The sequence below is a fragment of the Pyxidicoccus sp. MSG2 genome, assembly GCF_026626705.1.
Lineage (GTDB): Bacteria > Myxococcota > Myxococcia > Myxococcales > Myxococcaceae > Myxococcus.
On the sequence record NZ_JAPNKC010000001.1, the window covers coordinates 7,377,817 to 7,435,487 of the forward strand.

The window sequence follows — 57,671 nt, forward strand, 5'->3', positions numbered from 1 at the left end:
CTGACTCGCCCACACGGCCCACCAGCACCGCCACCTGTCCGTAGGCGCGGCCCAGGCGCTCGGCTTCCGCGCACGGTAGAGCCGGGACGAAGAGGCTGTCCTCGGACCAGCTTTCGTCCTCCGCTACGCCGGTGGCATCCACCACTTCCCAGCCTCCCGCCGCCAACTCCGACTTCAGCTGCTGCTGGGCCCGGTCGTTCTCGTCCTTGTTTCGCGGGCGTGAGCCCGGGTTCCACGCCGTCAGGAAGGCCCACTCGCGGTGGCCCCGTGCGGTCAGCGCGGTGTCCAGCTCGGGGTGGAGCACGCCCACTCGCAACACCCACTCCTTTCCTCCCGTGAAGGCGTGGGGCCGGATGACGTAGCGCGTTGCCCGGTAGGCCTCTTCGAGTCGCTTCCGCTCTGCGTCGTTCATGCGCGGTCTGTCTTTCGCCTCGCCGTGCGGGTCTCCCTCGACCTCTGATTGGCGAATCCAGTTTCTGTTAATTCTTGTGAATATCGGGACCCTCGCGACGTCCGAGAGGCCTGCCACGTTCCATTGCGGAGCGTTCTGTTTCGAGGGGAAAGCAAATGATGCGTCGAGTCGTCGCGGGTGCCGCGCTGTTCATGGCGTTTGGAACCGGCTGTGTCTCTGTCAGCCAGGTGCAGACGGCGGACACGCTGGGTTCGGGCAAGTTCCAGTTCGGCATCGAGCCCGGTGTCGGCGGCGCGGCCGTCATCAATGACGACGTCGGCGGCGGCAGCATCTACTACCCCCACGTCGACCTGTCCGCGCGCTATGGAGTGTCCGACAGCGTGGACCTCGGCGTCCGTTTCGGCTCGTCCCTGGTGGAGCTGCAGAGCAAGTTCCTGCTGACCGACCCGCGAGACCCGGGCAAGGCCATCTCCCTGGCGCCCTCCGTGTCGGGCGTGTTCCTGGGCTCCGGCAGCGACACCACCAGCATCAGCTACGTCAACGTGGCCCTGCCGCTGCTGGTGGGCTTCAAGACGAGCGGCGGCTCGGAGTTCGTGCTCGGGCCCCGCGTCACCGGCACCCGCCTGTCCGGCAACGCGCTGGATGAGGGCGCCGCCGTCAACATCCTCAGCGTGGGCGCCTCCGTGGGCTACGCGCTGCGCGTCACCGAGGGCTTCCGCCTGATGCCCGAGGTCGGCGTGTCCGTGCCCGTGCTGGGCGAGGTCAACACCACTCAGTCGGACTCCGAGACGGCCTCCGGCTTCGGCGGCGGCTTCGTGCAGTTCAAGCTGGGCTTCCTGTTCGGCGGCGGTCGTCCCATCAACCGCAGCGCCAGCATCGACTCCGAGGACATCGACCACGGCACCGACGAGAGCGGTGACGCGGACAAGGACGGCTACGAGGATTGAGGTCGCCGCCCCGCGCGTTACGGCGCGGGCTTCACGCCTCCCGTGACGCGCTTCACCGTGTGGCCCGCGGGCAGCGTGTCCCCGGGCTGCACGCCGTTGATGAGGGCCACCTCCTCCACGGGAATGGTGGAGGGGTGCTTCTGGTGGAACTCGCGCACCGTCATGGGCGCTTCGAGTTTCACCAGCTCGATTCGGGCCGGCTGCACGGCCAGCGCCGCCGGGTCCGTCAGCTCGCCGAAGCTGTTGAAGGTGTCGCGGATGGCGCTGTCGTACGCCGGCAACTGCGCCGCCGTCGTGTAGCCGAGCAGCTGAAATGTCGCGCCCGCGTGTGTGAAGAAGGTGGTGGCGCCCCTGATGGTGCCCTGCTCCGTCTGCGCCTGGAAGTACACCGAGCCCGCCGGGTAGCCCGTGGCCGGCGTGTCCATCACCTGGATGCCCTGCTGCGTGACGAAGGCCTTCAGCGCCTCCTGGGGTGACACGTTGCCCGCCGTCGCCAGCCCGAGGAGGGCTTCCTCCTGGGGGCTGACGGCGAGCACCGCCTGCGTCTGGTTCGCCGTCTTCCAGTCCTGCGGGAAGGTGAGCTGGAAGCGCAGGCCCGGGTGGAGGAAGCGGCTGCCCTGGAAGAAGCCCTGGCGTGGGTCTTCTCCGTAGGCCATGCCCTGGAGCATGGCGAGGTACTCCTCTCGCCGCTGCTTCAGGCGGGTGAAGTCCACGTTGGCCTGCTCGGCGCGCGCTCGAGCCGTCTGGACGCGCTCGCCCGGGTCGGGGTGCGTGGACAGCCAGGAGGGCAGGCCGCCTCCGGCGGACTCACCGACGCGGCCGAGGGTGACGAAGACGTTGGCCGCCTCGCGCACGTCGTAGCCGGCCTGCAGCATGTAGCGGAAGCCCAGCTCGTCGGCCTGGCGCTCGTCGTCGCGGCCGTACTTGAGGAACAGGAGCTGGAGGCCCGCCGCGGCCAGCCCGCCATACTTCGCGAAGTCCTCGCTGAGGACGCTGCCCACCACGAGGCCGACCTGCGCGAGCTGCGCCTGGGAGAGCTGCTCCACGGAGTGCCGCGCGGTGATGTGGCCGATTTCGTGCCCCAGCACCGACGCCAGCTCCGCCTCCGAATTGAGGTGGGTGAGCAGCCCCCGGGTGACGAAGACGGGGCCGCCCGGCAGCGCGAAGGCGTTGACCACCGGGTCTTCCACCGCCTGCACCGTCCACGGCAACTCCGGCCGCTCCGAGCGGCGCGCCATGGGCAGGCCCACCGCTGCCACGTACTCCTGCACCTTCGGCACGTCGAGCAGGCCGATGGACTGTTTCACCTCCAGCGCGCCCTGCTTGCCGAGGGAGATCTCCTCGTCCTGGGACACGAGGGACAGCATGCGCTTGCCGGTGGCGGGGTTGCGCACGCAGGCGGTGAGCGCGAGCAGCACGAGGGACAGCACCCGGAGTCGTGCGGGCATGAGACCTCCTGAAAGGGCGGAGCCCCGGGAAGGCCGGGCCCGGAGCCGGGGTTCGACTTAGGGCAGAGAGGCCCGTGAGGACCACGGGCGGTGCGGATGTGGTGTCACTGCCGGACAGAAGGGCGCGCGGACGGGCCGGTCTTCCGTTACGTTCAGCTCTTCCCGGCGCGCGGGTTGCACGGACAGGAGGCTCTCGGATGGACACGCTCGAGGCACGGATGGAGCGGCTGGAGCGCCGCTGCCGGCGGTGGCAGGGGTTGACGTTCGCCGCGCTCGCGCTGGCCGGACTGGGGCTGGGCGCGGCGGCGCTGAAGGACACGGCGGTGCCGTCCGGGGAGTTGGTGGCGTCCCGGCTGGTGCTCACCGACGCGCGCGGGCGCACCCGCGCCACCCTGGGCACCGACGAGGCCGGCAACGCGGCCCTGGTGCTGCGCGACGGCGCGGGCAAGCCTCGTGCGCTGCTGGGCGTGGGCGAGGACGGCTCGCCGAAGCTGCGCTTCTCCACCGCGGCCGGCGAGTCGCTCGCGGAGCTCACCGTGTACTCCGACGAGGCGCCGCGCCTGACGCTGTCCAAGCCCGGTGGCGCGGACCTGTTCTCCGTGGGGCTCCAGGTGGACGGCTCGTCGCGGCTGGAGCTGGCGGATGCCAATGGGCGGCCACGCGCGATTCTGGGCGCGGACGAGCACGGCGCGCCCAACCTGCTGCTGGTGGACCGGCGCGGTCAGGCGCGCGTGGCGCTGCGGGTGAATGCGTCCGACGCGGCCAGCCTCGTGGTGGAAGGGCGCGACGGCGAGGTGTTCCGCGCGCCCGGCGTGCAGTGACGGCGCGTCACGGCTTCGGAGGCACCACCTTGTAGCCGCGCTGGAGGAGGGGGGAGAGCCGGTCCGAGATGTCCCAGGCCTCCACCACCTTGCCGTCGCGCATGCGGTACAGCGACTGCCCGTCGAGCATGAGCGGCTTCGGCTTGCCCGTCTCGTCCAGGTTCTTCGGGTCCGAGCCCAGGGCCTTCCAGTGCACCACCACCATGTCCCCGTCCGCGACGAGGTGGAGGATGTCGAACTTGAGGTCGGGGAACTGCTGGAAGCTGGCCTCGGCCTGCTGGCGCACCAGGGCCGGGCCCCCGGCTCCCGGCGGTGTGCCCGGTGAGTGGTCCACGAAGTCCTGGGCGATGTACTCGGGGATGCGGTCCAGCTTGCGCAGGTTGTAGAGCTCCTCGGTGAGCAGCCGCGCGCGCTCCTTGTTCTGCTCTTCCAGCGCGGCGGCGCGCTCCACGGGGGACAGGGTGGCGCAGCCGGACAGCCACCCCAGCGCACAGAGCCACAGCGTCACATGTCGGGTCATGGGCATGGGGACGGGGAGTCTGCCCGGGCCACCGCAAGCCCGTCAGCGCCCGGACCCCGCAACCGTTCACCTCATGGCGCCTATGGGGGTAAGAGGCGGGGGCCCTGTTGGATCCTCTGCACACCCTGGTGCGTGAGCCAGTCCCTTCCCGTCTGGGGGCCGGTGCGATAAGCGGGGATATCGCCGCACTGCATCGACTCTTGGAGCGATTCCGTCATGGCCCAACTCGAGAAGCTGACCATCAAAGGCTTCAAGTCGATCCGGTCGCTGGAGGGGCTGGAGCTTCGTCAGCTCAACGTGCTCATCGGAGCGAACAGCGCGGGCAAGAGCAACTTCATCGCGTTCTTCCGGCTCTTGAATGAGCTGATCGAGGGACGGCTGCAGCTCCATGTGGCCCAGCGAGGGGGACCGGACGCACTGCTGCACTACGGGCGTAAGAAGACTCCCGAACTCAAGGCCGAATTCTACTTTGCGAAGAATGGCTACTTTCTTGAATTGATGCCGACGGCTGACAACCGGCTCATCTTCTCGCAGGAAGTCTTCTGGTTCGAAGGTGAGTACTATCCTACTAAACGTACAATTGGTTCAGGGCACACCGAGAGTCGAGCTCCGGCTCAACTAATTACGGGAAGCACTCACCAACGGCTTGCGAAATACATCGTCCCAGTCATCCAGTCTTGGCGGGTGTACCACTTTCACGACACGAGCGACGCGGCGAACGTCAAGCGGGTAGGGGCGCTCAACGACAACCTCTTCTTGCGCGCGGACGCGGGCAATCTGGCGGCCTTCCTATATCGGTTGCAGGTGCAGCACTGGGCTGAGTACGAGCGCATTCGCGACGCGGTCCGGCAGGTGATGCCCGCCTTTGACGACTTCCTGCTGCGCCCGTCGCCGCTCGCCCCCAACTCCATTGAGCTGGAGTGGCGGGAGCAGGGCTCCGACTTCCCATTCCTGGCGCACCATCTGTCGGACGGGACGTTGCGGTTCATCTGCCTCGCGACGCTGTTGCTCCAGCCCGAACTTCCCGCCACCATCCTCATCGACGAGCCGGAGCTGGGCCTTCATCCCTACGCCATCAATGTCCTGGCTTCCCTCCTGCGAAGCGCTTCGACCCGGACCCAGCTCATCGTTGCGACCCAGTCCGTGACCCTCATCGACCTGCTGGAACTGGAGGACCTCATCGTCGTGGAGCGGCACGGCGGACAGTCGACGTTCAAGCGGCTCTCCTCCTCGGAGTTCGCGCAGTGGATGGAGGAGTACAGCCTGGGCGAGCTGTGGATGAAGAACGTCTTGGGCGGGAGGCCCTCCCGGTGATTCGGCTGAACATCATCGTCGAAGGGCAGACCGAGGAGACCTTCGTGCGGGACCTGCTCGCTCCCCACCTGGGAGAGCATCAGGTCTTCACGGTGGCTCGTTGTGTCGAGACGGGGCGCCGCAAGCAGCGCATCTACCGGGGCGGACTGGTCAGCTATGCCAAGGCCCGACAGGACATCCTGCGTTGGCTGTCGCAGGACCCGCAGGCGCTCGTCTCCACCATGTTCGACTACTACGCCCTGCCCGATGATTTCCCGCAGCCCGCCGTGCTTCGGGGCGGCACCCCCATCCTGGAATGGGTAGCGATGCTGGAGGCGGCCCTGGCCGCCGATATAGGAGGGGGCTCCCGCTTCGTGCCGTACATCCAGGCCCACGAGTTCGAGGCGCTCCTCTTCAGCGACGTGGATGCGACGAGCCAGGTCCTCGGTGCCTCCCCTGCACAGCTTCAGCAGCTCCAGAAGATTCGCGGGGACTTCGAGACGCCCGAGCACATCAACGACTCACGGGAGACTGCCCCGTCCAAGCGGCTCATCCAGCTCTTCCCAGCGTACGACAAGACCTTCTTCGGCCCGGCTGCGGTGAGCCGGATCGGCCTGGCCGCAGTCCGGCGCGAGTGCACTCACTTCGCGAGCTGGCTGACGCGCCTGGAGCGTCTGTCCGTATAGGCCAAGGACAGCGAAGCCACCGGAGGGTGAGCCCCGGTGGCCCCAGTCATGGCGCCAGCCGGCCCAGGCCGATGGGCGCGGCGAGGCTGGTGTCCGGAATCCCAAACGCGTCCACCAAGGCCACCGCGTCCGGCCGCACCTCCGCGCACAGCCGCTCCACCTCTTTGCGGATGGCCCTCGCCTTGGACCCCTCCAGCAGCCCGTGCTCCAGGAACCAGCCGCTGGCCGACTCCAGACACGACAGGCCATAGAGGTCGCACAGCCGTCCCAGCACCGTCTTCAGCCCCGGCTCCTGCACCGCCGCCACGCCCTTGAGGAACTGCTCCAGCACCAGCCGCTCCACGTGCGCGTGCGCCAGCGCGAGCAGGTGCTCCTGGCACTGGTTGAAGGCCTCGAACGCCTCCACCCCCGCGCCCAGCCGCTTGCGCAGCCGCCGCGACACCGAGGCCAGCAGGTCATCCTCTCGGTAGCGCAGCACGCGGAGCTGGAAGTCGCCGTCGCGCAGGTGCTCGCTCTCCGTGCGGCGCGTGGTGAAGGGGTTGCGCTCCACCACCCCCACGGCCCGGTCCGCCAGGAGCTTCAGCACCGCGAAGACGCGGTCGTCCTCGAAGCGCTGCCGGTAGCCCGTGAGCAGGCCCTTGGCGACGAGCTGCATCAGCACCGTGTTGTCGCCCTCGAAGGTGGTGAACACGTCCGTGTCCGCCTTCAGCGCCGGCACCCGGTTGGCCGTCAGGTAGCCCTGGCCGCCGCACGCCTCGCGCGCTTCCTGGAGCACCGCCGTGGTGTGCCACGAGGCGTAGGCCTTGAGGCCCGCCGCGAGCGCCTCCACCTCGCGCGCGTCCTCCTCCGTGCGCTTCACGTACCGCTCCACCAGGTACTCCAGCGCGAAGTCCAGCGCGTAAGTCTTCGCCAGCGGCTTCAGGAGCCGCAGCTGGTGCGTCTGGTGGTCCAGCAGCCGCACCTCCTGCGCGCCCACCGGGCCGAACTGGCGCCGCATGTCGCCGTAGCGCACGGCAATCGTGAGGCCGCTCTTGGCCGCGCTCAGCGCCGCGCACGCCACGCTCACCCGGCCCGCCACCAGCGTGCCCAGCATGGTGAAGAAGCGCTTCGAGTCCCCGGGAATGGTGCTGTGGTACTCGCCCTTCGCGTCCACCTGGCCGAAGCGGTCCAGCAGATTCTCACGCGGGACGCGCACGTGGTCGAACCAGATGCGGCCGTTGTCCACGCCGTTGAGGCCCATCTTCTCGCCGCAGTCTTCAATCCGGATTCCCGGCAGCACCTTCCCCTGCGTGTCGCGCAGCGGCACCAGCAGCGCGTGCACGCCCAGCGCCTTGCCGCCCACCTCCAGCTGGGCGAAGACCGTGGCGATGCGCCCGTGGCGCGCGGCGTTGCCAATCCACTCCTTGCGCGCGCCGTCCGAGGGCGTGTGCACGATGAACTCGCCCGCCTCCGTGTCGTAGCGGGCCGTCGTCTCCACGTCGCGCACGTTGGAGCCGTGGCGCAGCTCGCTCATGGCGAAGCAGCCGGGCAGCTCTAGCGAGGCCACCTTCGGCAGGTACTCGCGGTGATGCCGCTCCGTGCCGAGGAAGAGGATGCTCGCGCCGAAGAGGCCGAAGTGCACGCCCGCCTTCACTACGAGGCTCAAGTCGAAGAAGGCCAGCGTCTCGAACGCGGCGATGAAGGCGCCCAGGTCCGCGCGCGTCTCGTCCCCTTCCGGGTAGGCGATGCGGCCCAGGCCCTGGTCCGCCAGCGCCTTCAGCCAGGAGAAGACCCTGTCGCGGTACGCGTCCGTGTCGTGCGTGTCCGTGTAGCGGAAGGCCGGCGCCTCCAGCCACGCGCGCACCTTCTGGCGGGCCTCGGGGTACTTGCGGTCCAGCACCGCGCGCAGCGCCTCCGGGTCGAAGGAGGTCGTCTCCGTGGGGCCATGGCGCACCGGCGCGGGGGCGGCCGCGGGCACCAGGGAGCGCACGGCCTCCCTGCCGGAGATGCCCAGCGCGTCCTCCAACTGCTTCAGCGCGCGCGCCAGCTCCGGCATGGGCGCGGGCAGCCCGTCCTTCCCCGTGGCCACTTCCGCCAACTGCGCGCCCAGCTCCGCGAGGCTCTGCTGCCCACTATGGGACAGTTGCTCGGCGGTGCGTTGGATGTGCTCCTTCACCACCGCGAGCTCGCCCGCGCTCGGGGGGAAGATGGGGTCCAGCCAGCGCGCCAGCACCATGTTGGAGCGGAGGTCCAGCCAGGGCTGCTGGCGGGCCGCGTCGCCCAGCGCGCGCAGCTCCTCGTGGCTCAGCTCGCCGTCCGTCCAGGCGACGTACAGCATGGGCACGAGCGGCGCGAGGCGGGGAAGCGAGAGCAGCTCGTGCGCCGTCGGATGGGTGTGCTCCACCATGGTTGGCTCTCCAGGAGGCGAGGGAACGGGCGCAGTGTGGCCAGCCCGCTCTCTCACGGCAATGGGAGAGCGTGCTCTTTCGGGGGGCAGGCGGGCGAGCGTTCGGTGGCGGAGGCAGGGAAGCGTCCCCACGTTGCCGCGCATGGACGAGCTTCAAAAACTGGAAGAGGAAGTGGTGCCGCAGGCCGGCTCGCACTTCCTCGACGGCGACAGGGAGCGGGCCCGGCACGAGATGCGGGGGCCCTTCGTGCTGCCCCCCGGGCCCGAGGGGTTCTCCTTCTCGCTCTACCAGTCCGTGGGCGTGGGGCTGATTCCGGGCCACAAGCTGGAGCTGCTGGAGAACGGGACGGTCTTCGAGCGCATGCTGCGGGACATCCGCGGCGCGAAGCAGAGCATCCACATCCTCGTCTACATCTGGCGGCCGTGCGAGCTGTCGGACCGCGTCGTCGAGGCGCTGGTGGAGCGCGCCCGCGCGGGCGTGCAGTGCCGCGTGGTGGTGGACCCGGTGGGCAGCGAGGAGGTCAGCGGGGACAAGGACTTCGACCTCCAGGTGGAGAAGCGGCTCACCGAGGCCGGCGTGGAGGTGCACTACTACCGGCTGCTCGCGGGCAAGGTGGTGGGCCGGCTGCTGGGGCGCACCCACAACAAGATTGTCGTCGTCGATGGACGCATCGGCTACACGGGCGGCTTCGGCATCTGGAAGGTGTGGGAGGGCGACGGCCTCAAGCCCGAGGAGTGGCGCGACACCAACGTGCGCGTCGAGGGCTCCGAGGTGCGCCGCATGCAGTTGTCCTTCTCGCGCCACTGGCAGGAGTCCGGGGGCGGGCTGCTGCCGCCGAGCGCCTTCCCGGAAGTGGAGGACCAGGAGTCCGAGGGCCCCGCGAGCGCGGGCTTCGTCGACAGCGCGGGCAAGCTGGGCGTCACGGATGCCGAGCGCATGGTCCGGCTCGTCATCGCCGCCGCGCGCGAGCGACTGTGGATTGCCAACGCGTACTTCACCCCGCCCAACGCGATTCTGGAGCAGCTCGAGGAGAAGTGCCGGCAGGGCGTGGAGATTCGCGTGCTCGGGCCCGGGCCCATCCATGACGTGCCCATCATCCGCGCGTCGCAGCGCTCCACGTACGAGCGACTGCTGGACGCGGGTGTGCGCATCTGGGAGTACCAGCCGTCGATGCTCCACTCGAAGACGATTCTGGTGGATGACTGGCTCGCGGTGGTGGGCTCCACCAACCTGGACGTGCTGTCGCTCAACAAGCTGGGTGAGGGCTCGCTGGTGATGAGCGACCCGGAGTTCGTCCGGAAGCTGGAGCGGTGCTGGGCGAAGGATTTGCGCCACTCGAAGGAAATCACCCTGGAGAACGGGGGCCGCACCAACCCGTGGCGGCGCCTGGCCCGACGGACCACACAGTTGGTGGGCCGGGACAGGTAGGGGTCGCGCGACGGAACAGGCCTCCGCTTCGCTTCAGCGGGGGGCCGTCACGCCGACCGGCGTCCGCGAACTGGCGGACCTCCTCGCGGATGCGGCCGAGCACCTCGTCGATGTCGAAGGGGGCCTTGTCCTCGCGGGGCGGCGGCTCGGCCACCACCCCCGGGGCCGGAGTCTGCTCCGGCTCCCGGGGCTCGCGGACCGTGCGCGCACTCACCCTCGCGGGGGCGCGCCGGCTGGACGTCCTGCTGTTACGGGGTGACGTCATCCGAGCGCGCTTCGCGACTCTTGTTGGGGCCACCGTGGGTGCCGAAGTCTCCCGCGTTGCGATTGGCGGGGTAGACGTCCGTGTCGTCCCGGCGCTCGCGGCCCTGGCCCGACACGTCTCCGGAGTCCGCCCTGCGGGGTTGGGGCTCCGGTGCGTTCGCTCGTCCCTTGTCCTGCTTCTTCGCCATGGTCTGCCTCCTGGTCCCGAAAGGTGGGGACGGTGGAGGGACATGGCCCCGGCTCACTCCAGGGCCCGCTGGTAGGGCAGGGGAGCGAGGGTCGCCTTCCCGAGAGGTGACCTGCGAAGTCAGGCGGCCGGCTTCGTCAGGTCCAGCGCGTACCAGTTGTCGCAGCCGAAGTGCCCCGTCTTGCCCATGGGCGCGCACAGGGGTTCGAAGCCCAGGCGCCGGTAGAGCTTCTGCGCCTGCTTCATCCCCGCGAGCGTCTCCAGGTAGCAGAGCCGGAAGCCCGCCTCGCGCGCGAAGTCCAGGCAGCGGCGGAGCATGCGCTCGCCCGCACCCAGGCCACGGGCCTCGGGGAGGAAGTACATCTTCCGCAGCTCGCAGACGCCGGGGTCTCCGCCGTCCAGCGGAGCGATTCCGGCGCCGCCGATGACGCGGCCGTTCCGCTCCACGACGAAGTAGCCGTGACGGGGGCGCGAGTAGGCCGCGCTCATCGTCGAGACCTCGGGGTCGTGGATGGCGAAGCCGGGGCCGTCCGCGCCGAACTCCGGCATCACCGTGCGGATGATGGAGGCCACCGCCGCGTCGTCCCGGGGCTCGATGGGACGGAGGACCAGGGTTTCCGTGCTCGTGCTCATGGGGGCCGCAACGTTCCACAGCCCGCGCCGGAGGGCCAGCGTCCGCGTGAGGTGCGTTCCGGAGCGCGCACCCGGTGTGCACCCCGGTGCACAGGTGACACCGGGACGACGCACCGGCGAAGGCGCCTCCAGAGGGGGCTGATTTCCATGGGCCCGGATTCCGGGGCATCCTTCGTGGCACGTCCGTTGTATCGAGGGGGGATATGTACTGCCCTGACTGCCGGCAGGAACGGCTTGGCACTGCCCGACATTGCGCGTTGTGTGGCACCACGATGGCGCTGCGTCCGCGCAACGTCGTGGAGGCCGAGCTCGCGCATGTGCACTTCCTGCTCGATGAGCTGAAGCGCTGGGACTCTTCCGAAGTGCCGCGCAACGTGTCGCGGTTCCTCTCCGAGCGGTACGAGCGACAGGCTCGCATCCTGCTCTCCGTGCTCACGGAGATGCCCGTCGATGCGCAGGGCCGCGTTCCCGTGACGGGGGCGGCAGCGGTCGCACCGGGGCTCATCGAAGCGGCTCCCGCCGTGGTAGCCCCGCACGAGTCCGGTGCCGCGCCGGTCCCGGTGGAAGCGGTGGCGCGCACCGTGGAGTCGGTGGAGGCGGCTGTTTCGGCTGAAGCCGTGGCGCCTGTCGCGCAGTCGGTGGAGGCGGCTGTTTCGGCGGAAGCCGTGGTGCCTGTCGCGCAGTCGGTGGAGGCGGCCCCGTCGGAGCCCGCGGCTTCGGCTGAAGCCGTGGCGCCTGTCGCGCAGTCGGTGGAGGCGGCCCCGGCAGAGCCCGCGGCTTCGACGGAAGCGGTTGAACCCGTCGCGGAGCCGGCGGCGCGCCCGGCGGAGCCTGCCGCTTCGACGGAGCCCGCGGCTGCGCCTCCGGAGGCAACGCAAGACGACGCGCGGGAAGAGCCGGCCCGCGAGCCCAAGGCCCGTGCACCGGGGCTGCCCCGTCCCCGCCGCCTGCCGCTGCCGCCGAATCCGGCAGAGGCGTACGCGGAGCCTCCGCAGCCGCGCACCGCCACCGCGCGCCTCGTCGAGGAGACCTCCACCTGGAACCGGGTGTGGAGGCCGTTCCTCTACGAGAGCATCATGTGGTTCGTCGGTGCCTTCCTCATCCTCTCGGGCACCCTCTACTTCGTCTTCGAGAGCTGGGCGGGGATGTCCTCCAGCCTCCGCTCGCTCACCGTCTTCGGCATGACGGCCGGGTACTCCGCCGGCTTCTCCATCTGGGGCGCGTACCTCGCCCGGCGCGAGGCGCTGCGCAACCCCGGCCACATCCTCGGCCTCATCGGCTCGGCCGCCGCGCCGCTCGCGGGCATCGCGCTCGGACCCCTGGACATGGGCGAGGCGCTCCACTTCGGCGGCGTGGGCCCCCTGCTGCTCATCCCCATGTTGCTGGCGTGGTCCGGCATTGCCGCCGTCCTCGTGCGCAAGCCGGCCGAGTCCCTCGACGCCCCCTCCCGGCCGCTCGTGCAGGCCGTCCTCGCCGCGAGCACGTTGATGATGGGGCTGGCCCCGCTCGCCGCGAAGCTCGGCGGCGCCGCGTCGTGGCTCAACCTCCTGCCCTGCGCGCTCTTCTTCGTCCTCTCCTCGCGCCCGACTCCGGAGCCGCGCAAGAGCGCCGCGCTCGTCTTCGCCGTGGCGGCGCCGCTCTACCTCCTCGCCCTCTACTCGGTGCGACTGCACGTGGCACTGGTGGGCGTGGACCTGGAGCCCGTGCCGGGCACGTATGCGCCCTTCGTCGCCGTCCTGCTCGCCACGGCCCTTCGCTTCCGCACGCTGGAGCCCGAGCGTGCCGCCGACACGCTCGCGCTCGGCGTGGTCTCCCTCCAGGTGGCCTCGCTGGCCGCCGCCGCGACGGCCCCCGCGCCCGCGTTCTTCGTCACCGCCGCCGTGCTCACGTGGACACTGGTGACGCTGGCGCGCGGTGGCCTCGCCCGGCTGCCGTGGGTGTACGGCGCCTACGCGAGCACCTACTTCGCCTACGCCTCCAGCGCGCAGCTCATCCCCGGTCCGGTGAAGCGCTTCATCGACGCGCTCAAGGGGCGGCTCGGCTACCCCGTCACCGACGCCCTGCCCCTCCAGTACGGCGCGCTGTCCGCGCTGCCCTTCGTCACCGCGGGCGTCGTGCTCGCGGTGATGCGGCTGTGGCGCGGTGAGCGCACGGGCAACGCGCGCGACCTCGCCTTCGCGGAGGTGCTGCTGCGCGCCACCGCCGTGGCCAGCCCGCTGTTCGCCTTCTATGGCATGGCGGGTCCCGACTCGCGCCCTGCCTTCTGGAGCGCGCTCGGCATGTGCCTGGTGTGCCTGACAGCGGGCCTGCTGGTGGAGCGCTTCTACCTGGTCGCCGTGGGCGCCGGCCTGGCGCTGCTGCTGCCACTCCACGCCGCCATCGTGCTGGGCGCTCCGGGCGCGTCCGTCGTGTCCGGTGTGCTGGCGCTGGTGCTCGCCGGCGTGAGCCTGCTGTGCACCTCGCGCACGCGCTGGCTGCTCGCCTCCGTCGTGGGGGTGACGGCGTCTGTCGGCTTCCTGATGGGCATCTCTGGCGGCGGCGCGGCGTCCGTGACGGGCGTGGTGCTGTGTGGCTCCGCGGCGATCGTCGCCGCCCTGGCGGTGCAGAGCGCGCCGGCCCTGGCGTTCGCCGCGCTCCTCGCCGCGGCGGCCCTGCCGAAGCTGGCCGGCCAGGTGTCTCCAGCCGCGGTGGCGCCCGCGCTCGCGGTCGTCGCGCTCGGCCTCGCGCTGCTGGGTGAGCGGGGCGGGCTGGCGCGGCTGCTGGGGCTGCCCGCCGTCTTCTACGCCGTGCTCGCGCTGCCCTGGGGTCTGGCGTCCGAGGTGCCGGGGCTGGGGCTGGTGGTGCTCACCGCCGCGGCCGCCGTCGCGGTGACGTCGCGCACGTTCCCCGTCGTGCGGCCGCTCGCGGTCATCATCGCCGCGCTCGCGCTGCTGCCCGACCTGCGCGGTGTCTACGAGCCCTGGGGCGGGTGGATGTCTCCGGGCCTGTCCGCGTCGCTGTTCGTGCTCTGGTCGCTGGGCACCTCGCTCTCCGCCGTGCGCTGGGGCAAGAGCGCCAGCACCACCACGGCGGCGCTGGTGGCGATCCTCTTCTCACTGGTCCCCGTGGCCGCCGGCTCGGGGCAGCACGTGCCCCTGATGCTCGCGGCGGCGCTCGCGGCCCTGCTCACCGCGCGTGCGCTGCCCGCGGGCCTCAGTGTCGGCGTGGCCTCGCTGTATGCCGTCGTCGCCCTCGCCGACGTGGGCCCCGTGGCGATGTTGGCGCTGGCCACCGTGCTGAGTGTCCTCGCCGTGCTGGAGGAGGTGCCCGCCGTGCTGCGCATCGGCGCGGGTGGCCGGCGCTTCGCCCTGGTCGCCACACTGGGCGCTGTCATCGCACTGGGCATCAGTGTGGTGCAGTGGGACGACGCGGGCCTGCCGCTGCTGGTGCTGGGCACGCTGGTGCTGCCGCTGCTGTGGACGCGTGCCAACCAGATGCCCTTCTTCGCTGCCCTCATGGTGCCCTACACCCTGGTGGGCATCGCCGTGGTGGGTGGGACGCCGCCCGTCTGGGCACAGGTGCTGCCGCTGGTGGCACTGGCCGTGGTGCGCGCCGTGGAGCACTTCCCGGCCGTGGCCTCGCTGCTCTTGCGCTCGCGGGAGGAGAAGCCCCGGCGCGAGCTGTCCGTGTGGATGCAGGGCGCGCTCGCGGTGGTGACGCCGCTGCTGCTGTTGTTGCCGTGGGCGGGCTCCGGTCCCGTGTACTTCCTCACCGCCGCGCTGGCGCTGATGCCGGGGGCGCGACCCTTCCTGCGCGTCTGTGGGGCGGCGCTATTCCTCCTCTTCGTGCCCCAGGCGCGGCCTGTCGTCACGAGCCTGCTGCTGGCGCTCGCCCTGGCCGCGCACCACCGGCCCGCCGCGCTGTGGGCCTTCTTCCGGTGTGAGCCGGACGCGACGCTGCGGCCCGCGACGGTCTTCACGGCGCTCGCGTTCGCGGTGCTGCCCGCGCTGGCGGAGCCCACGCCCCTGCACCTGGCAGTGCTGGCCGCCGTGCTGGTCGCCGCCGCGTTCCTGCTGTCTCGCCGGTGGTTGCTCACCCCCGCGGTGTGGGCCCTGGCGCTCGCGCCCGTGGGCCAGGTCGATGCTCACGCCTTGCTGGAGTGGCGGCCCGAGGCGGGGCTGCCCATCATCGCCGTGGCGCTGGGCGCGGCGCTGCTGTCCGCGGTGAGCCAGTCCGGCCGCGTGCAGCGCGCGCTCACCACCGCCTTCGCCCGCGTGCTGCCGGAGTTGGAGGGCACGTGGAGCGAGCCGCTGTGGGTGGGCGGCGCGGGCTCGCTGGGGCTGCTGCTGGCGGGGCGGCTGCTGGACACGGGCCCGGGCGCGCTGACGCTGCCCATGGCGCTGGGGGCGGGACTGACGTCGTGCGTCCTCATGGTGGCGCGCACCCGGTGGATGGCCAACGTGGCCACCGGGCTGCTGGGCCTGTCGCTCATCGCCGCGGTGCCGCCGCTGTGGGCGCCCGCGGTGGTCAGCGGGGCGGGGCTGACGCTGTGCCTGCTGGGAATGTGGCTGGACGGGCGCGGCCTGCGCGTGGGCGCGGCGCTGCACCACGGCGGATGGGTGCTGTCGCTGCTGTCGCTGGCGGGCCTGAGGGACTTGGAGCACCTGGGCACGCCGCTGTGCATCTTCTTCGGCCTGGGCGCCGCGTGGGCCGTGGTGCTGCGGCGCCGCGAGCGCGAGGTGGTGGGCTGGCTGGCCTCGCTCGCCGCCGTGCACGGGTGGCTGATGCACCTGGGCGCGGTGTACTGGCCCGGGCGGGGCTTGGAGTTCATCCTCCCGTATTGCGGCGCCGCCAGCGCGCTGCTCGCCACGCTGGCGATGCGCGTGGCGGGGAAGCCGTGGCGCCGGGGCGTGGGGCGCGGCTTCACCGTCGTCGCGCTCACCGAGGTGCTGCTGGGGCTGGTACATCCCACGCCCCTGCACCTGGCCGTGCTGGCCGCCGTGCTGGCCGCCGCCGCGTTCCTGCTGTCTCGCCGGTGGTTGCTCACCCCCGCGGTGTGGGCCCTGGCGCTCGCGCCCGTGGGCCAGGTCAGCACGCATGCCTTGCTGGAGTGGCGGCCCGAGGCGGGGCTGTCCATCATCGCCGTGGCGCTGGGCGCGGCGCTGCTGTCCGCGGTGTGCCAGTCCGGCCGCGTGCAGCGCGCGCTCGCCACCGCCTTCGCCCGCGTGCTGCCGGAGTTGGAGGGCACGTGGAGCGAGCCGCTATGGGTGGGCGGCGCGGGCTCGCTGGGGTTGCTGCTGGTGGGGCGGCTGCTGGTCACGGGCCCGGGCGCGCTGACGCTGCCCATGGCGCTGGGCGCGGGGCTGACGTCGTGCGTCCTCATGGTGGCGCGCACCCGGTGGATGGCCAACGTGGCCACCGGGCTGCTGGGTCTGTCGCTCATCGCCGCGGTGCCGCCGTTGTGGGCGCCCGCGGTGGTCAGCGGGGCGGGGCTGACGCTGTGCCTGCTGGGAATGTGGCTGGACGGGCGCGGCCTGCGAGTGGGCGCGGCGCTGCACCACGGAGGCTGGGTGCTGTCGCTGCTGTCGCTGGCGGGCCTGCGGGACTTGGAGCACCTGGGCACGCCGCTGTGCATCTTCTTCGGCCTGGGCGCCGCGTGGGCCGTGGTGTTGCGGCGCCGCGAGCGCGAGGTGGTGGGCTGGCTGGCCTCGCTCGCCGCCGTGCACGGGTGGCTGATGCACCTGGGCGCGGTGTATTCGTCCGGGCGGGGCTCGGCGTTCATCTTCCCGTACTTCGGTGCCGCCAGCGCGCTGCTCGCCACGCTGGCGCTGCTCGTGGCGGGGAAGTCGTGGCGCCGGGGCGTGGGGCACGGCTTCACCGTCGTCGCGCTCACCGAGGTGTTGCTGGGCCTGTCCCTGCTGGGCGCCACCGGGGACGGCCTGCGCGAGGCGCTCGTCGCCACCGTCTCGCTGGCCGTGCTGCTCTTCGCGCTGGTGCGCCGCGCGGCCGTGGAGGAGGACGAGACGTCCGCCTTCCTCGCGCAGGGCGTGCTCGCGCTGGGCTACCTCTCCGTGCGTCTGCTGGGCATGGGCGTGATGCCCGGCCCCGCGGACAGCCTCGCCGCGCTGGTGGGCGGCGCCGTCTTCACCGGCCTCTACTTCTTCGTCCAGCGCGAGGGCTCGGGACTGAAGGCCTTCCGCCGGCCCGCGCTGGTGGGCGCGTTCCTCTTCCCGATGGCCGGCCTGCTCTCCGCGCCGTGGGACGAGCCGCTCCAGGTGGCCGCGCTGCTGGTGGGGCACGCCGCGCACTTCGCCGCGCTGGGCACGCACCCGTCGCGCCGGGGCCCGGCGTCGCTGGCGGCGGTGCTGGCCTTCAACGCGGCGCTGCTCCTGGTGTGGCAGGGCACCGGCGCCGGGGAGCCGCAGTTCTACGTCATCCCCGCGGGGCTCTCGCTGCTCTCGCTCCTGCGCGTGTTCCGCGCCTCCATCGAGGAGGACACCTACGCACGGCTGCGGGCCTTCGCAGTCACCGGCATCTACGTGGCCGGCGCGTGGAAGCCGCTCATGTTCAGCGACGGCGGCTCCATGCTCCTGTGTGTGGTGCTCTGCGTGGTGGGCGTGGGCTTCGGCATCGCCCTGCGCATCCGCTCGTACGTGTACCTGGGCACCGCGTTCCTGGTGACGTGCATCGCCGCGAACCTCGTGCGCTTCGGCATGAGGGACCACCGCATCGCCGCCGCGTCGCTGTTCATGCTGGGCCTGCTCGTCATCGGCTCCATGGTGATGCTCAGCGCCCACCGCGCCACCCTGCTCCAGAGGTATGCGCGGGTGCGAGACATGCTCTCCACCTGGGAGGGATGACACGGAGAGTTCTTGGCGACACGCCCGGGAGGTGGGATTGAATGCAGCCCCAACTACCCCCCCCGGGAGGAACGCTGTTGCTTCGCCTTCGTCTGCTCGCCGCCATCCCCCTGTGCGCTCTCGTCGGCTGTGCCACCGTGAAGTCCCGCGCGGCGGAGCCTCCGGTGGCGATGGCGCCCGCGGCGGCGGTGATGGATTCGGCCTCGACGCCCGCCAACCCGCACGCCGAGGCAGGGCAGGCAGGCGTGGTGACGGTGGAGACGGAGGAGCCGTCCGGGTCGATTCCGGCGATGGTCCGCGAGGCCCCGGTGGAGCCGGCCGCCGCACAGCAGGACAAGGTGCGGCTGGTGACGTCCGGGGTGATTGCCGCCGCGCTGCAGGCCGCGAGCCTGGTGACGGGCCCCGCCAGCACCACGGGCCGCTTCTGGGATGAGTTGCTGTCGCCGACGGAGCAGGCTCGCTCCATCGTCCAGCGCTCCATCCAGCTCGTGGGTGAGCGCAACCTCGGCCGCGTCAGCCGGAGCGTGCCCAATGACTGCTCCGGCTTCGTGCGGCTCGCGTACCTCGCGGCGGGCATCGACCTGGTGGCCCACGGCTTCCTCGCCGGGGAGAACGCCGTGTCCGCCATCTTCCGCCGCGCCCTGGACGTGGGCACCGTCCACCACCAGGCGCCGCGCCCGGGCGACCTCGTCTTCTTCCGCGAGACGTATGACCGCAACCGCGATGGCCGCCGCAACGACGGGATGACCCACATCGGCGTCGTCGAGGCCGTGGACGCGGACGGCACCGTCACCTTCATCCACCGGGGTGGCAAGGGCGTGGCGCGCGGGCGGCTCAACCTGGCCGCTCCCGCGAAGCACCAGCTCGCCCAGGGCGGGCCGGTGTTGAATGACTACATCCGCCCCGCCGCCAAGGGCACTCGTGCCTACCTCGCAGGAGAGCTGTTCGCCGCGTTCGCTTCCCCTGAGGGACTGTAACCTTCCAGTGGCGCGCCCACACCCGGCGTGGCTTTGAAGAGAAGCCGCGCTGGGGCGTCATACGCGGCATGCGAATCGCCCTGCTGCTCATTGGGGGTCTGCTCCTGACCCCGGGCTGTGTCCTCCATACGCGGCCGCTGCCACGTCCCGCGCCGCGCCCGCAGCCGCCTCCTCCGCCCCCACCGCCGCGTCCCTCGGCCATGTCCTACAACGAGGCCGTGGACCTGGGCTTCGGCCAGTGCCGCTCGCGCGGCTACGAGTGCAAGCTGAAGGAGGCCCACCGCACCGGAAACGACGTGTGGAAGGTGAAGTTCGCCGCCTTCACCTCCGGCGCGAAGGGTCACCTCCACCTGGACTACGACGCGTACTCGCGCAACCTCCTCAAGGTGGACGAGAAGGTGAAGGGCCGTCGCGACGACTGGGACGATGACGACGACTGGGACGACGACCACGGTCATGGCAAGGGCAAGGGCAAGAAGAAGGGCCACGCCCACCGCGACGACTGAGTCCCTCTTCCCGCCCTGGCGTCCGTCAGTGGGTTGCCAGCCCACATGGCCCGGGCGCCGGGCGGCGCTGTTTTCGTTCATGGGTGACCGCGGATTCGCGCCCGGGTGTCTCCAGGGGGCGGCGCCATGACTCCCACGTCCCAGGTCGACATCTCCTCGCTCTACCGGCGCCACGTGGCGCTGGTGCGCGGCTGTGCGCTTCGCATCCTCGGCGAGCCCGCCGCCGCCGAGGACGTGGCCCAGGAGGCCTTCATCCGCTTCCTGCAGCACCGCGAGCGCAGCGGCAGCGAGCAGGACACGGCCGCCTTCCTCTACCGCACGAGCACCAACCTCGCCCTCAACCGGCTGCGCGACGCGCGCCGGCGCAAGGGACTGCACGACGCGCACCTGCCGGACGCGGAGCCTCACAGCCCGCACTCGCCCGAGGACGGACTGGCGCTGCGCAAGGTGCTGGCCGAGGCGGACCCGGAGCAGGCGCAGATTGCCGCCTGCTACTTCATCCACGGCATGGAGCACGAGGAAATCGCCGGGCTGCTCGGCGTCCCGCGCCGCACCGTGGGCCGTCGGCTGGAGAAGTTCCGCGCCCACGCCGAGCACATGCTGCATGGCGAGCGCAGAAAGGAAGCAGGCCATGGTGGCTGAGCCGTTCCCCAGGTCCAAGGTGTCCGCGGACTGTCTGTCCGGGTGGCGCGTCTCGCAGGTGGTGCTCGGGCTGCTGTCCCCCGAGGAGCGCGCGCCCGCCGAGGCGCACCTCGCCACCTGCGCGTCCTGCAAGCAGCGCGTGGACACGGAGCATGCGCAGGCGCGTGCGGCGGCGTTCGAGCAGGTGCCGGAGGCGCTGCTTGCCGCCGTGCCTTCGCGGCCCGCGCGCCAGCGGTGGTTGCCGTGGCGGTGGGTGCCTGCCCTGGCCGCCGTGCCCGTGCTGGCGGTGGGGGTGTTCCTCGCGGTGCGGTCTCCCCCGCCGGTGACGCGCCCCGGGGGGACGCTGAAGGGGGGTGCGTCGCTGGACGTGGCCGTTGCGCGCGAGGGGGCGCTCGTGGTCAACGGCATCCCCGCCGAAGAGGTGGCGGGGCTGAGGGCGGGAGACCGGCTGCGCCTGCGCGTGCAGGGCGCGGCGCCGTCCGCGTGGCTCATCCTCCAGGGAGACGAGGAAGGACAATGGACCCCGTACTTCGAGGGGCTCGCGCCCCAGGGCGGCTGGCTGCCCATGGGCATCACCGTCACGCCGGAGGGGCGCACGCGGATGCGCCTGCTGACATGCGCGGAGAAGCCTCCGCGCGGCGTGCCGCCCGAGGAAGTCTGCCGGGTGCGCGTCTACGACTGGGGCATGGCCGGCACGCCGTGAGCCTCGCGCTGGCGCCGGGGCAGGGCTGGAACGCCGTGAGCCGTGTGGCATCGCTGGCGTTGGGCGTGCTGCTGGCCCTGGTGCCCGTGGCCGCCCACGCGAGCGAGGCGCGCTATGCGCTGCTGGTGGGCGCGCACAAGGGCAACGCGGACGAGCCCCGGCTCTACTTCGCCGGACGCGACACGGAGCGGCTGCACGAGGTGCTCGTCACCCTGGGGGACTTTCCGCAGGAGAACGTCACCGTCCTCACCGACCCCAATGCGGACCGCGTTCGCACCGCGCTGTCCCGGATGAACGCGCGCATCCGCGAGGAGGTGGCGCATGACCGCTCCAGCGTGCTGCTCGTCTTCTATTCGGGCCACGCTGACGCGGAGTCACTGCACCTGGGCGGCACGCTGCTGCCGTGGGAGGAGCTGCGCAACCTCACGTCCGGCTCGGCCGCGGCGGCGCGGTTGCTGGTGGTGGACGCGTGCCGCTCCGGGCAGGCCACGCGCGTGAAGGGCACGAAGCTGGCGGCGCCCTTCGCGCTGCCTCCGGACGTGGAGTCGCACGGGCTGCCGGAGGGCTTCGCGATTCTGTCCTCCTCCGCGGCGGGGGAGAGCGCGCAGGAGTCGGACTCGCTGCAGGGCTCCTTCTTCACGCACCACCTGGTGGCCGCGCTGCGCGGCGTGGCGGACACCAGCGCGGACGGGCTCGTCAGCCTCGCGGAGGCGTACCAGTACGCCGCGGACCGCACGGTGGCGAGCACCGTGGCCACGGTGGGCGGCGTGCAGCACCCCACGTACCTGTATGAGCTGAAGGGGCGCTCGGAGCTGGTGCTCACGCGGCCGGGGCGCAACCAGGGGCTGGCGGCGGTGCGACTGGAGGGCGCGGGGCAGTACTTCTTCCGGCAGGGCGGGCGTGACGGCCCGGTGGTGCTGGAGGCCGGTATCTCCCACGAGGCGCGCACGGCGCGGCTGGTGCCCGGGACGTACTTCGTGCAGCACCGCCTGCCGGACCGGCTGCGCGAGGCGCGCGTCGTCGCGGAGGAGGGACAGCCGCTGGAGCTGGTGAAGGCGTCGTGGAGCGTGGTGGAGCTGGACCAGCTCGTGCGCAAGGGCGGGAGCGGTGGGCGCACGTGGACGGTGGGCCTGTGGAGCCGGGGAACGGCGAGCCTGCTGGAGGACTTCCCCTTCTTTCCGTCTGGCGCGGTCCAGGTGTCGCTCGACACGTCGGCACTGACGTTGGACGCGGAGGTGGAAGGCGCGCACTCGGGTTACACCGACGACGCGAGCCTCAAGCGGCGGCTCACGCTCGGGGCGCTCCGGGTGGGGGCTCGGAAGGTGTTCGACGTGGGGCCCTTCTCCCTGTCGGGCGGTGCGAGGCTGGGCGCCGCGTACGTGGACCAGCGTTTCTTCGGCCGGCTGGCGCCGAGGCGCTGGCAGGTGGTGCCGCAGTTGGACACGCTGCTGCGCGCGGACCTGCACCTGCCCCGGGGCTTCTTCATGGGCGCGGAGGCGGGCGTGCGGGCGTCGTGGATGCGCGTGCTTCCCGGGGTGGGACCGGAGGAGGTGCGCACGCCAGTGAAGCCGATGTTCGCGGCGGGCCTGGGGCTGCGGTGGTGAGGCTGACCGCCGCGCGAGGGCCGGGGGTCTCTCGTGCGTCCGCCGCGCACGTGGGCCGTGCCGCGCGCGCTTCGCGGGAGGGAGTCCTGTCATGACATGGAGTCGGTTCGTGAAGTCGCTGTGCCTGATGCTCGCGCTCGGGAGCACCGTTGGGTGTGGAGAGGCCTTGAGGGACAGCACCTACGTGGGCGAGGCCCGCTACGTGGTGCAGGGCGAGGTGAAGTCGCTGGCGCCCGCCACGAAGCAGGGGACGACGCGCGTCACCCTGGCCTGGGACAACTGGGCTCGCGAGGGAGACGTCATCTCGTACCAGAGCGTGGAGCTGACGAGTCAGAATCCTCCGTTCGACTACCAATTGCGCGTCGTCGACACCCCGGAGGAGATGGTGCTCAATGACTTCCAGGGGGGCCTCATCGGCTTCGCCTACCTCCTCGTCTACGAGGACGGGGATGGGGATGGCAATCCCGACGGGGACGAGGCCCGCCACTGGAACACCCTGCGCGGCATGGCGCGCAACCACGTGGTCATCTACGTGCCCCGGCTCTCCCCGGGCTTCGTGGAGGGGCTGCGGGAGTGGGGCGGCTTCCTCAACGTGGATGACCTGAAGCCGGGCTTCAACCTGGCGCGCGGAGTCTGCACGGGGACGGACTCTTCGTTCGACACGCTGGAAATCGTCCCCGATGAGCCCGTGCTCGTGGCGGACCCGGGCGACAAGAGCGTCACGTCCTGCATCAACTACCACTGAGCGCGCGGTAGACTGTCTCTGGATTCCTGGCGCATGGGCAGCTACCCACACAGGGTGTGGCAGTGAATGGGAGTTGAATCTTGACATGCAATGGCTGTCAGGGGTCTCATGCGCTCGCTGTGAAGGCTCAGACGGTGGCCGGTGAGCCCTTCAGGTTTCAGAGCTCGCTGTGCACATCTTCAAGCGCGTGAGCGCAGGCCTGTTCTGGGTCTGCCTCGGCCTCGTAGGGGAACTGGCCTGTACCGAGCCGCCCCTCGACACTCCTCCTGATGCCCCGTCCGTGCTCTCGGAGCACCGTACGACGTTGGCGTCCGCTCCCTCGAAGGAGCTGGGCGAGGCGTGCACCGCGCACGGTGCTTCCGAGTGCCGCTCCGGTATGTGCCTGCACACCGGCGCGGACCCGGCCGAGGGCTACTTCTGCAGTACGACATGTCAGACGCAGGCGCAGTGCCCGTCGCAGTGGGGGTGCACGCAGGTGCATCCCGGCGCCCAGGCACGTGTCTGCATTCCTCCCGCGGAGTGGCAGGCCCACGCGGTGACACCGCGCGGCTGAGCTTCGCTTTCCTCCAAATCCTTTCAGTCTGCAACGTCGGGAGACGTCTGTGTCCTTCCTTGCCCGAATCGTGACATGTCTTTTTTTGCTGGCGCCCCTCGGGGTCGCCCAGGCGACTCCTTTCTGTAGCCCGGGGACGTCGACGAGCTGCTCCACCCTCGGCGGTTGCGGTGGAACGCAGTACTGCGTGGGGGACCCGGGGGATCCGCGCAGTGGGGAGTGGAGTGACTGCTTCCCCCACAACCAGCCCCAGTCATGCACCGAGTGCGGCGGGGGCGGCACCGCCGTCTGCGTGGACGGAGAGAACCTGGGCCCCTGCCGGCCCTCCACGGCGCAGCCCATCGACGTCTGCAACAACGGCTGCGACGAGGACCGCGATGGCGAGGCAGACGAGAACTGCGCCGGTGGCAGCACCTTCGACTACTGCGAGCGCAACCCGTCCGGCAGTGGCTACACGCGCTGGACGTGCGGTTGCGGGGATGGGCTCAACGTCGGCTACTGCCTGGGCTCGGGGGACTCGCAGGCGTCATGCAGCGGCGGCTCGGGCTGCCTGAAGGCTCCGGCCTTCGGCACCAGCGGCGCTTCCCAGGCGGGCGGCAACTTCCAGTGCTGCGTCTCCAGCAAGCCCTGCTACGCGGAGGGTTATGACACCACGGCGCTGCACTGCGCCGCGTGGAACACGCCCAACTTCGAGTGCACGCCGGGCTCCTCGTGCGACGACAGCAACGCGTGCGGCAATACGTGCGCCGGCATCGCCCCGCAGGTGGACCGCACGACGGGCACGCGCGTGGGCAGCGGCGCGTACTGCGCGGCCGGGCCCGTGTGCAGCCAGGCGCAGGGTGGCTTCGGCACGCCCGGCAACGGCGTGCGCGCCATGCTGGACAGCTACATCGAGGTCTGCGGGCTCGTCGAGTACGAGTTCGGCGCGTCCTATACCTGCACCGAGGTCCCCTACCGGCCGGCGCCCGTGGAGTCGCTGCCTCCGAGAGATGGTCCGGGGGGGAGTCCGGGAGGCGGAGGTGGCAACGACGGTGACGATGGCAGTGACGAGGGAGACCCGGACGCGAAGGACCCCGAGCCGAAGACGTGCGGACCCGCCACGGAGGGCTCCGAGGTGGTGGGGGCGGCCGTTTCGGCGATGTCCGTCCCTCGCGTGCAGCTGAATGACTTCACCACGCGCCACACCGAGGCGGACCTGGGCCTGCACGGAGAGCTGGGCGGCTTCAACTTCGTGCGCAAGTACGTCTCCACCGACACCTTCTGGTCCTACCAGTCCATGCTGGGCGCCAGCGGCGAGCCCTTCGTGCCCAAGCCCTTCGGCTCCAGCCCGAGCCGGCAGACGTCCATGCGCTGGTGGCACACCCTCTACAGCTTCGTGCACCAGCAGGGCCTCACCGCCGGCGTGAGCACCTGGACGGTGCGCGACACGGATGGCGAGGTGCTGGAGTTCTTCGCGTGCAAGAACACCGGCTCGGGCTGTTTCGCCACGCCCCGCAAGACGAGCCGCTGGTCCAACGCCAGCCTCTTCTTCGCGGGCGGCTCCTACGTGCTCATCAAGCCCGGCGTTGGACGCTACGTCTACGCGTCCGGGTGGGCCGCCAGCGGCGCGCCCATCAAGCGCTACTTCCTGACGCGCATCGAGGAGGACCGGCTGACGGGGACGCCGCGCGTGCGCCTCAGCCTGGACTACGCGCCGCAGACGCTGGTGAACCCGTATGGACAGACGGTGGTCTGCCCGGGGCAGAGCACCCTGGGCAACGGCGTGCCCTACCTGGCGACGGTGACGACGGAAGAGGGCTCGAAGCTGCGGCTGTACTACCGCGTCATCAACAGCCGGCATTCCTCGCCCGCCACGGAGTGCGTGCTCGACAGGCTGGCCATGCGCAAGAACCCCAACTCCACCGACTCCGCGCTCAGCCAGGAGGAGGTCACCGTCGCGCAGTACCGCTACCCGGTGCCCTCGGGCTTCGGCTTCCAGGCCGCCGGGTTGCTTTCCAGCGTCGAGTACCCGGAGACGGGCGACGTCGTCACCTACGGCGACAGCACCACCACGACGTCGACGGCCACGGAGTGGAACGTCTCCGTCAACCAGTCCTCCGTCGCGGCGCACCAGTACGTCTCCGGCAAGGTGGCGTCGCTGAGCACCGGTACCACGGCGGCCACGGCCATGACCTCGGGCTCCGGCGACTGCAGCGGGCCCGACCCCATGTCCGGCGGCTCCACGTGCGTGCCCCCCGCCGCCGAGCCGGCGTCGGGCAGCGCGGGCGACTCGGCGGGCAGCACGGTGAAGTACCGCCGCACGCTCTTCCCGACGAACATGTCCTACTCGCCGCACAGCGTGCTCGGCTCATACCGGGACGAGTGCCTGGCGAGCACCGGAAACTGCACCAGCTTCTCTCCGGGCTGGGTCCACTACGGGTACGAGGAGCCGGCGAGCGGCTCGCTCTTCCTTCGCTACATGAGCAACAAGGCGGGGCGCTTCGACTTCCACAACAAGACCTTCGCCGCCGCGGGCACGGCTTCCGTGCCCGGCGTCGTCAGCCCGATGCAGGGAGAAACGCGCGGGTATGGCCAGGACTACTACGGCGCGGGCGGCGTCGTGGGCACGGCCACCGACTACATCTACGCCAGCATCCCCTCGGGCGCGGTGGCCCAGCCGTGGAAGCCGGTGAAGCAGACCGTCAACTCGATTGCGTCCGTCCTCCAGTCCGGTGGACAGGCGCTGATGCGCACGACGTACGACGAGGCCTCTCGCTTCACGAAGTCCGTCATCCGCTCGGGCTATACCCAGACGTTCGACGCGGCCAGCGGCGCGTGGAGCGGCTCGGTACTCCGGCACGTGGGCACCTTCTACTTCAACCACCACCGGTGCTCGGGCGGCACGGATGTGGGCGGCACGGTGGTGAAGGAGGTGCATGGCCCCTGCACCGTCAGCGGGCCGGAGGCGACGGACTGCTCGGGCAATGACTACCCGATTACCCAGTACCACTACTACGGCCCGCCGAGCGTCGAGCGCAGCAACCGCGCCAACCGCCTGATGAAGGTCTCCCGCTACACGTACCATGCGGGAACCCAGGGCTGTGCGCCGTACCCACCCCTCGAGACGGTGTATGGGGAGTACGACTCCCGAGGAAATCCCACGCAGGTCACCACGCCGCAGGGCGGCGTCACCACCTTCGTGTACAGGGGCGGCCGGCTGGAGAGCATGACGAGCCAGGGGCTCACGAGCACCCTGCTGTATGACGGCGCGCAGCTGCGGGCGGCGCGCCGGCCGGCGGGCGACTACACCGTCTATTGCTACCGCACGGGCACGACGGCCGGGCAGGGGTGCACGGGGGGGACGAAGACGTCGCTGCTCCAGTGGGTGGCCACCGCCAGCGACGAGAACGGCGCCGACTGGAGCGAGATGACCGTCAAGACGTACTGGCCGGACGGCTCGCTGAAGACGGAGGAGGCGCGCTCGCGCCGCAGCGGGGTGGAGGAGAGCCGGCGGGTGACGGAGTACCATCCGGACCCGCACCGGCGGCCCGCCTATACCCGGCAGGGTTCGGGCCCGGGCAGCTTCGCCTCGGTGACGGCGTTCGACCTGAACGGCAACACGGTGGGGTTGGGCCAGCCCTTCGACGGCGCTCCGGACTTCTGCCGCAACCCGGACCAGTCCCTCTCCGCGCTGTGCACGTCGCTGGGCTACGACTCCGCGGACCGACTCAATCGCATGTCCGAGACGTTCCCCAGCGGCACCCAGCAGCACACCACCTTCGCGTACGACGCCCAGGGGAACGTGAATGCCGTGCGCGCGGGCTGCTCAAGCCCGACGGCGGGCTGCGGCACGCTCGCCTCGTACCAGTACGACGACTTCGGCAACCTCGTGCAGGTGAAGCTGCCCCATGCGACGGGGCCGGTCCGCCAGGCGTACGACGCGTTGGGGCACCTGCGCGTGAAGCAGTCGGAGGCGATGCGCCAGGGAGGCGAGTGGCTGGAGTATGACTTCGACCTGCTGGGCCGGCTGACGACGGCAGCGCGCCGCAAGGGTGGATCCAGCCCCATCAACGAGCTCCTCTTCCGCTTCGCCTATGATGTGGACGGGGCGGTGCCGTCGTACTGCGGGAGCGATGAGCTGTACTCGGTGGGCCTGCTGCGCTTCCGGGACGACTCCTTCGGGCGGACCTGGTACCGCTATGACTTGAACGGGCGCCTGGTGGCCGAGCTGCGGCAGCGGCAGGGTGACCCGGGCTGCACGCCGGAACTGGAGACGCGCTACACGTATGACGGCGTCGGCCGGCTGTCAGGGATGCTCTACCCGTATGGCCGCACCGTCTCGTACGTCTACGGGACGGGCGCCAACGCCCACCGCGTGTCCGCCATCGATGTGAATCTATTCACGGCGACGGGCGCCGAGTCGCGGCGGCTGGTGAGCAACATCACCTGGGAACCCTTTGGCGGGCTGCGCGGCTACCAGCTCAATCCGCCCTCGGGCACGGCGCGCGCGGTGGAGTACGCGCTGGGTGATAACGGCACCCTGGCTCCGGCCAACTGCGCCGTGGGCTTCCCGTCGGCGCTGGACTCCGACAGGACGGGCCGCACGCGCTCGCTGCGCGTGTCCTCGGGGGCCTTCACCCCGGGCAGCGGCAGCGGCGACATCTACAAGCGCACGTACACGTGGAAGGCGGACCAGGTGGCGCGCACCGACACGTGCCTGCTGGGCGCCACCACGCCGCGCACCGAGCTGTTCGACTACGACCAGACGCTGCGCCTCGCCTCCGCGACCCGGCCCACGGGCAATGACGACGCCACCGGCGGCGCCTTCTACTCGCAGACCTTCGGCTATGACCGGAGGAGCAACCGCACCTCGTTCCTGCAGTCGGGTGGCTACAACGTGACCCACCTGACGTATGACACGGGGGACACCGTGGACCGGCTGCTGTCGGCCACGCCACAGCATGACGCCTTCCAGCGGGTGGCCTTCCTGTACGACGCGGACGGGCGGGCGGTGCGCAAGGAGTCCGGCCGCTACACGTCGGGCGCGGCGGCCAACGTGCTGGAGCTGGGCTACGGGCCCTTCGACGCCAGCGGGCAGGGCTCGGCGCGGGAGTCGGTGTTCCGCGCGGTGCGCGTCAACGGCGCGACGTACAACTACTACTACGACGCGCTGGGACGGCGGCGCGCGAAGGTGAACCCCTTCGGCCAGCGTGACGAGTACTTCCATGGTGTCGGCAATGCGTTGCTGGTGGACCAGGGCTGGAACCAGGTCATCCAGGCGGGCTTCCGCGTGGTGGATGACTACGTGTTGCTGGGGGGCCTGCCGGTGGTGATGCTGCGGGGGCGGCTGGATGCGAGCCTGCCGGTGCGCCAGCCGGATACGACGGCGGACTGCCAGCGCAACGGCGAGGCGACCGCCTGCGGCGCGTACTTCCCGGTGATGGACCCGGCGGGCAAGCCGGTGCTGATGCTCGACGGCGCGGGCCGGGTGGCGGGCGCAGCGGACTACCAGCCCTTCGGCCACGTCAACCGCGTCCAAAGGGGCGACCTCACCGCGCACCCGTACGCGGATGACGACAGCGAGAGCATCTCCGGCTTCTCGCAGCCGCCGGAGAACGCGCAGGTGAAGGTGCGCATGCGCGGCATCTTCCAGCTGGTGGACACCCAGGACGACCAGAACGGCGTGGACGACGTGACGCTGCTGGACTCGGACACCGGCGCGCTGCTGGCCCGGCTCAAGGGCGCGGAGCAGGGCCGGAGGGTGACGCCCTGGATGCAGCCGTCTGCGGGCCACGTCGTGGTGAACTTCACCGCGGGCCCCGAAGGTGACGCGCCCAACACGTACACGGGCGTGGTGGTGGAGGCCTACGAGTACCAGCGCTACCAGACGGGCGCGCAGCCCTTCTGGACGCCGCTGCGCCTCCCTGGCCAGTACCACGACGAAGAGACGGACCTCTTCGAGAACTGGAACCGGTACTACGACGCGAGCGCCGGCCGGTACCTCCAGCCCGAGCCGCTGCTATCGACGGGAGCGTTCGTGCGGCCTGCCTATGCCTATGCCGGCAACAATCCCCTGCACTACGCGGACCCGGATGGGCGAGACCTGATCATCCCGTGGCAGACGCGGCTGCTGTATCCGGAGAGGGTGCCCATGCTCCAGGAGGCCATCGACAAGCTCGCGCATCCCGCCTGCCAGTGTGCAGTGGCGGCGGGCTCCGACAGCGGGAAGGCGCCCTGGGAGGACCGGGACATCCGCCTGTTCCTCGACCCCACGCTCGACTACATGCCGGGAGGCGGCGCCAATGGCTTCACCTGGGGAGGCCTGTCTCCCATCGGTGCCATCTATCTGAACCCGGCGCTCGACAGCGCATCCGCGATGGCGGGGACCATCGCGCATGAGGCTGGACATTTCGCCTGGCCCTACCTGGGGCATAAAACCAATGGAGAGAAGCGGTTCGAGAATCCCACCACTGTCTGTGGAGGGATGTGGCCGGGAGGGCGAGACGCCTATTTCAAGGACCACTGCGGCTGCTGAGGTGGAGGCGGAATGGGTCGCAAGACACGTGGAGTCGGAGTGTTCCTGGGAATCGCAGCCCTCTTCCTGCTGGGGTGGGTGTGGATGTATTTCAACGCCGACCGGCACGATGCCTGCGTGTGTGACGATGGCACGCAGGTGCAGGGCTTTACGTATGCCTACGTCAAGCCCGAGGCACATTGCCGGGAGCTGTGTGTCCGGGGCGGTGGCGGCCGCCGGATTGGCGATTGGTTGGACTCTGGGGATGCCGGCGACAGGTAGTCCGGCCGTTGCTCAGTCATGCTTCATGGGATTGAGGCTCATGCTCCGTTACGCACTCGCTCTTTCTGCGCTCCTGCTGCTCACGGCGGGATGCGGCCATTCACGGTCCAACCTGCCGACGCTGCCCGCCAGCCATGGGCGCCTTTCCAAGGCCCTGGAGCTGTACGTGAAGCGATTCCCGGACGCCGCGGGTGACTTCGTGCCCGAGGCAGGGAGCCTGAGAGAGCCCAAGCTGGTGGTGGAGCCCGCGCAGGCTCCGGCGGTCCATGCCGAGGCCGTCAAGGTCCTGCGCGGAAGGCCTGGTCCGCAGGAGGTCCGTGATGCGGAGGACGACCTCCGCGCCGCGTGCCGGGCCGACCTGGAGGAGGCGTGCCGCTTCCTGCGCGAGCAGTTCGGGCCTCCGGTGAACATCACCGGCACCCAGCCGCAGATGACGAACGCGGCCATGGCGAATGGGACCTTTGCCACGGTCGTCGTCCGCTGCGAGCTGGGCGCGGACGGCCGGGTCCGGGGCTGCCAGGTGCTGGAGAGCGCGCCGGATGGGCTCACGGAGTCGGTGCTCGCGTACGCCGCCATCGCGAGGTTCCAGCCCGCGACGCTGGCGGGACATCCCATCCCGATTCCCTACACCTTCACCATCAACTTCATACCCGGTCGGGTGGACCTCACGCTGGCGCAGCGAATCCAGCTGGCGAAGTCGCGGACGGCGCGGTTCCCCAAGAGCCCACCGGCGTGGGCCCACCTGGCGAATCTGCTTTCGAAGCTTGCCCCTGACGACCCCGCGTTCGTGAAGTCCCTGAGCGCGCTCGATGAGCTCGTGCCGTCCTATTGGTGGCCGGCCAACGAGCTGGCGTGGCTTCATGTGCAGGAGAAGCGTCATGCCGAGGCCGCGCCGCTGGTGAAGCGGGCGATGAGCTGGGAGCCCGACAACTCCTATGTACTCGAGACCTCCGCGGCGGTGCATGCCGCCACCGGGCAGTGTGAGCAGGCGCTGACCGAGCAGCGCCGCGCCGTGGAGAAGCTTCCCGCTGAGTGGCCCGCTCCGGAGCGGGAGCGCTTCACGCGCACGCTGGAGGCGTACCAGCGCCAGTGCGCCGGGGCGACCGCGGCACCTCCGCGGGATTCCTAATCGCGCTTCTTCGACAGCTTCTTGATGGCGGCCGCGGCCTCGTCATGGCCGCAGTTGCCGCTGGACAGGAACTTCTTCTCGCGGGGCTGCTCGGTGACGCGCGTCAGGGCGGGGATGGCGTCCGAATCCCCGAGCCCGGCCAGCCGCTCCGCCGCGCGCGCGCGGGTGCCGCAGTCCTTCGACTCCAGCGCGGTGGTGTACGCATCCACCAGGTCCACGCCGTCCGTGGCCTTGGCGAACTCCAGGTAGCGCAGCGCGCCCCACTGCTTCGGCGAGGACGTCGCCTCCGCCAGGTCCTCGAAGTGGCCGAGGACCCGATTCTTCGGAAGGCTGCCCAGCACCTTGCGCAGGCTCGCGTCCGTCTCGTCGTTGCCGAAGTCCTCTGCCAGCCCGTCGAGGACCGTGTCCTCCACGTCCGCGCGCCCTTCGTCGTCCAGCCCGTTGAGCTGCGTGTATTCCTTGTCGTGCTCCCCGTACGCATGGAGCACCGCCGCGCGGGCCCGCCGGATGGAAGGCTCTTTCACCTCGTCGTCGGGGACCTTCTTCAGCCGCGCCAGCGCTTCGTCCTTCCTGCCCTCGTCCAGCAGCGCCAGGATTCGCACGGCCGGGTCGTTCTGGTGCACCGCCCACGCCACGCCCGCGCCCACCAGCACCAGCGCGCCCACGAGCATCGCCAGCAGGCGCGGGTTCTTCCGCAGCGCCGTGACTCCGGCGACCAGCCGCTCCTTCGCGAGCCGCGAGCCCGCACCCAGCCGCTCCTTCACGGGCAGGGCCGTCACGCGTGAGCCGAGCGAGGAGAGCGCCCCCTTCATCCGGTCCATTCCGCTCGACGGGCTGAAGCGCTCTCCGAAGGGCGGGCCCTCCGCCGCGCGCTGGCAGCGGTAGAGCTGGAGTTGCTCCTCCCGGCCGGGGAGGGTGACGGTGCCGCACGGCTCGGCGGTGGCCTCGGCGCGGTTGCGCGCCAGGTTCACCGCCTCGGTGAAGGTGACTTCGTCGGCGGCGGCCACGTGCTCCACCGACTCCACCACCTCCATGGGCTCGCCCAGCACCGTGTCGGCGGTGACGAGCACCTCGCCCGCGTGCAGGCACACCCGCACGTGGAGCTGCGCCTCCGGCGGCACCGTCTGGTTGTGCCGCCACAGCCGGTCCTGCATGGCCATGCCGCACAGCACGCCCGCCGTGGGGGAGCGGAACACCACCAGCAGTGCGTCGCCGCGCTTCTGGATGAGGCGGCCCTCGTGCTCTTTCACCAGGGGCATCAGCAGCCGGTCGTGCGTCTCCAGCATCCGCGCGTTCTCTTCGTGCGTCTGCCGGCTGGTGCGCTCGGTGAAGCCCTGGATGTCGGTGAGCATCACCGTCAGGTTCTGCGGCTTCACCACCGACGCGCTGCCCGACACCGAGGGCACGCTGCCGGACGGCCGCGTCCCGAAGGCCGCCGTCCCCGTGCGCATTGCCACGGGGGCCATGGAGGGCATGGGCGTGGACTGGCCCGTGCCGAAGGCCGAGGTGCCGCTGCCCTGGGGGGCCGCGGGCCCACCTCCCGCGAAGACGGCCGTGCCGCTCGGGCCCGAGGAGGCCGCCGCTTCTCCTCCGCCAAACACCGCCGTGCCGGAGGACGGCGTGGCACCCTGGGGCGCATGGACGGGAGTGCCCAGCCCGGGCGTGAAGGCGGAGAGGGCGGAGTACGCCGCGGCCAGCGCGTCCGCCAGCTCGTGCGCGCTCTGCGGCCGCTTCATCGGGTCCTTCTCCAACAGGCGCATCACCAGCGACAGCAGGCCGATGTAGCGCGACAGCGACGGCGCGGCCCTGTCCAGCGGCCGCGGCGCGTGCGAGGCATGCTGCGCGAGGAAGTGACGCGGCGACGGCCCGTCGAAGGGCAGCCGGCCGGCCAGCACGCGGTACATCAACACGCCGAAGGAGTAGAGGTCGCTGCGCGTGTCCACCTTCGCGCCCACGGCCTGCTCGGGGGAGAGGTACTCCGGCGTGCCCAGCACCACGCCCACCTGGCTGACGGCGCTGCCTGCCTCCGGCTCCACCAGCCGGGCGATGCCGAAGTCCAGGAGCCGCGCCTGCTCCCCGCGCGCACCGGGGGAGATGAAGACGTTCTCCGGCTTCAAGTCCCGGTGGATGATGCCCTTGTCGTGGATGGCGGCCAGCCCCTCCGCGAGCTGATGGAGCAGCGGCAGCGCGCGGCCCGGGGGCATGGGGCCGGGGAGGAGGACGTCATAGAGGCTCTGGCCCTCGACGAATTCCATGACGAGGCAGGCGTGGTCCCCGGACTCGCCGAAGTCGACGATGTGCACCACCGCCGGGTGCTCCACGGCGGACAGGAGGCGGGCCTCGCGCTTGAAGCGCTCGGCCATTCCGGCCTGGGCGTGCAGGTCCTGGTGGAGGACCTTGATGGCCACCTTGCGTCCCAGGGACACCTGCTCACCCAGGTACACCTCGCCCATCCCACCCGAGCCCAGGGGTCGGAGGACCCGGAAGCGACCTTCGAGGACGAGGGAGTCAGGGGCCAACACGTGGGACGCATATAGTCCGACTTCTGGCCGGGGTGCATGTCGTTCCTGCACAGTGCGCCAAGGTGTCCATCACGCCTCGTTGCCTGCTCCACAAGCGGGGGGATTGTCAGAAATTTCGAGGGCTTGGAGGGCGTGGTAGCGTTCCAGTCCCCGCGATGGCCAACGATAGCGACTCCACCAAGCCCGCCGCGGCGCAGGAAGCGCGCGCCGCCGCCCCCGAGCTGCGCCTGCTGGACCGCAGGGCGTTCGTGGGCTTCCCGGCATTGGAGGTGCTGCCGGGCCTGCGCATCTCCGACTTCGCGCTGCAGATTCCCGACGTCAGCTTCCCGTTCAACGTCAGCGCCGGTGCCACGCGCTACCAGCGCAAGAAGCTGCTCTTCGGTTTCCTGGAGCTGTCCGTCGACGCGGACCTGGTGACGCGCCGGGTGGCGGAGCTGGCCGGACGGCTCGCCGGCATCGAAGAGCTGCGGCTTCACTTCCGCCCCGGCTACCTCGAAGGCCAGGGCCGGCTGCCCGCCCCGGAGCGCACGCCCTTCACGTTCAAGGTGGCGTTCGACGCGGACGGGGAGAAGCTCGCCGTCTACCTCTACGACGTGCGCCTGTACGGCTTCTCGTCCACGCCCTCCGTGCAGGTGCCCGGCATCCTGGCCACCGCGGTGGGCGCGCTGGCGCTGGTGCCGGATGTGGAAGTGCGAGGGGCCACCGGCTTCTCCACGCGCGTGTTGCCCGCGCTGTGCCAGCTCGCGGCGGTGAGCCGTGGCTACAAGATGCCCGCGCTGGACACCGCGCGCCTGTCCGCCGCGGAAGTGTCGAGCACCGGCCTGCGCCTGCGCTTCGCCGCCGGTGGACTGCCGCCGCCCGCCGCGCCGGACGAGGAGTTGATGCTCGCGCTGGAGGGCGCTCGCGCCTTCGCGGACGCGGAAGGGCTCATCGCCCAGGGGCGTCTGGCCGAGGCGCGCCAGGCGTACCTCCAGGCCGGAGACGCGCAGGACGCGCACCCCTTCGCCGCCGAGCGGCTCCTGTCGCTCATGGTGGCGGACCCGCAGGCGCACGACCTGGCGCTGGATGTCGCGGCCACCTTGCAGCGCCGGAGGGACCGCAGCCCCGCCGCCCTCTGGGGCGAGGCCGTGGTGCGCGAGCGTCGCGGCGAAGGTGCCCGCGCGGCCGAGCGCTACCTGGCCCTCTGCGCGCTGGCCCGCCGCACGTCGGAGGAGGCCGCGGCCTTCTTCGCCGCCGAGGCCGCCGCCCGCTGCTCGCGCGACACCGCGCCGCAGGTGGCGGTGAAGGCGCTGCACGAGCTGCTGGGCCTCAAGCCGGACCACCTGCCTTCGCTCAAGGCGCTGGCGCGCGCCTCCGACCAGGCTCGCGACAGGGCCGGGGCGGTGCGGGCGTACCGCCGGCTCGCGGCGCTCGCGAGAGACCCGGCCGAGGCCGCCGACGCGCACGTCCACCTCGCGCGGCTGTGCGCGCAGACGGAGGACGACGTCGCCGGGGCCCGGCTGCACTGCGAGGCCGCGCTGCGGCTGGCGCCGGACCATCCGGATGCGCTGTTGCTCCTCGGTGAGCTGTGCCACCGGGGCGGTGAGCACCTGCGCGCGCTGAAGGCGCTGGACCGGCTGCGCGAAGTGGCCATGGCCCGGCACGAGCTGGACCGCGTGGGCCATGCGGACCTGCTCGCCGGCCGCGTATGGGACGAGGGACTGAAGCAGCCGGACAACGCGCTCCTGCGCTTCCGCGAGGCGGTGTCGCTGCTGCCCGGCGAGCCGGAGCCGCTGTTCGCCGCCGCGCGCGTGGCGGAAGGGCTGGGGCGCTTGCAGGAGGCGCTCTCCGGCTACCAGCAGGCGCTGGAGCTGGCGGGGCCGGCGCCGCGCTCGGAAGGGGTGCGCCATGCCGCGCACGCCAGCCACCACGCGCTGGCGCGGCTGTACCGCACGCGGCTGGGAGACCCGGCGCGCGCCCGCGAGCACCTGGAGTCCGCGCTGTCGCTGGACCCGCGCGACGCGGTGGCGCTCGAGGAGCTGATTCCGTACTTCCGCGCCACCGGCCGCTCGCAGGAGCTGGCCGAGGCGGTGGAGAAGGCCGCCGCACTCCAGGCGGAGTCCGGCAAGCGCGCCGCGCTGTGGGCCGAGGCCGGTGAGCTGTACCGCGGCAAGCTCCAGCAGCCGGAGAAGGCCGAGCGCCTCCTCCTGCTGGCGCTCGAAGCGGATGGAGACCACCGGGCCGCGCTGGAGTCGCTGTTGGCGCTGGCCGAGGCGCGGCGTGACGGCGCGCTGCTGACGCGGTGCCTGTCCTCGCTGGCGCGGCTGTCCACGGACCTGAAGGACCGCGCGCAGAAGTACCGCCGCCTCGCGGTGGCCGCGCGCGACCTGGCTTTCGACCTCGACCTCGCGGTGCATGCCCTCCAGGAGGTGCTGCGCGCGGAGCCGGATGACCTGCCCGCGCTGGGCGAGCTGTGCGCCCTGCAGCGCAAGCGCGCGGACATGGCGGGGCTGGCCTCGGCGCTGGAAGTGCGCGCGCGCGTGGCGGAGACGCAGGGCGACAAGCGGCTCGCGGCCGCGGCGCTGCGCGAGCTGGCCGGAGTGCTGGAGGCCCGCCTGGGCCGCGTGGGCGACGCGCTGGTGGCGCTGGAGAAGGCCGCGCGCCTGGCGCCGGACGCCGCCGTGCTGCTGGACCTCGCCGACCTGTCGCTGCGCTGCGAGCGGCCCGAGCACGCCCGCCGCGCGCTGGAGACGCTGCTGTCCACGCTGCCCCGCACGGCGGCACCGGAGAAGCTGGCCGACGTGCGCTCCCGCCTGGGCCGCGCGTGCGAGATGCTGGGGGACCGCGACGGCGCCATCGCCGCCTACGCGCAGGCCTTCCCGCTGCGCCGCCTGGACGACGCGCTGGCCGCGCGCCTGGAGTCCCTCTACACGGAGGCCGGCGAGACGCAGGCCCTGGCCGAGCTGTGGGCCAGCCGCGCCCAGGCGCTGATGGGCGCCGACCGCGCGGAAGAAGCCACGCCCCTCTTCCTCCAGAGCGCCCGCGCGCTGCTGGAGCGTGGAGAGAAGGCCGCCGCGCTGCTGCGCCTGACGGCCGCGCTGGAGGCGAGCCCGCAGGGGCCGCTGGCCGCCGAAGTCCTCGAATCGCTGGCCGAGCTGGAGCTGGAGCGCGGCGAGAAGCTGGAGGCCGCCCGGCTGTACGCGCGCCGCGCGGCGCTGGTGCCGGACGCGCGCGCGGGGGCGAAGCTGCTCTTCCGCGCCTCGCTGCTCGCCGCGGGCACCAGCCGCGAGGAGGCCTTCCTCGCCGAGGCGCTGGAGCGCGACGCCTCCTTCGCCCCCGCCCGTCAGCGCCGGGGCGAGCTGCGCCTGCCCACGGACGCTCGCGCCGCGCTGGAGGACTTCGAGGCCGTGCTGGCGCTGCCGCCGGTGGACGCCGACGCCCCGCGCGAGGCGGAGCGTGTCGCCCTCACGCGCAAGGCCGCCACCGCCGCGGTGCGCGCGGGCCGCACGGACGCCGCGCGCCGGCTGCTGGCCGAGTACTGCGCCCGCGCGCCCGAAGACCTGGACGCCCGCACGGAGCTGGCCGCGCTGCACCGCAAGGCCGGCGCCCGCGAGGCGCTGGCGGACCTGCTGGTGGAGCTGTGGCCGCGCCTGTCCGGCGACCCCCGCCGCGCCGCCCGCCGTGAGCTGGCGGAGCTGTCGCTGGGCCTGGGCCGCGCCAATGCGGCGGTGGACTCGCTGCGCAGCCTGCGGCTGGAGGAGCCGCACGACACCTGGGCCGCGCAGGCCCTGTTGGACCTGCTGCCCCCGCCGGGCACGGGCACCACGGAGGAGGAGGCCGAGCGGCTGGAGCTGCTGGGCACCCTCGTGGCCGCCGCGTCGGGCGAGGCCCGGGCGGAGCTGCTCGCCCGCCGCGCCGTGCTCCACCGCGCCGCCGGCCGCATGGCCTCCGCGCGCGACGACTTCTCCGAGGCCGCGAAGCTCTCCCGCCGTCCCGCGCCGCTGCTGCTCGCGCTGGCCGAGCTGGCGCGCGAGTCGGGTGACGAGTCCGCCGAGCTGGAGGTCTGGCGCAGCGCCGTGGTCGCCGACGCGAGCCTCTCCACGCGCGCGCGGGAGCGCCTGCTGGCGCTGGCCGCCGTGCTGGTGGAGAAGGACGCGCGCGTGCCCGCTCGCGACGCCCTGCGCGCCGCGATTGCGCTGGAGCCGCCCGCCGCCGAGCGCTGTGACGCCTTCTTCTCCCTCGCCGAGCTGGCCCACCGCGACGGGCAGCCGGACGACGAGGCCGCCGCGCTTGCCGAGGCCGCCCGCCAGGGGCCGACGCCTCGCCGCGTGGAGGCGCTGCTCGCGCGCGCCGCGCTGCTCGAAGCTCGCGGACACATCAAGGACGCGGGGCAGAGCCTGGAGTCCGCGCTCGCCCTGGCGCCGCGCCACACGCAGGCCACCGCCGCCCTCCAGCGCGTGCTGCGCGCCCAGGAGAACTGGGCCGCCCTGGCCGAGCTGCTCGCCGCCGAGGCGCCGCACACGCCGCCCGCCGAGGCCACCGCGATGTACGCGGAGCTGGCGGACCTCTATCTCGACCGCCTGGACCAGCCCGTGCCCGCCGAAGCGGCGCTGCGTCAGGCCCTGCGCCTGTCTCCCGCCGACGCGGCCGTGCGCCGCCGGCTGGTGTCGCTGGTGGCGGGCCGGGGCGAGCTGCGTGAAGCCGCCGCGCTGCTGGAGACGGCCGCCGAGAGCGCCTCCGCCTCCGAGGCCGCCGTGCTGCTGCGCGAGGGCGCAGGCTACGCCCGGAGCGCGCAGGACCTGGACCGCGCGCTGAAGCTGGCGCGCAAGGCCCACTCGCTGGTGCCCGCGCAGGGCGCGGAGCTGGCCTCGCTGGCGGAGCTGCTCTACCTGCGCGGCGCGGTGCTGGAAGCGCTGCCCTTGCAGGACATGCTCGCCACGGGCGCGGACTTCCGCACGGCACCCGAGGCCGCCGAGTCCACGTGGCTGCGGTTGGGCGAGCTGGCCGAGCAGGCCGGTGAGACGAAGCGCGCGGTGGCCGCGTACCGGAAGCTGCTCGCCGAGCGGCCCCTGTGCGAGCCCGCGGTGCAGCGGCTCGCCGCGCTGCTGGAGAAGGATGACCCGCGCGGCGCCTTCGATGTGCTCGTCGCGCATGCCCGCGCCCTGGCGCCTTCCGAGGACACGGTGCGCCGGCTCGTCGCGCTGTCGGAGCGGGCTCGCGCGGCGCTGGCGGATGCGGGTGTCGCCGCGTCGCTGCTGGCTCGTGCGGCGGAGCTGTCGAAGGAGCCGCTGCCGCTGCGGCGCCAGCTCGCCAACCTCTACCGCGAGACGGGACGCCCGCTGGAGCTGCTCACCGAGCTGCGCCAGGTGGCCACGCTCAGCCTCGAGGCCGGCGACGTGGCCGCGGCGCTGTCCGCGTACACGGAAGAGGCCCGGCTCGCCGAGGACACCGGCCGCGCGGACGACGCGCTGCGGGCGCTGGCGGATGCGCGCGACGTGCTGGAGTCGAAGGGGCAGGTCGCCGAGGCCGCCGCCTGCGAGCGTCGGCGCGCGGAGCTGCTGCGCGACGTGAAGCTGGACCCCGCCGCCGCCGAGGCCGCGCTGGAGCGGGCCTTCGCGCTGGCGGGGGACCTGGGCACGGCGCGGCTGGGCGCGGCGCTGGCCGAGCGGCGGGACGACTCGGAGGCCGAGGCGCGCTGGCTGGAGCGCGCGCTGCCGCTGCTGAAGGACGCGAGGGAGACGGCGGCACTGCGGCTTCGCCTGGCGCGGCTGCACCTGGGCGTGCTGTCCGACGTGGAGAAGGCGGAGGCCTTCCTGCGCGAGGCGCTGCGCGCGGACCGCTCGCTGGCCGAGGCCGAGGCGCTGCTGGCGAAGCTGCTGGAGAGCGACGGGCGCCTCGCGGAGCTGGCCGCCTGGTACGAGGAGTGCGCCGAGAGCGAGTCGGAGGCCGAGCGCCGCGCGGAGCTGCTCCAGCGCGCCGCCGTGCTGTACCGCGACAGGGCAGGGCGCCCGGAGGCCGCCGCCGCCGCGTTCATCGCCGCGCGCGCCGCGCGCCCGGACGACCTGGAGCTGACGGCCCAGGCCGCGGAATTGCTGCACGAGGTGAAGCGCCACGCGGACGCCGCCGAGTTCGACGCGGTGCTGCTGGAAGCGGACCCGTTCCGCGAGCCCATCTTCACCCGTCACCTGGCCTTCCTGGAGGAGACGGAGGACCACCAGGCGCTAGCCGAGCTGATGCTGCGCCGGGCCCAGCGCCAGGAGGCCGCCGACGCCGCGGAGAGCTACCTCGCCGCCGCCCGGGCCTTCCGCGCGGAAGGTGCCCGGGAGCGTGCGCTGCTCTGCGAGGACCAGGCCTTCGAGCTGAGCCCCGCGAGTGACGAGGCCTTCGAGCACGTGCGCGAGCGCGCGGCCGGAGATGTGCGCCGGCTGGCGGAGTTGCTGGCCCAGCGCGCCGCGGCCCTTCCCGCGCCCCAGGCCCTGCCGCTGCTGCGCGAGCGCGCCAATGGCCTGCTGGAGGCGGGCGAGGCGCTGCTGGCCGCCGAGGCCTTCGACGAGTACCTCTCCCGTGCCGGAGATGACGTGGAGGCGCTGTCCGCGCGCGCCGAGCTGGCCGCGAAGGGTGGCGGGCCCATCGCCGCGCGGCCGTATGACCGCCGCCTGTTGTCCGCGGGTGGCGACTCGCTGCCGGTGCCGGTGCGCGCGCGCACGTGGCTGCGGCTGGGGCACGCCTCGCTGGGCGCGGGCGCGTACCACGACGCGGCGGATGCCTTCGAGTCCGTGGTGACGCTGGAGCCCGAGGGCGAGCGCGGCCGCGAGGCGCTGTCGCTGCTGGCCGAGGTCCACTCGCGCACGGGCAACGGGCCGGGCCTGTACCGGGCCTCGCTCCAGCTCGCGCGCCGCGCGGACGACACCGCCACGGCCGAGGTGCTCTACCGCCGCGCGGCGGACCTCTTCGACGACCCGAAGGACGCCATCGACGCGCTGCTGCCCCTGGCGCGGCTGAGGCCCGCCGACGCGGCCGTCATCGACCGGGCGGTGGCGGGCCTGCGCGCCCTCGGCCGTCATGGTGATTTGCTGGAGGTGTACGCGTCCGGCGCCGAGGCCGCGGGCGGTAGACGCGCCGCCGAGTTGCTGCTGGCCGCAGCCTCCGTCGCCGCCGAGTCGCTCGCGGACGAGGACGCGGCCTGGGCCCTCACCCAGCGCGCCGCCGAGGCCGCCCCCGAGGACCTGACGGCGCTGCGCGCGCTGGTGGAGGGACTGCGCAAGCGCGGTGAGTCCACGCGCCTGCTGGATGCGCTGGAGCAACTGGTGCCGCGCGTGGAGGACGCGGACGAGGCGTCCGTGCTCCGCCTGGAACTGGCCTCGCTCGCCCGCGCCGCCGCCCGCGAGGACGCGGCCCGCGACGCGCTGGAGGCGGTGGTGGTGCGCGGTGCCTCGGGCGCCGGCTACGCGGACGCGCTGGAGTCGCTGGAGAAGCTGCTGGGCGACGTGCCCGCGCGCCGGGCCGAGGTGCAGGTGGCTCGCGCGGAGCTGGTGTCCGGCCGTGAGCGCCAGGTGCTGCTGATGGCGGCGGCGCGGGCCTTCGAGTCCGCCGGCCGGCTGCCAGACGCGCTGAAGGCGGCGAAGGCCGCGGCGGCGGTGGAGCCGGACGTGGATGCGGCCCTGCGCGTGGCCCACCTGTACCGGACGTCTGGAGACGCGCCGAGCGCGGCTCGGGCGCTGATGCAGGCGGCCCGGCTCGCGGCGCCGGAGGAGCGTCCGCCGTTGCTGCTGGAGGCGGTGGGGCTGTGGGAGAAGGCCGGTGAGCACGCCGAGGCGCTGGAGGTCATCGAGCGCATCGCCACCGAGGCGCCGGACATGCTGCCTCCGTCGGAGCTGGCGGAGCGCTTCGGTCGCCTGGGCGCCTTCACGCGCGCCCTGGACGTGGGCTTCGCGCCCGCCATGGCCGCGGGCGACTACACGGACGCGCTGGCCATGGCCGCGCAGGCCGGAGACGCGGCCCGCACGCGCGATGCGCTGTGGGCCCTGACCGGGCTGCCGGACGCGGACCCCACGCATGCCTCCGCCCTGGCGGAGGAGCTGCGCGCCGAAGGTGAGACGGAAGGGCTGCTGGAGCTGGCGGGAGTGTCCGCCGACCGTGACGCGGCCTTCGCGGTGGCGCTGCGCGAAGAGGTGCTCCGCTCGGCGGAGGCGCCCGTGCGGGCCCGGCTGCGCGCGCTGGAGGAGCTGTCCTCCGATGCGAGCTTCGCGGCCCGCCTCACGCTGCTGCTGCCCATGCTGGAGAAGCTGCCGGAGGCGCTGGCCGAGGCGGTGCTGGCCCGGGTGCGCGCCCAGCCCGAGCACGCCCGCGTGGAAGCGCTGGCCATGGCGGCGGACGGCTGGCCCGCCCGGCGCAAGGCGCTGCTGCGCGAGCGCCACGGCCTGGAGTTCGAGCTGGGCCGCTTCGACGCCGCGGCGCAGACGCTGGCGCGCCTCATCGACGCCGAGGAGGACGCGCACGCCCGCGCCGCCCTGTACCAGGAGCGCGGCGAGCTGCTGCTGAGCCCGCTCGACAAGCCCGCCGAGGCGCGCGAGGCCTTCGAGAAGGCGCTGGCCGACGATGGCTCGCACCGGCCCGCGCTGAGGAACCTGCTGGCCCTGGTGGACGTGGCCGCCGAGCCCTCCGTCTTCGTCTCGCTGGCGCAGCGCCTGTCCGTGGAGGAGGGCCCCGACGCGAGCGCTCCGTACCGCGAGCGGCTGGCCGACGCCTACGAGGCGCTGGGCATGGTGGCGGACGCCGCCGCGCAGCTCGAGGCCCTGCCCGAGACGGAGGAGCGGCTGGCCCGCCGTGCGCGGCTGGCGGAGGAGCGCGGTCTCGTCGGCGAGGCCCTGCGCCTGCGCGAGCGGCTCACCGACGAGCCCGCGGTGCTGGAGTCCATCCTCCGCGGCTACCTGGACGCGCAGCTCGTGTCTCCCGCGGCCCGGCTCGCCGAGCGGCTCTTCGAGTCGGGCGTGCTGTCCCCGGAAGTCACCCGCATGTCGGCCGAGCGGCTCTCTCCCTCGCCCGAGGGTGCGACGCTCGCGGCCCGCATCTGGCCGGAGCTGCTGCGCGCGCAGCCGCTGGACGTGGACGGGTGGACGCTCTACGCGGAGGCCCTGCGCGGGCTGGGCCGCGTGGAGGCCGCGGAGCGCGCGGACGGCATCGGCGCGGCACTGGATTCCAGCAGCGCGGCGGCGCGCATGGCGCCCATGACCGTGCTGCCGCTGCCCTCCGGCTTCCAGCACCCGGTGCCGCCCAACGCGGTGCCGGTGACGTCCGAGCGCTTCCCCCGCCTGGCTGCCGCGCTGCGCCCGCTGCTGTCCTCGCTGGGCGCGGGCGGGCTGCGCGTGTCCGTGGACCCGGTGGGCGGCGTGGAGGCGTACCTCGCCAGCGCCGAGGAGCTGGTGCTGGGCGCGGGCGCGCTGTCCTGCTTCGGCGCCACGGAGCTGGGCTACCTGTGCGCGCTGGCACTGGCGCTGGGCGAGTCCGGCGTGAAGCTGGCGCGGCCCGGCGAGGTGCCCGGCCTGGCGCAGGCGGCGGTGGCGGCCTTCCGCGCGATGCCGGCCTCACTGGCGGCGGGGCGGGTGCTGGCGCTGCTCGATTCCGAGGTGCGTGGAACGGACCCGGCGAAGGTGGAGGTGGGCCTCGTGCTCGCTCGGGGCTCGCTCTTCCGGGCAGTGGCCCTTTCCGTGCTCGAAGGCACATAGCCGTGTAGCCTTCCTGGCGCATGCACCTGAAGCGCCTTGCCCTTGCCGTCCTCCCCGCCGCGGTCGTCGCCGCGGCAATGGCCTGTTATTCGGACCCGGAGTACCCGGGCAACCAGGTGCTCGGCACCTTCCGCTTCGAGGCGAGACTGGACCCCGCGCGGACCACGTGCGACGCGTCCGTGCGCGACTTCGCGCAGGTCGACGACGCGGGCGTGTTCCGCTTCGAGGGCACCTTCTCGCGCGACACGGACGCGGGCACCGGCTACTTCACCGTGCAGGGCTTCTCGCGCGACGCCGGCTACGTCGAGCAGCAGGCCACCTCCACGCTGAGGGCCAACGCGCCGCGGGCCACGTGTGGCACGGGCTGCGAGGACTCGGCGATTGAAGAGACGCTGAAGGTGACGCTCTTCAGCGACAGCCAGGCGCGCACGCTCAACCGCGACTGCAAGCTGCACGACGGCGGCATTCCCGCGGGCACCGTGCCGGGCCCGACGGAGAACGGCTACGACGTGTCGCTGGCGTGCGGCACGCTGACGGACTTGTTCCTGCCGGGCACTCGCAACTGCAACTGCCAGCCGGCCACCTGCACCACGGCGTACATCGTCCAGGGCGAGCGGAGGGACTGATGGCGCGGCGCGCGGTGGTGTTGATTTCGGGCGGGCTGGACTCGACGACGTGTCTGGCCATGGCGAAGGCGAAGGGCTTCGAGCCGGTGTGCCTCGCGGTGGCCTACGGCCAGCGGCACGCGGTGGAACTGGAGCAGGCACGCAAGGTGGCCTCGGCCATGGGCGTGAAGGACTTCCGCGTCGTGAGCATCGACCTGCGGCAGGTCGGCGGCTCGGCGCTCACCGCGGACATCGAGGTGCCCAAGGACCGGCCCGCGGACGAGATGAGCCACGGCATTCCGGTGACGTACGTGCCGGCGCGCAATGCGCTGTTCCTCTCGCTGGCGCTGGGTCTGGCGGAGGTGGTGGGCTCCACGGACATCTACATCGGCGTCAACGCGGTGGACTACAGCGGCTATCCGGACTGCCGGCCGGAGTTCATCCGCTCGTTCGAGACGATGGCGAACCTGGCCACCAAGGCCGGCGTGGAGGGCGCGCGCTTCACGGTGCACGCGCCGCTGTCCGGCATGACGAAGGCGGACATCATCCGCGAGGGCGTGAAGCTGGGCGTGGACTACGGGCTGACGCACTCCTGCTACGACCCGGACCCTCAGGGCCGCGCGTGCGGACGCTGTGACAGTTGCGTGCTGCGCAGGAAGGGCTTCGAGGAAGCCGGCGTACCGGACCCGACGCGCTACGTGGAGGGCGCATGACGACGCGGACCTGGATGGTGGCGGCGGTGGGGCTGGGGCTCACGGTGAGTGGCCTGGGGCTCGCGCAGGATGCTGGCACGCCGAAGCCCGTTGCCAAGGCGAAGGCGTCGAAGGACGCGGGCAAGCTGGTGACGGCCACCACGGTGGTGACGGACCTGGTGGAGGACCTGCGCTACGCGACGGCGGACAACTTCCTGAAGAAGAAGGTGTACCCGGACACGGCACGGTGCCTGCTGTTGCCCGAGTCGGCGGAGCGGCTGAAGAAGGCGGCGGACGTGCTGCGGCCGAAGGGGTACCGGCTGAAGGTGTACGACTGCTACCGGCCGCGTGCGGTGCAGTACGAGATGTGGAAGATCATGCCGGTGCCCGGCTACGTGGCGGACCCGGTGAAGGGCTCCAACCACAACCGGGGTGGAGCGGTGGACCTGACGCTCGTGACGGTGGACGGGAAGGACGTGGAGATGCCCACGCCCTTCGACTCCTTCACCCCCGCCGCGCACCACGGCTACGCGGGCGGCACCGAGGCGTCGCGCCAGCATCGCGAAATCCTGCGCGAGGCGATGGAGGGCGCGGGCTTCACGCCCAACCGCATGGAGTGGTGGCACTACGACTTGCCGGACGCGAAGACGCGGCCCGTGCTGGACGTGCCGTTCGACGCGCCCAAGGCTCCATGACGGAACCGTGATGGAGAACGGAGGCTCGCGTGCGACGGGGCGCGGGCCGGCCGGGGAACATGGCGACACCATGAGCCCACTCCTTCGCAGCGCCCTGCTCTGTACGCTCCTGATTTCCACGGTCACCACCGCCGAAGAGGCGGCACGCTGGAGCCCGGACTTCGGGGGTTGAGATGCCCGCTTGCCAGGCAGGCGTCCCCCCGGAACCCCGTGCCATGATGAAACCGTGATGATTGGCCACCCCACCTGCGGCACGCTGTGGGGCCCTCTCAAGGACAGCCGCACCGCGCTGGCCCACCCATGAAGCCCGCCTTCTTCAAAGCCCTGTGTGGCGCCTTCCTGCTCCTTGCCGCGCCCGCGCTGGCGCAGAGCGGTACGTTCCACGGCACCGTGGTGGCCCGCGTGGACCTGCGGCCCCTCGCGGACGTGCGCGTCACCGCCTCCTCGCCCGCGCTGAAGGCGGAGCAGGTCGCGGTGACCGACGCCCAGGGCAACTACCGGCTCCCCCAGCTCCCTCCCGGTGTCTACACCCTCCGCTTCGAGAAGGAGGCCTTCCTCCCCGTCACCCGCAAGGACCTCTCGCTGAATCCCGGTGCAACCGTGCGCGTGAACCTGGAGCTGACCTCCGCCGCGCACCCCGACGAGCCCCGGGCCTCGAGTCCCTTTCCGAGCATCGACAAGGGCTCGCCGCCCATCTCCGTCGAGCGCCCTGGCAACCCGCAGGACCCGGCCCGCGCCTTCCAGTCCGTGGCCCCGCTGGCCCCGCCGCTGCGCACGGAAGCCGAGGGCGTGGCCCGCTACCTTCCTCCCTACGTCGGCGCGGGCGCCCGCGAGGAAACCCCGGCCTGGGCGATACAGCACCTGACGTCGCTGCCGGACGGTGCCACCCAGTACCTCTACCGTGACTCGGACGACTCCGCGCGCAGCCGCTCCAGCCCGGGGAGCAACGGGGTGAACCCCACCATCGACACGGAGGAGGAACGCTTCTCCGTCTTCTTCATCGGCGTGGACACGAGCCCCTACGCCGTGGCGCGCGACTACCTGCAGCGTGACGTCCTCCCCGACGAGCGCAACGTCTGGGCCGAGGCGTTCATCAACGCCTTCGACTACGGCGACGCGGGCGACGCCCATGGCCCCTTCGTCATCGACACGGAAGGCTTCCCGTCGCCCGGCCGCAAGGGCTACCACGTGGTGCGCATCACCGTGAAGGCGCGCGAGACACTGCCCGACGTGGACGCGCAGGTGGAGTTCGACCGGCAGGCGGTGGCCCGCTACCGCCTGGTGGGCTACGAGCGCGCCGTGCCCGCCCCCGAGTCGCTCGACGAGGACGACGAGCCGAAGACGCCGCTCGCCGCGGGCCAGGCCGTCACCGCCATCTACGAGGTGAAGCTGCGCGGCCCCGCCATCGCCTTCGGCACGCTGCGCATCCACTACGACGTCACGGGCGGCGGCTGGCGCCGCGTGCAGAAGCTGCTGCCCTCCAGCCTCCTGCGCGCGTCCTATGCCCGCGCCGCGCCCGCCACGCGCCTCGCCTATGTGGCCTCCGCCTTCGCGGAGAAGCTGCGCGGCTCCTACTGGACGCGCACGCTCGACTGGACGCGCCTGTCCGCCCTCTGTGACGACGTGGGCGAGCCGCTGCACGGCCGGCCGGACGTGGTGGAGTTGGGCGCGCTCATCCGCAAGGCGCAGGCGCTGGACAAGCGCAAGGACCGCTTCGAGCGCGTCGCGCCGCTGAGCACCATGGACTACGACCGCGCCCCGGATACGGGAGACTAGTCCGCGACGATGCTCCGCCGACTGCTGCCCACCGTCGTCGCCCTCGTGCTCGGCCTTGTCGGGCTCGGCTGGGGGCTGGGCTACCTCCAGCGCATCTTCGCCACCGAGCGCGACGACGCCCAGGCCTCGCTCGACTCGCGGCGCACGGCGCTGGAGCAGTACGCCCGCGCCTCGCTGGCGCAGTCGCTGCGGGACAGGCTGGAAGCGGCGCGGCCCGCGCTGGAGGCCGCGGCAGTGGACCCGCTGGTGCCCGCCACCGGCCTCTACCTGCGCGAGCGCGGCGACCAGCTCCTGCCGCGCATGGCCCTCCATGACACCGGGGACGACGCCCCCGCGAAGGAGCGCTACGCCCGGCTGCGCGCGGGCACGGAGCGTGCTGACGAGGAAGAGGAGGACCCGTGGGCGGAGCGGCTCGCGCTGGTGCGCGCGGTGGAGGGCGCCCTGGCCCGGGGAGACCGTCGCGCTTCCACGGTGGCGCTGATGGCGCTGCTCCAGCACCGCGCCCAGTACGTGCTCGCCTCCACGCGCGACGTGCCGGGCCTGCTGGTGGTGCTCGAATCCCTGGCCGAGCGCGGAGACCCGGTGCCGCAGCTCATGCACGCGCTGGTGCGCGATGGGCTGGCGGACGGCAGGGGCGGGCGGCTCGAAGGACTCCAGCGACTGCTGCTCCTGCGCCGCTCGCGCTTCACCCCCGTGGACTTCGCCTTCCTGCGCGAGCGTGTGGCTGCCCTCTCCGCGAAGGTGGGCGCCCCGGTGGCGGACTTCGAGTCGCGCGCGGGCGAGCTGGCCACCGAGCCACTCCCGCTGCCTCGCACGCTCCCCGGCCCGGTGCTGGTGCGCGCCGGCTGGTACCTGGAGCCACGCGGCGGCAGCCAGGTGCGTGGCGTGGCGGTGGACCCGGCCGCGTTGCTGGAGTCGCTCACCCGCGAGATGCGCGAGCGCGGGCTGCTCGAGTCGGACGGGCAGGTGCGCCTCCTGGGGGCCGCGGAGGTGCTGTCGCTGGACGCGCTGCCTCTCTCGGTGGACACGCCCGAGTGGGCGCGCGCGCAGGGGGCGCTGGAGCGGCGCTACCGGCTGAAGACGGGCATGGTGGCGCTGTGCGGCGTGCTGGCGGTGGCCATCTTCGCGCTGGCCTTCGTGGCGCAGCAGCGCAAGTTCCGCTTCCTGGAGCTGAAGAGCGACTTCGTGGCCACCGTGTCGCACGAGCTGCGCACGCCGCTGGCCTCCATCCGCCTGCTGGCGGAGACGCTGGAGTGGCGCCTCGCGGAAGGCACGGACGCGCGTGACTACCCCGCGCGCATCGTCCGCGAGGCGGACGGGCTGGGCTTCCTCGTGGAGAACCTCCTGTCCTTCAACCGCATCGACAAGGGCCGCTGGGTGCCGAGGCTGGAGCCCGTGCGCCTGGACGAGCTGGTGTCGCTGCTGCGCCGCGACCTGGAGGCCTGGTCGAAGGTGCCGGTGGAGCTGGAGGCGCAGGTCGGCGACATGGCCTTCCGGGCGGACGCCCAGCTCCTCCGCCTGCTCCTGTCCAACCTCGCGCGCAACGCCTGTGCCTACAACACGCGCAGCCCGGTGCGCCTGCGCGTGGAGGCGCTCCCGGGAGGCCGGGTGCGCTTCTCGGACAACGGCATCGGCATCCCCCAGGCGCAGTGGGAGACCGCCTTCGAGGAGTTCGTCCGCCTGCCGGGCCAGGGGCGGGACGTTCCCGGCAGCGGCCTGGGTCTGGCACTCTGCCGCCGCATCATGCGCCTGCACGGGGGGAGCCTGCGCGTCGCGGCCTCCAGCCCCGAGGGCACCACCTTCGAGCTCACGTTTCCCCCCCCGGTGACGACATGACCTCTTCCCAGCCTGGCATCCTCGTCGTGGAGGACGACACCAACCTGCGGCTCGCGCTGCGCGACAACCTGGAGAACCAGGGTGGCTACGCGGTGGAGGAAGCCACCAACGTGCGCGAGGCGCGCGAGCACCTCGCGAAGCGCCAGTTCCAGCTCATCCTGCTGGACGTGATGCTGCCGGACGGCGACGGCTACACGCTGTGCCGCGCGCTGCGGGAAGAGGGCGTGACGACGCCGGTGCTGATGCTCACCGCGCGCACGCTGGAGGACGACGTGGTGCGCGGCTTCGAGGCGGGCGCGCAGGACTACCTCGGCAAGCCCTACCGGCTGCGCGAGTTGCTGGCCCGCGTGGGCGCGCTGGTGAAGCGCTCCGGCGGCGCGGCGACGAAGCAGGTGCGCTTCGCCGGCTACAAGATGGACCTGGACCGCCGCAAGCTGGAGTCGCCCGACGGCGCGGCGGTGGAGCTGACGCGCACGGAGTTCGACCTGCTGGCCTTCCTCGTGCGCGAGAAGGAGCGCGTGCTGCGCCGCGACGACATCCTGGACGCGGTGTGGGGCCGCGACGTCGTCGTGGACCCGCACACCGTGGACAACTTCGTCTCCAGCCTGAAGAAGAAGCTCGGCTGGAACAGCGCCTCGCGCTTCGCCATCCAGACGGTGCGCGGCGTGGGCTACCGCATGGAAATCGAGGCGCTCTGAGGCTTCAGCGCAGCGGGTTGTTCTTCAGCCGCTCGGCCAGGGCGTCCAGCGCGGCCAGTTCCGACTCGTCCGCGTGGAGCCGGGCCTCGTTGATGAGCGAGGCCGTCTCCGGCGCGTCCACCCGCAGCACGGCGTTGGACAGGGCCTGCCGTACATCCCCCGTGTAGTGCGAATACGCGCGCACCAGCGCCTCCGCCGCCAGGCGCCGCATGGGGCCTTCCTCGGAGCGGGCGCTCACCCCGGACGTCTTCCACGCCCAGGCGGAGCCGGCGTCCCCGAGCGCTCGCGCCAGCCGCCGCGCCTCCTCGGGCCCGGGCCGGGCCGCCAGCGCGTCGACGAGCGCGCGCACGGCCACCAGCCGGCGGCACTCGCCCAGCTTCTCCTGCGCGGCCTCGCCCCGCGGGCCTCCCTGGCGTGAGAGAGCAATGAGCGTCTGCGCCGCGTCCAGCGTCTGCATCCGCGCCAGCGCGCCCGCCGCCGCGCGCAGCACGGGCGCCCGCGTGTCCGCGCCCGTCTCCAGGAGCTCCGTCCATAGCGGCACCAGGCGCGCGTCGCGCAACTCGCCCGCAGCCTCCATCAGCCCCACCGTCAGCGCGAGCCGTGCCGAGTCCTGCTCCAGCCCCTGTGCCTGCTCCTGCGCCCGCGCGGACGGGAAGGCGAGCCGCTCCACCATGGGCCACAGCGCCTCCGGGCCCAGCTCCCGGAAGAGGGGCGAGGTGGAGGCCAGCGTGCCCCGCTTCCTCGAGTCCAGCAGGCGAACCCGCGACACGGCCGAGTCCATTCGCGCGAAGGCCTCGGGCCGCTCCTTCCGGGCGCGGGCAATCTGCTCCAGCAGCACCGCCCGCCAGTCGCCCGCGAGCGACGTCGTGCCCGGCGCGTCCTCCGCCCCGGCCGTCAGCGCGATGAGCAGGAGGGCGGCCCCCAGGCTCCGGTACACGCCACGCTTCATCGTCCGCCCTCCCACCACTTCGTCGCGGGGATTGCACGCGCGCTGTTGGTGGCGCAGTGCACCTGGCCACCGTTGATGTGGTACGGGCTCCAGACGTCACTCCAGTGCACGCGGATGCCGTACGCGGCGAGCGCCTCCTCGAAGTACGTCTTGAAGGGGTCCTTCCCGTCGATGAGCGGCCCGTGGGGCTCCGGGGCAATGACTTGCGTGGAGGACACGGCCAGCAGGTTGAGCATCGCGGGCTGGAGTGCACCCAGGCCCCCCGTCACCTCCTGGAAGAGGAAGGGCACGCGGATGATTTCCGCGTCGGTGAGGCCCGTCTCCTCTTGGAGGATGGACCGCTGCGTGTCGATTTCCAGCGTGGCCAGCGCGCTCGCGTCCATGAAGCCGGCGTGGTCGAGCACCTCGGAGACCGTCAGCTCCGCGGGCCTGTCGAAACCCCACGTCAGGCCGGTGAAGAGCTTCGCGTCGCCGTGCCCCCGGGCCCGCAGGTCCAGGAGCATCCGCCGCGCCAGGGCCGGGTCGGCCATCAGCACCACCCACCCGCGCGGCGTGTTCGCGGGCAGGAAGCTGAACGTCTCATCCACGTGGCTCACGTTGAGCCACGTGGTGTCCACGTACACGGGCGGCTGCACCCGCTGCGCCTCCAGGAGGCGCGTGAAGCTGGGGTCCGGCTGGAGGTCTGGCCGCGTGTCCGGGCCCCGGCCGCGGAAGAGGCGGCCCAGCGGATACTTCACCCCGTCCTTCTCGTACGGGGGGATGACCTCGGTGTTGCCGAACGAGTTGAGCGTCTGCGACTCCTCCGACATGCCCGGCTGATACTGCTGCACGGCGGCCTGGTCGTAGCCCCGCAGCCCGAAGGCCATGCGGCCCGCGAGGCGCAGCGCGGCGTTCTTCTCCGGGGCGATGACGAAGGGGGCGCGGTAGTTCACCTGGATGGAGTGCTGCATGCCGCCGGGGGCGGGCATCGACATGTAGGCCGGCTCGAGGAAGTCCTGCGTCCAGAGGTCTTCCACCTGGAGCTCGACCAGCGTCACGGGCCGCTCGAAGCCCGTCAGGGTGGCGCGCAAGTCCTTCCGGAATCGCGCCGCCGCGTCGACGTTGCCCTCGAGGCTGGAGACGAAGACGCTCTCGGCGGGCGTCAGGTGGTGGAACATCACCACCGGCGCCACGCGCATGCGGACGGTGTCCTGGAACCGGGTGTCCGGGATGCGGCCCTGGCCGATGGTGAGCTGCACGTCGGCGAAGCCGTCCCACTTGCTCGGGTCCCTCACGATGTCGTTGGCCTCGATGGCCAGCCTCACCCCCCGACGCAGCTGCGCCGCGGTGAGGGATATCTGGGAGGGGTTGAGCTGCGAGGTATAGGTGTCTCCGGACCTCTCGAACAGCCGCACCCGCTTCGCCGCCGGCCCGAGGACCGTGACGTAGCCGACGGCATAGTCGGGCGCGTCCGGCCACGGTGCGACGCGCAGGCGCGCGAGGTCCTCCAGGTCCTCCTCGCCATTCACCACCGAGTCCCAGGCGTCATTGCACCCGGGCAGCTGGTCGTCGCCCAGCGTCCGGGGGGACAGCGAGAAGGGGCAGGCGCCCTCGTCGTCGTCGATGTTGGCGAGGAAGATGGCGCCCCGCTCGGCGGTCCAGCTGTCCTCGCCCTCGTCGTCCGTCGGGTCCGTCAGGTCCACCACCCCGTCGCGATTCACGTCCGCGCGCAGGTCCACGATGGGGGTGAAGGGGCCCGTGAGGCGCTCGGGCCTGGGGAGGGGGAAGCCCTCGGGCTGCTGGACGGGCTCACAGCCGCCGGCCAACAGCAGGGGAAGGAGCAGGAAGGTGAGGTGGCGTGCGCGTACACGCGGGGTTGCCCACATGAGGAAGGCGCTCTCGGTATACGGACGACCGGCCCGGCGCCGAAGGGCGCCCGTCCATCTGCTTGGGGCGCATACGAATGGCAACCGGCGCCGGGGTCAAGTGACGATGCGTGGGGTTGGCATTCACCTCCAGGCGGAAACCACTTTTTGACAAGGCAGGTAGGGTTGAGTGTTCGGTGGGGGGCTCGTTATGCAGGCGAGCCATGACGGACACGGTTCGCTACGCCCTGGATGCCACGGTGCTCTCGCAGAAGTCCCCGGGCGAGGCCCCGCCAGCGCCCGCCGCGGCGACGCGCCGCAACACGGTGCTGCCGCGAGTGGAGTGGAAGGGTGACAGGGCGGACCTCGTCCCCCCCGAGCGCGAGCGCTTCGAGGAGATGCGCCCGCTGGGACAGGGCGGCATGGGCGAGGTGGTGCTGCTGAAGGACCACGACATCGAGCGGTTGGTGGCGCTCAAGCGGCTGCCGGAGGGCGCGGACCTGGACCGGGTGCTGCGCTTCGTGGAGGAGATTCGCACCGTCGGGCAGTTGGACCACCCGAACATCGTCCCGGTGCACGACGTGGGCATCGACGAGCGCGGCCGGTACTTCTTCGTGATGAAGCACCTGCACGGCGACACGCTGGAGTCCATCATCGCGAAGCTGCGGCGAGGGGATAGGGCCACGCACGAGCGCTTCAGCTTCCGGGCGCGGGTTCAAATCTGTCTCGGGGTGCTCAACGCCGTCGCGTACGCGCACCGCAAGGGCATCATCCACCGCGACTTGAAGCCCGCGAACATCATGGTGGGCCCCTTCGGCGAAGTGACGGTGATGGACTGGGGCCTGGCCCGGCCGGTGCGGACGCAGGCCCAGGCGCCGACGCCGGACAGCCAGGGCGTCGCGATGCGCATCCACCCGGTGCCCGCGGTGAGTCCGCGGGAGGCCGTCTCGCTGCGCACGCAGGTGGGCTCCGTCATCGGCACGCCGCTCTACATGTCCCCGGAGCAGGCGCGCGGTGAGGACACGCTGGACGCGCGCAGCGACGTGTACAGCCTCGCCGTGCTGTTCCACGAGTTGCTCTTCCTGCGGCACTACCTGGAGGGGCGCGAGTCGCTCGCGGACATCCTGGCTGGAGTGCAGAAGGTGACGCCCGCGGTGGACGCGCTCCAGTCGAACCCGCACCAGTCGCACGTGCCCGCGGAGCTGTCGTGGTTCGTTTCGAAGGGCGTCCAGAAGGACGTGGCGAAGCGCTACCAGTCGGTGGAGGAGATGATTGAAGCGCTCCAGTCCCTGATGGAGGGCCACATCGTGGTGCAGTGCCAGCGCACGATGCTCAAGCGCGGCCTCCACGAGGTGCTGCGCTTCGTGGACCGCAACCCGGTGGCGGTCATCGTCGGGAGCACCTTCGGTACGCTGGCCGTGCTGGGCTCACTCGCCTACACAGTGATGTCCCTGCTGGGCTGAGCGCGCGCGCGGCGACCGGGCAGGCGAGCTTCGCGGGGACAAAGTGTCCCGGACCGTCTGCCGTCGCCCCGACAATCCGGCAGGGCGGCCGTCGCGTGCCCTCACGGAGCACGCCCGCGGGCCTGTCGGCACGTGCATTGCTCCGCACGTGGCGGGTCAGACAAGGAGGCCCGCATGCAGCTCGCAGCCATCATCCGTCGCGCCCGGGAGCAGGGGGCCAGCGACGTCCACCTGGAGGGCGGCATGCCCATGGCGCTGCGCGTGCGAGGCGCGCTGCGACTGGTGGGCGAGCCACTGTCCGCTTCCAACCTCACCGTGCTGGCCCGTGAGGTGGTGGGCGAGGACGGCTGGCCCGAGTTCCTGGAGCGCTGCTCGTACGACGTGTCGCGCACGCTGGAGGGGCAGCGCATCCGCATCAACGTGCTGCGCAGCGCGCGGGGTGTGGGCTTCGCCATCCGGCTGCTGTCCACGTCCCAGGCGACGCTGAAGCGGCTGAACCTGCACCCGGACCTGCGCCGGCTCGTGGAGCCCACGCATGGGCTGGTGCTGGTGAGCGGGCCCACGGGCTCGGGCAAGACGTCCACGCAGGCGGCGCTGCTCCAGGAGCTGAACCTGGCGGAGTCGCGCCACATCATCACCGTGGAGAGCCCCATCGAGTACGCGCTGGTGCCCCGGCTGTCCTTCATCCGCCAGCGCGAGGTGGGACGGGACACGCCGTCCTTCGAGCAGGCGCTCATCGACGCGATGCGGGAGGACCCGGACGTGCTGATGGTGGGGGAGATGCGCGAGCCGGAGGTGATGCGCCTGACGCTGAACGCGGCGGAGACGGGGCACCTGGTGCTGGCCACGGTGCACTCGGCCAGCGCGAGCGAGGCACTCTCGCGGCTGGTGTCGGCGTTTCCCCCGGAGATGCAGGCGGCGGTGTGCGCGCAGCTCGCGGATTGCCTCGTGGGCGTGGTGTGCCAGCGGCTGCGCTACCGGCCGGAGGTGGGCCTGCGCGTGCCGGAATGCGAGGTGCTCATGGGCAGCACGCCGGTGAAGAGCATCGTGAGGCAGGGGCACTTCTACAAGATTCCCTCGGCCATCGAGACCGGTGCCGCCGACGGCTGCTGGTCCTTCCCGCGCTACGCGGAGTGGCTGTCGCGCAAGACGGACTGGAGCCAGCCCTCCACCGCGTCCGAGGAGACTCCCTCGGCCACCCCCATGCCCGAGCCCTCGCCCGAGCCGCTCCCTCCCGCCGCCAGGTCCCGGCCCGTCGCCGTCACGCGACTGCCCGCGAGGACGCGGCGGAGTGCGTCTCCCGCGAAGACCACGGAGTCTCGTGCCGCCGAGGAGGGCGTCTTCGTCATCCCAGGCGAGCAGGACGACCTGGTGTCCATCATCCGCGAGCTGGAAGGGGACGAAGGCTGAGTATCCTGGAGGGGATGACGACCCCGAACGCACAGCCTCGAATCGAGTCCCTGAAGGTCCCCACGTCCCGCCTCCGGGAGCAGCACCTGCTGGCGAGCGGCGCACCGGGCGGGGTGCCGGTGGTCTTCATCCACGGCAACGTGTCCTCCTGCCGCTTCTACGAGGAGACGCTCGCGGCGATGCCCGCGTCCTTCCGGTGTCTCGCGCCAGACCTGCGGGGCTTCGGTGAGACGGAGCGCGCGCCCATCGACGCGACGCGCGGCGCGGGCGACTTCGCAGATGACCTTCACGCACTGTTGGCACTGCCGGACCTGGTGCCCGCGGGGAAGAAGGTGCACCTGGTGGGCTGGTCCGCGGGCGCGGGTGTGGTGATGCGCTTCGCGCTGGACCATCCGGAGCGGGTGGCCTCGCTGGTGCTGCTCGCGCCCATCTCCCCGGCGGGCTACGGCGGCACGAAGGGCGACGCGGCGGCGGCACCGTGCTGGCCGGACTTCGCTGGCTCGGGAGGCGGCACGGTGAACCCGGAGTTCGTCCGGCGCCTCATCGCGAAGGACGCGACGGACGAGAACGACGCCTCGCCGCGCACGGTGATGAACCGGTACTACTTCAAGCCGCCCTTCCGGCTGGAGCGCTCGCGTGAGGACGCGCTCGTGGCGGAGATGTTGAAGATGGCCGTGGGCGATGACTTCTACCCGGGCGACCGCATGCCGTCCTCGAACTGGCCGGGCGTGGCACCGGGGAAGCGGGGCATGAACAACTCCATCTCCGGCAAGCACTTCGACGTGCGCGGCTTCCCGTCCATCTCAACGAAGCCCCCGGTGCTGTGGGTGCGCGGCGCGGACGACCAGATTGTCTCGGATACGTCGCTGTTCGACTTCGGCTTCCTGGGACAGCTCGGCGCGGTGCCGGGCTGGCCGGGCGCCACGGTGTACCCGCCCCAGCCGATGGTGAAGCAGATGCGGGCCATGCTCGACGAGTACCGGAGCCGGGGTGGCCACGCGCGCGAGGAGGTGCTGCCGGGCGTCGGACACTCGCCGCACCTGGAGGCGCCGGAGGTCTTCCACAAGTTGCTCCTCGGCTTCCTCTCGGAAGGGCGCTGATTCAAGAGGCGAGCGGGGGCTGCATGATGGGAACGCACCTGCGCTGGAGCTCGGTGGCAGGAGCCCTCCACGCCACGTTCAGCGACCGCTTTTCACTCGCTCATCGATAGAAGCGGGCCTGCGCAGGCCATGCATGCAGGGCGAGCAGTTGCACACCGTGCGTGCTCGCGCTCGTCGAGAGGACCGGGCCTGCGAAGACCATGCATGCAGGGCGAGCAGCGCCGGCGCGATGGCTCGAGCCCGCGAAGGTGTCCCAGTCCTGGCGAGGGGCACCGCGCAACGGACCGCACTCGCGAAACGTGCGGGGCTCGGAACGGTTCGGCCCTGGGCGCGTGGTGAGGCGGGAGAAAGCGGGCCCGAGCACCGGCAGCCGGGGGCTCAGCCAGATCGGAGAAGCGGGAGAGGTAGGGCCATGCCACGGGTGCCTACCCGCCGGGGATGGCAGGTGCTCCCTACCAGCCATGTCAGCCCCCTCCGGTAGAAGGGAATGGTGGAAGGAACATTCCTTCCACGGGACGGCCGCCCCGGAAGGGGGGCAGGAGGGGGTAGGGGATGGGGTTCGCGGAGCATTACCTCTCGGGGATGATGCAGAGCTCGGCGGAGGTGCTGGGCCGGCATGGCTACGAGCACGTGAAGGCCGAGGAGCTGGCCCGGTCCGTGGGCATGTCGGTGGGCAGCTTGTACCGGCGCTACGGCAGCAAGCAGCACTTCGCCCAGACGGTGCGGAGCTTCCACGAGGACACCTTCTGCCGGGAGGTGGACTGGGCCTTCTTCTGCAAGCATGGGGCGGACGGCGTCAGCTTCCGAGAGGCCTTCTTCACCTTCTGGAATGCGCTGACGCACTGGGCTCTGGGGCTGCCCGGCCCTTTCGCCTTCGC

At 72.0% G+C, this 57,671-nt stretch carries 35 protein-coding genes and 1 pseudogene (1 of these 36 running past the window's edge); 27 read left to right on the forward strand and 9 right to left on the reverse strand.

All coding sequences use genetic code 11. The features are described from left to right. On the reverse strand, positions 1-412 hold the 5' portion of the coding sequence (locus OV427_RS29080; RefSeq protein ID WP_267859450.1) for a DUF3293 domain-containing protein. Its footprint begins 41 nt before the window's first position; 412 of the gene's 453 nt are visible here — the first part of the coding sequence; it begins with the start codon at positions 410-412; its stop codon lies off the left edge, out of view. A 155-nt stretch (positions 413-567) separates the two neighbouring features. On the opposite strand from OV427_RS29080, the gene OV427_RS29085 reads away from it, so the two are divergent. Further along, positions 568-1,359, forward strand: a complete 792-nt coding sequence (locus tag OV427_RS29085) for a hypothetical protein (RefSeq protein WP_267859451.1) — start codon at positions 568-570, stop codon at positions 1,357-1,359. A gap of 17 nt (positions 1,360-1,376) precedes the next feature. Here the strand turns inward: OV427_RS29085 and OV427_RS29090 are convergent, their stop codons facing one another. Further along, positions 1,377-2,807 (reverse strand): M48 family metalloprotease, encoded by a 1,431-nt coding sequence (locus OV427_RS29090; protein WP_267859452.1) that lies wholly within the window; start codon positions 2,805-2,807, stop codon positions 1,377-1,379. A 197-nt stretch (positions 2,808-3,004) separates the two neighbouring features. Here OV427_RS29090 and OV427_RS29095 point away from each other — a divergent pair, with 197 nt between their 5' ends. Then, positions 3,005-3,628: a hypothetical protein gene (locus OV427_RS29095; protein ID WP_267859453.1), complete on the forward strand. Its 624-nt coding sequence runs from the start codon at positions 3,005-3,007 to the stop codon at positions 3,626-3,628. Positions 3,629-3,635: 7 nt separating this feature from the next. On the opposite strand, the gene OV427_RS29100 is transcribed toward OV427_RS29095, so the two are convergent. Further along, positions 3,636-4,154 (reverse strand): ester cyclase, encoded by a 519-nt coding sequence (locus OV427_RS29100; RefSeq protein WP_267859454.1) that lies wholly within the window; start codon positions 4,152-4,154, stop codon positions 3,636-3,638. A gap of 210 nt (positions 4,155-4,364) precedes the next feature. Between OV427_RS29100 and OV427_RS29105 the strand changes: the two genes are divergently transcribed. Both OV427_RS29105 and OV427_RS29110 read left to right on the forward strand, forming a co-directional pair. Beyond that, positions 4,365-5,462, forward strand: coding sequence for an AAA family ATPase (locus OV427_RS29105; RefSeq protein ID WP_267859455.1), 1,098 nt, complete (start codon positions 4,365-4,367; stop codon positions 5,460-5,462). Next, positions 5,459-6,127 carry a DUF4276 family protein gene (locus tag OV427_RS29110; RefSeq protein ID WP_267859456.1) on the forward strand — a complete coding sequence of 223 codons (669 nt, stop codon included), beginning with the start codon at positions 5,459-5,461 and terminating at the stop codon, positions 6,125-6,127. Before OV427_RS29105 ends, OV427_RS29110 begins: the two co-directional genes overlap by 4 nt. Before the next feature lie 46 nt (positions 6,128-6,173). Here OV427_RS29110 and OV427_RS29115 read toward each other — a convergent pair whose 3' ends face one another. Continuing rightward, the gene (locus tag OV427_RS29115) at positions 6,174-8,513 is read right to left on the reverse strand and encodes an acyl-CoA dehydrogenase (protein WP_267859457.1); all 2,340 of its coding nucleotides are present in this window, start codon (positions 8,511-8,513) and stop codon (positions 6,174-6,176) included. A gap of 142 nt (positions 8,514-8,655) precedes the next feature. Here OV427_RS29115 and OV427_RS29120 point away from each other — a divergent pair, with 142 nt between their 5' ends. Continuing rightward, on the forward strand, positions 8,656-9,942 hold the full coding sequence (locus OV427_RS29120; protein WP_267859458.1) for a phospholipase D-like domain-containing protein: 1,287 nt from the start codon (positions 8,656-8,658) through the stop codon (positions 9,940-9,942). 248 nt (positions 9,943-10,190) lie between these two features. Here the strand turns inward: OV427_RS29120 and OV427_RS29125 are convergent, their stop codons facing one another. Continuing rightward, positions 10,191-10,394, reverse strand: a complete 204-nt coding sequence (locus OV427_RS29125; protein ID WP_267859459.1) for a hypothetical protein — start codon at positions 10,392-10,394, stop codon at positions 10,191-10,193. 119 nt (positions 10,395-10,513) lie between these two features. Next, entirely contained in the window at positions 10,514-11,026 is a 513-nt protein-coding gene (locus OV427_RS29130) for a GNAT family N-acetyltransferase (protein WP_267859460.1), read from the reverse strand. 272 nt (positions 11,027-11,298) lie between these two features. Here OV427_RS29130 and OV427_RS29135 point away from each other — a divergent pair, with 272 nt between their 5' ends. The 11 genes from OV427_RS29135 to OV427_RS29185 all read left to right on the forward strand — a co-directional run bounded on the left by OV427_RS29135 (position 11,299) and on the right by OV427_RS29185 (position 31,499). Beyond that, entirely contained in the window at positions 11,299-17,865 is a 6,567-nt protein-coding gene (locus OV427_RS29135; protein WP_420718288.1) for a hypothetical protein, read from the forward strand. A gap of 41 nt (positions 17,866-17,906) precedes the next feature. Further along, the gene (locus tag OV427_RS29140; RefSeq protein WP_420718289.1) at positions 17,907-18,842 is read left to right on the forward strand and encodes a CHAP domain-containing protein; all 936 of its coding nucleotides are present in this window, start codon (positions 17,907-17,909) and stop codon (positions 18,840-18,842) included. 68 nt (positions 18,843-18,910) lie between these two features. Continuing rightward, positions 18,911-19,348, forward strand: coding sequence for a hypothetical protein (locus OV427_RS29145; protein ID WP_267859463.1), 438 nt, complete (start codon positions 18,911-18,913; stop codon positions 19,346-19,348). A 126-nt stretch (positions 19,349-19,474) separates the two neighbouring features. Further along, complete coding sequence (locus OV427_RS29150) at positions 19,475-19,990, forward strand: RNA polymerase sigma factor (protein WP_267859464.1); 516 nt, start codon at positions 19,475-19,477, stop codon at positions 19,988-19,990. Beyond that, positions 19,980-20,693: an anti-sigma factor family protein gene (locus tag OV427_RS29155; protein WP_267859465.1), complete on the forward strand. Its 714-nt coding sequence runs from the start codon at positions 19,980-19,982 to the stop codon at positions 20,691-20,693. The genes OV427_RS29150 and OV427_RS29155 overlap by 11 nt, the downstream gene beginning before the upstream one ends. Beyond that, on the forward strand, positions 20,690-22,297 hold the full coding sequence (locus OV427_RS29160) for a caspase family protein (protein ID WP_267859466.1): 1,608 nt from the start codon (positions 20,690-20,692) through the stop codon (positions 22,295-22,297). The genes OV427_RS29155 and OV427_RS29160 overlap by 4 nt, the downstream gene beginning before the upstream one ends. Positions 22,298-22,388: 91 nt before the next feature. Then, the gene (locus tag OV427_RS29165; RefSeq protein WP_267859467.1) at positions 22,389-23,042 is read left to right on the forward strand and encodes a hypothetical protein; all 654 of its coding nucleotides are present in this window, start codon (positions 22,389-22,391) and stop codon (positions 23,040-23,042) included. Between the two features lie 304 nt (positions 23,043-23,346). Further along, on the forward strand, positions 23,347-23,595 hold the full coding sequence (locus tag OV427_RS29170; protein WP_267859468.1) for a hypothetical protein: 249 nt from the start codon (positions 23,347-23,349) through the stop codon (positions 23,593-23,595). A gap of 292 nt (positions 23,596-23,887) precedes the next feature. Beyond that, the gene (locus OV427_RS29175; protein WP_267859469.1) at positions 23,888-30,109 is read left to right on the forward strand and encodes an RHS repeat-associated core domain-containing protein; all 6,222 of its coding nucleotides are present in this window, start codon (positions 23,888-23,890) and stop codon (positions 30,107-30,109) included. Positions 30,110-30,121: 12 nt separating this feature from the next. Next, positions 30,122-30,370 (forward strand): hypothetical protein, encoded by a 249-nt coding sequence (locus tag OV427_RS29180; RefSeq protein WP_267859470.1) that lies wholly within the window; start codon positions 30,122-30,124, stop codon positions 30,368-30,370. A gap of 40 nt (positions 30,371-30,410) precedes the next feature. Then, the gene (locus OV427_RS29185) at positions 30,411-31,499 is read left to right on the forward strand and encodes a TonB family protein (RefSeq protein WP_267859471.1); all 1,089 of its coding nucleotides are present in this window, start codon (positions 30,411-30,413) and stop codon (positions 31,497-31,499) included. Here OV427_RS29185 and OV427_RS29190 read toward each other — a convergent pair. Further along, positions 31,496-34,021, reverse strand: coding sequence for a protein kinase domain-containing protein (locus OV427_RS29190; protein ID WP_267859472.1), 2,526 nt, complete (start codon positions 34,019-34,021; stop codon positions 31,496-31,498). The two genes, OV427_RS29185 and OV427_RS29190, sit on opposite strands and share 4 nt — an antisense overlap. Before the next feature lie 155 nt (positions 34,022-34,176). On the opposite strand from OV427_RS29190, the gene OV427_RS29195 reads away from it, so the two are divergent. The 7 genes from OV427_RS29195 to OV427_RS29225 all read left to right on the forward strand — a co-directional run bounded on the left by OV427_RS29195 (position 34,177) and on the right by OV427_RS29225 (position 50,027). Further along, a complete protein-coding gene (locus OV427_RS29195; RefSeq protein ID WP_267859473.1) occupies positions 34,177-43,725 on the forward strand; it encodes a flagellar hook-length control protein FliK in 9,549 nt (3,182 codons plus the stop codon). 20 nt (positions 43,726-43,745) lie between these two features. Beyond that, positions 43,746-44,351, forward strand: a complete 606-nt coding sequence (locus OV427_RS29200; RefSeq protein ID WP_267859474.1) for a hypothetical protein — start codon at positions 43,746-43,748, stop codon at positions 44,349-44,351. Next, complete coding sequence (gene queC, locus OV427_RS29205; protein ID WP_267859475.1) at positions 44,351-45,043, forward strand: 7-cyano-7-deazaguanine synthase QueC; 693 nt, start codon at positions 44,351-44,353, stop codon at positions 45,041-45,043. The genes OV427_RS29200 and queC overlap by 1 nt, the downstream gene beginning before the upstream one ends. Beyond that, positions 45,040-45,717: a M15 family metallopeptidase gene (locus tag OV427_RS29210; protein WP_267859476.1), complete on the forward strand. Its 678-nt coding sequence runs from the start codon at positions 45,040-45,042 to the stop codon at positions 45,715-45,717. Before queC ends, OV427_RS29210 begins: the two co-directional genes overlap by 4 nt. A gap of 300 nt (positions 45,718-46,017) precedes the next feature. Beyond that, positions 46,018-47,493: a YfbK domain-containing protein gene (locus OV427_RS29215; RefSeq protein ID WP_267859477.1), complete on the forward strand. Its 1,476-nt coding sequence runs from the start codon at positions 46,018-46,020 to the stop codon at positions 47,491-47,493. Between the two features lie 9 nt (positions 47,494-47,502). Beyond that, positions 47,503-49,329 carry a sensor histidine kinase gene (locus tag OV427_RS29220; protein WP_267859478.1) on the forward strand — a complete coding sequence of 609 codons (1,827 nt, stop codon included), beginning with the start codon at positions 47,503-47,505 and terminating at the stop codon, positions 49,327-49,329. After that, complete coding sequence (locus OV427_RS29225) at positions 49,326-50,027, forward strand: response regulator transcription factor (protein WP_267859479.1); 702 nt, start codon at positions 49,326-49,328, stop codon at positions 50,025-50,027. The genes OV427_RS29220 and OV427_RS29225 overlap by 4 nt, the downstream gene beginning before the upstream one ends. 4 nt (positions 50,028-50,031) lie before the next feature. Here the strand turns inward: OV427_RS29225 and OV427_RS50620 are convergent, their stop codons facing one another. Continuing rightward, a complete protein-coding gene (locus OV427_RS50620) occupies positions 50,032-50,976 on the reverse strand; it encodes a hypothetical protein (RefSeq protein WP_324290000.1) in 945 nt (314 codons plus the stop codon). Then, a complete protein-coding gene (locus OV427_RS29235) occupies positions 50,973-52,841 on the reverse strand; it encodes a protein-arginine deiminase family protein (protein ID WP_267859480.1) in 1,869 nt (622 codons plus the stop codon). The genes OV427_RS50620 and OV427_RS29235 overlap by 4 nt, the downstream gene beginning before the upstream one ends. 203 nt (positions 52,842-53,044) lie before the next feature. On the opposite strand from OV427_RS29235, the gene OV427_RS29240 reads away from it, so the two are divergent. The 4 genes and pseudogenes from OV427_RS29240 to OV427_RS50845 all read left to right on the forward strand — a co-directional run. After that, a complete protein-coding gene (locus tag OV427_RS29240; RefSeq protein WP_267859481.1) occupies positions 53,045-54,283 on the forward strand; it encodes a serine/threonine-protein kinase in 1,239 nt (412 codons plus the stop codon). A gap of 174 nt (positions 54,284-54,457) precedes the next feature. Next, positions 54,458-55,693, forward strand: a complete 1,236-nt coding sequence (locus OV427_RS29245; RefSeq protein WP_267859482.1) for a type IV pilus twitching motility protein PilT — start codon at positions 54,458-54,460, stop codon at positions 55,691-55,693. Positions 55,694-55,707: 14 nt separating this feature from the next. Further along, positions 55,708-56,793 carry an alpha/beta fold hydrolase gene (locus OV427_RS29250; RefSeq protein WP_267859483.1) on the forward strand — a complete coding sequence of 362 codons (1,086 nt, stop codon included), beginning with the start codon at positions 55,708-55,710 and terminating at the stop codon, positions 56,791-56,793. Positions 56,794-57,378: 585 nt separating this feature from the next. Continuing rightward, positions 57,379-57,492: pseudogene (locus OV427_RS50845) on the forward strand (TetR family transcriptional regulator); the annotation flags it as partial. Between the last annotated feature and the right edge of the window lie 179 nt (positions 57,493-57,671).

What these genes read in the sequence shown, in the direction of transcription:
- OV427_RS29225 (WP_267859479.1), top strand. Translation starts at nt 49,326, where the DNA reads ATGACCTCTTCCCAGCCTGGCATCCTCGTCGTGGAGGACGACACCAAC.
- OV427_RS29085 (WP_267859451.1), top strand. Translation starts at nt 568, where the DNA reads ATGATGCGTCGAGTCGTCGCGGGTGCCGCGCTGTTCATGGCGTTTGGA.
- OV427_RS29125 (WP_267859459.1), bottom strand. Translation starts at nt 10,394, where the DNA reads ATGGCGAAGAAGCAGGACAAGGGACGAGCGAACGCACCGGAGCCCCAA.
- OV427_RS29140 (WP_420718289.1), top strand. Translation starts at nt 17,907, where the DNA reads ATGCAGCCCCAACTACCCCCCCCGGGAGGAACGCTGTTGCTTCGCCTT.
- OV427_RS29165 (WP_267859467.1), top strand. Translation starts at nt 22,389, where the DNA reads ATGACATGGAGTCGGTTCGTGAAGTCGCTGTGCCTGATGCTCGCGCTC.
- OV427_RS29150 (WP_267859464.1), top strand. Translation starts at nt 19,475, where the DNA reads ATGACTCCCACGTCCCAGGTCGACATCTCCTCGCTCTACCGGCGCCAC.
- OV427_RS50620 (WP_324290000.1), bottom strand. Translation starts at nt 50,976, where the DNA reads ATGAAGCGTGGCGTGTACCGGAGCCTGGGGGCCGCCCTCCTGCTCATC.
- OV427_RS29100 (WP_267859454.1), bottom strand. Translation starts at nt 4,154, where the DNA reads ATGCCCATGACCCGACATGTGACGCTGTGGCTCTGTGCGCTGGGGTGG.
- OV427_RS29245 (WP_267859482.1), top strand. Translation starts at nt 54,458, where the DNA reads ATGCAGCTCGCAGCCATCATCCGTCGCGCCCGGGAGCAGGGGGCCAGC.
- OV427_RS29250 (WP_267859483.1), top strand. Translation starts at nt 55,708, where the DNA reads ATGACGACCCCGAACGCACAGCCTCGAATCGAGTCCCTGAAGGTCCCC.
- OV427_RS29145 (WP_267859463.1), top strand. Translation starts at nt 18,911, where the DNA reads ATGCGAATCGCCCTGCTGCTCATTGGGGGTCTGCTCCTGACCCCGGGC.
- OV427_RS29210 (WP_267859476.1), top strand. Translation starts at nt 45,040, where the DNA reads ATGACGACGCGGACCTGGATGGTGGCGGCGGTGGGGCTGGGGCTCACG.
- queC (WP_267859475.1), top strand. Translation starts at nt 44,351, where the DNA reads ATGGCGCGGCGCGCGGTGGTGTTGATTTCGGGCGGGCTGGACTCGACG.
- OV427_RS29120 (WP_267859458.1), top strand. Translation starts at nt 8,656, where the DNA reads ATGGACGAGCTTCAAAAACTGGAAGAGGAAGTGGTGCCGCAGGCCGGC.
- OV427_RS29090 (WP_267859452.1), bottom strand. Translation starts at nt 2,807, where the DNA reads ATGCCCGCACGACTCCGGGTGCTGTCCCTCGTGCTGCTCGCGCTCACC.
- OV427_RS29105 (WP_267859455.1), top strand. Translation starts at nt 4,365, where the DNA reads ATGGCCCAACTCGAGAAGCTGACCATCAAAGGCTTCAAGTCGATCCGG.
- OV427_RS29235 (WP_267859480.1), bottom strand. Translation starts at nt 52,841, where the DNA reads ATGTGGGCAACCCCGCGTGTACGCGCACGCCACCTCACCTTCCTGCTC.
- OV427_RS29185 (WP_267859471.1), top strand. Translation starts at nt 30,411, where the DNA reads ATGCTCCGTTACGCACTCGCTCTTTCTGCGCTCCTGCTGCTCACGGCG.
- OV427_RS29215 (WP_267859477.1), top strand. Translation starts at nt 46,018, where the DNA reads ATGAAGCCCGCCTTCTTCAAAGCCCTGTGTGGCGCCTTCCTGCTCCTT.
- OV427_RS29115 (WP_267859457.1), bottom strand. Translation starts at nt 8,513, where the DNA reads ATGGTGGAGCACACCCATCCGACGGCGCACGAGCTGCTCTCGCTTCCC.
- OV427_RS29240 (WP_267859481.1), top strand. Translation starts at nt 53,045, where the DNA reads ATGACGGACACGGTTCGCTACGCCCTGGATGCCACGGTGCTCTCGCAG.
- OV427_RS29220 (WP_267859478.1), top strand. Translation starts at nt 47,503, where the DNA reads ATGCTCCGCCGACTGCTGCCCACCGTCGTCGCCCTCGTGCTCGGCCTT.
- OV427_RS29095 (WP_267859453.1), top strand. Translation starts at nt 3,005, where the DNA reads ATGGACACGCTCGAGGCACGGATGGAGCGGCTGGAGCGCCGCTGCCGG.
- OV427_RS29200 (WP_267859474.1), top strand. Translation starts at nt 43,746, where the DNA reads ATGCACCTGAAGCGCCTTGCCCTTGCCGTCCTCCCCGCCGCGGTCGTC.
- OV427_RS29130 (WP_267859460.1), bottom strand. Translation starts at nt 11,026, where the DNA reads ATGAGCACGAGCACGGAAACCCTGGTCCTCCGTCCCATCGAGCCCCGG.
- OV427_RS29135 (WP_420718288.1), top strand. Translation starts at nt 11,299, where the DNA reads ATGGCGCTGCGTCCGCGCAACGTCGTGGAGGCCGAGCTCGCGCATGTG.
- OV427_RS29155 (WP_267859465.1), top strand. Translation starts at nt 19,980, where the DNA reads ATGGTGGCTGAGCCGTTCCCCAGGTCCAAGGTGTCCGCGGACTGTCTG.
- OV427_RS29195 (WP_267859473.1), top strand. Translation starts at nt 34,177, where the DNA reads ATGGCCAACGATAGCGACTCCACCAAGCCCGCCGCGGCGCAGGAAGCG.
- OV427_RS29180 (WP_267859470.1), top strand. Translation starts at nt 30,122, where the DNA reads ATGGGTCGCAAGACACGTGGAGTCGGAGTGTTCCTGGGAATCGCAGCC.